We start from the raw sequence: 43355 nt of genomic DNA on the forward strand, positions 1-43355 counted from the left end.
ATGGTTAAAAGGCTGATTGAACATCAGTTTTTTTGTGTTGTAAATTTTTAATTTTCTTTCAACATCTTACAATTTTAAGATATAGAAATTCTATTTCTCAGCTACTTTCTATCTTATTATTCAAATTATAATTTCCTAATATATAAAAAAAGCTCTCCATTTGGAGAGCTTTTAAATTGCTATAATCTATTAATAGTTTTTAGGTTCTATCATAAAGAATCCACCAGGATGTTTACATACTGGGCAAAGTTTTGGAGCTTTTTTACCATAGTGAACGTGTCCACAGTTCATACATTCCCAAGCAACTTCTTCATCTCTTTCGAATACCATATCTTGTTTGATGTTAGCAAGTAATTTTCTGTATCTTTCTTCGTGACGTTTTTCAATTTTTGCTACACCTTCCATAGTTCTAGCTATGTCATCGAATCCTTCTTCTCTAGCTACTTTTGCGAAGTTAGCGTACATATCTGTCCACTCATAGTTTTCTCCTTCAGCAGCATCTAATAGGTTGTCTATAGTTGAATGAATTTCTCCACCTTTTAATAGTTTGAACCATAATTTTGCGTGTTCTTTTTCATTGTTAGCTGTTTCTTCAAATAATTTAGCTATTTGTACATATCCATCTTTTTTTGCTTTAGATGCATAATAAGTATATTTGTTTGTAGCTTGTGATTCCCCAGCAAATGCTGTCATAAGATTTTTTTCAGTTTTACTTCCTTTAAATTCCATAATGACCTCCATTTTAACTCTTATTTTATATAAGTTGATATAAATTTGTAATCCTTACAATTATGTTATCACTTTCTGTGAAAAAAGTCAATAAAAAATAGATAAAAAATGAAAAAAATATGAAATAATATGTAAAAAAATTACATATTTTGTTAATGAATGTTAAAAAAGTGTTAAATAATATTAAAAATAATAATATTTTTTATACAGATTTTAAGCAAAATGTTATATTAATAGAACACTGAATATAAATTATACAGATATGCTTTACTTTATTAACAATAAAGAGTTTCTCTTTTTTAAAGGTCAATAGTTATAAGGTCTTTTATACTGCTCAATGAATCAAAAGTAGGTTTATCAATTTTAACTTTATAGGTAACTCTGTCATTGTATCCTTTTTCTATGTACTCACAATTTTCACCTAAAAGGTTTTCTACTTCTCCAATTCTTTCATAAGGAAAATCCAGTATATAGATATTTTTTTCAACATAATCTTCAATTTCAGCTTCTTGAATGGCAAGTTTGGCAGTTTTTGCATAATTTCTAATAAGTCCACCAGCACCAAGTTTTATCCCACCAAAATATCTGGTAGCTACTACAGCTAGATTTGAAACCTCCATATAGGTTATTATATCTCCCATAGGCTTTCCAGCTGTTCCACTAGGTTCACCATCGTCATCAGTTTTAAAATACTCCTGACCTTCATCTATGACCTGGTAAGCTGAGCAGTTGTGAGTAGCATCAGGATGTTTCATTTTAATCTTTTCAATAAATTCCTCTGCTTCTTTTTTAGAACTTACAGGTTTTGCATAGCCTATAAATTTAGATTTTCTCTCTTCAAATTCAATTACCGCTTCTTTTTTTATTGTATTCATATCAATCACCAAATATAATTTATTATTGTATTAAAAAACTTTACACCAGTCCAAATAGCATCATCTAATATTCCAGACCAACCTAGAAGAATAATTATTAGAATTCCAAAACGATCTAAGTAAAAAATCATCTCTCTTAAAGATTGTGGTGCAATTGCTGCAAGGATTTTAGAACCATCTAGAGGTGGTACTGGCAGAAGATTTAAGACTATAAGCAATATATTAATTTTGTAAATAGCAGCTATTGTATATCCAAAATAAAAAGAATTTATTTTACCGTAAAACAATTTTAACACTATACAGGCAGCTATTAAAATTAAAAAGTTTATAAGTATTCCAGCAATAGCTACTATAAATTCTCCAAATCTTCCATACTTAAGTCTTGAATAATCAATTGGAACAGGTTTAGCCCATCCAATTAAAAAGGGAGAGTGAATAATAGCCATTAAAATTGGAAAAAGAAGTCCAAGTGGGTCAATATGATGTAAAGGATTTAAACTTATTCTTCCATATGATTTTGCAGTATTATCTCCTAAAAGGTAAGCTGCAAATCCATGAGCTATCTCATGAAGAGATATTGAAGTTAAAAGAACAACTATACTTATAAGAAAAGGTATAGAAAATATGTCAGAATGTTTAATGGTTAAGAGCATGTATAGCACAATTACTCCAAGTATTATTTTAGTAATAGTACTCATATTTCTATTGGCGTATTTCAGTTCGTTTAAAAAGTTTCTCATTAGTAGTTTTCTCCTTTTTTCCATGTATATAAATTATTCCAATTAAAATTCCAAAATAGAAAAAATAAAAATAGTTATTGTGGTATCCCTTTGAAATGGTGATACTCATATATGGAATTTTGCTGAATAAATTAACGATTTTTATAAAAATATAGTATGAAAGTTTAATAAGTGGCATCATAATAAAACCAAGATGTAGATTTTCTATAAGAAGTCCAATAAAACTCAGTGTGATAAATAAACTTCCAACTGGGACAACTATGATATTTGAAATAAATCCTAAAACCTGAATTGTTCCAAATTCATTTATTAGAATTGGTGCAAGTAGAATCTGTAAAGTAAATATCAGAATTATTCCATCAATAAATTTTTTGTTTTTATAATTAAAAAATCCTCTGATAATAGGGTATATCCCAGCAATTATAAAGACTGCACTATATGAAAGTTTAAATGATAGTGATGTAATATCCATTGGATTTATAAAAAGGGAAATTACATATGCTGCAGTTAAAGATTTCATAAGATCTGTATCCTCATAAAGAATATTACCCAGAAGATATATTCCTGCCATTATATAGGCCCTGGTAAGAGATGGTGAATGCTCTATTCCCAAGTAATAAAGTGTTAAAAATAGCAAAAGAGATATATTTCTTCCCTTTTTTGAAAATGGAAACTTAGTGATAATAAAGGTTGCAATAGCAATTACAAGTCCAATATGAAATCCAGAAAGAGCCATAAGATGAGAAATACCTATGTAGGAAAACTCCTCTCTCATATCTTTAGGAAGTTTATAACTCTGTCCTAGTATAACAGCACTGTATACTTTTCTTAATTTAAAATCACTATTTTTTAAAAGTGATCTGGTTTTATTATTAAAATATTTTTCAAGATAGCTCTCTTTAATTTTATCTATCTCTAAAGGTGTTATCTCGTAATAATTATTTCTGTATCTGGTGTTAAGCTTTTTAATCTCTCCGCTGATTTTATATTTTCCATCTTCCAATTCACGAGTCTGGATATAAGAGGCTGTTGATGGAATTTTCCCATTAATTTTATCTAATTTACCTCGACCTCTATATATCTGTGTTGCTACTGTTATGATATCACCTTTTTTATATTGTGTAAAATCCAGTGTCATAGCAGCTCTAATTAAAAAAATAATAGGTATTATAAGTAGAAGTTTCTCTTTTTTCTTTCTAAAGATGAAAACTGTTCCAATTATTCCAATTCCTGCTATGATAGCCAGATAAAGTGGCAATATAAAAAGAAGTGTCAATATAAATGTAATCTCAATAGCAATAAGATATATTAAGGTCATTGGATCACTACTCTTTATAACGGTAATAGAAGATAAAAGATATTACAAATGAAATTGTAGAGGCAATAGAGGTCATATATATACCTGTTTTTTCAACCCCTGTAGGTTTTCCTGTAATAGCTGCTAAAATATCCCCATTTCCTGATACAAGAAGTATTGGAAGAATAAGTATAGATATTAAAAATGCCATTTTAAGGAAGAATCCCTGAATTCCAAAACATACACCTTCAATTCTATTTCCACTTTTATCACTGATTTTGCTTCCTATTTCACTTAACATTGCAGGAGGGAATATAAATGCTGCTCCAGCAACTGGAATACCAATAAGAGCAAAAAGAATATATCCAAATGAAGTTGGAATCATTTTTCCAAGTTCAAATAGGCATAGGGTAAAGACAATTAACATTCCAAGGCATGTAAGCATAACCTTTCTGTATCCATATTTTTTAGAAAGTTTGTTTGTTGGGTAAAAACAAAGAGCTGACATACCAAATAGAAGTGCTGAGGCTATTGTAATAGCACTTTTGTCAAGTCCCATTATATCTTCAATGAAATAGTTCATAATAGCTCTTAAGTTGTTAAAACCTATAAAGAAAAACAGTAGACCAAACAGATAGTTAACAAAGGAACTGTTTTTAAATAAAAGTTTCATAGTCTCTTTAAAACTTGCTTTTGAAGTCTCTCCATGTGAGTATTTTTTTTCAGGAACTAAAAATACTGTAATAAGCCCTCCAATAACTACAATGACACAGAGAGCAACAACCATTCCACGAACTCCGTGAAGGGTATCCCCTTGTCCGATATACTTAATAAGTACACCAGGAATTATCATGGCAATAGCTGTGTATAGGAGTCTAAATATAGATTGCCACGTAGACAGGTTAAGTCTTTCCTCTGTAGTGTGACCAATCTCAGGTATTAAAGAGTTGTATGGAGCACCTACTATTGTATAGAAAGTAAAAAACATTGAACCTACTATTGCAAGATAGATAAAGGCACTTTTCTGATTATTCATAGGTGGATAGAAAAATCCAATTGTAAAGAGAGCTAAAGGTATTATTCCTACAGCAATAAAAGGAATTCTTCTTCCCCATCTTGTATTTACCTTGTCAGAGATAAATCCTACTAAAGGGTCAGTTATCATATCTACAAATCTTGAAATCACAAGAGCAAGAGATATAAATAGTGGTGCCATAATAGGTTTTAATCCTGAACTTTCAGGTGGAAGATAGAAGTATAGTATCCATTGGGCAAATATCTGGTCAACAATGGCATAACTTACTCCTAATCCGTAAAAAATCTGTACTTTCAATGGAAGTCTGTTATTCATGAATATCCTCCTTCTTTATAATTGGACTTTTATAATTTTTATATGGATTTATAAGTCTGTAGATTTCTGAACATTTTTCATTATACTCAATAAGAGCACAGGTTTTTTCATCAAAAATCTCAGGCATTTTTTTATATGTTGTAATTATTTTTTTATTTTCAAACTGTTTAAGCCATCCTAAATATTCTCTTCCTTTTTTGTTAAATCCCATGATTTTTACATATGGAACCTCTTTTTTTACACAGGAAGTGATATCTTCAGTGAGACCTAAAAGAGTGTGGATAAGTACTCTTTGAGTACGTCCCATAGTATATCTTTTATTTATTATAGAGTTGTAAAATTTATGATAATCCTGATATTTTAAAGCTTTTTCATGGAGTCTATTTTCAAATCCTGTCTCCATATCCTGAATATTACCTAAATTTTTATGATTTTTAAGAATTTCATATCTTATAAGTGGATAAAAATTTTCAATATATGTGTAATGGATGTAATTCTTTAAAATATTGAAACTCTCCTGTGGAACTACCTTAGATATATCTATTTTATGTTTTATATCTTCTCTTATTTTTGTAGCACTGGCAAAGTCATCAATTACATCTGAATCGTAATAACCTGTTTTTTCCCGTTTTAATACTTTAGGAACAATAGGACTTTTCCAATATTTAATAGCTTTTAAGTATTCAAGTCCCAGTATATCATTAGAATTTAATCTTGTCTCTCCTAAAACATCATTCATCGTTTCACTATGAGCAGTTGGATATGATAATCCCTCATCTAAACGACTTTTAAGTTTTTCTTTAAAAAGCGGACTTTCCTGAAAATTAGCAATTTTAGATAGTTCTTCTATATCTGCGCTCTCAGAACCAAATAGAATTTCATCACACTTTAATTGGTTGAGAATCCCTATTGCTCCCTTTGCAAAAATTTCAGCACTTTGAGAGGAGTAGAATACAGGAAGTTCAACTACCAGGTCCACTCCATTATCTATTGCAATTTTAGTTTTAGTCCATCTGTCTATAATAGATGGTTCTCCACGTTGGACAAAGTCTCCACTCATAACGGCAATTATAACATCATCAGGATTTTTTTTAGCATTTTTAAGATGGTATTTATGTCCATTGTGAAATGGGTTATATTCCACTACTAAACCTATTGCCTTCATCTATAATCCTCCAATAATATCTTAAATATGGTAAATTTTACTCTTTAACAAGACTTTTAATCCATTTACCTGATAGTAGACGAGGTGTAGTTGCAATTACTTTAAATACCTCTTCAAGGCATGTAAGAGCATAGACAATTGTGATTGAAACATTGAAATATTCCACTCCAAGATAAGAGAGAGGAACTCCTATACACCATACACCAATAAGCTCAGTACCTATTGCATACATTACATCTCCACCACCACGTAGGACTCCAATGATTTGAACTATTCCATAAAATCTTAATGGAAGAACAACACTCATCACTCTTAATACCTGGATAACGTGACGTTTTGTCTCCTCAGTTATTTTAAAGATAAGTGTTACATAAGGAGCTGTTATGAAGAAAAAGATTCCAATCACGACACCAAGTACAATTCCAAAAATGCTTATTTTCATTGCACTCTCTTTTACCTTATCTATCTCATCTGCTCCAATCTGATTTCCAATAAGGATACTAGCAGCAACAGCAATACCTATTCCAAAGATGTTAAAAGCATTGTTTACTGTACTGCATATCTGCATTGTAGCAGTGGCATTGGTTCCAAGTCTTGAATATATGACAAAATATGTAGTAAAACCTACTGTCCACATTATATCATTAAAAACTACTGGTGTGGCAGTAATTAAAAATCTTTTTATAAGTGAGAGGTTAAAACTCATAATCTCTCTTATTTTTCCTGCTACCATATTTTTTTGTACTATATATATTGTAACAAGAATAAAGCTCATCTCCATAAATCTTGCAACAGTTGTTCCAAGAGCAGCTCCTGTTACACCAAGAGGTGAGATTCCCAATTTTCCAAATATGAAGATATAGTTTAGAATTCCGTTGAATACAAGTCCAATAAGACTTCCATACATAGGTATTTTAGTAAATCCAACACTTCTAAGAGCCATTCCAAAAGAAAGAGAGATAGTGGTAAATATATAGCTTAGAGTAACTGTAACCAGATAGTCTCTACCTAAAGCAGTTACAACACTGTCCTTTGTAAATAGATGCATTATATTATCTGAAAATACAACTGCTCCAATGGCAAATAGTATTGCCATACCTGTAGAGAATACAAGAGATATACCAATAAATTTGTGAATACTTTTGATATCTCTTTTTCCCCAGTATTGTGACATAAAAATTCCTGCTCCCATGATAAATCCATTGGCAGTATTAAAAAATACCATATAATACTGGTTGGCAATTCCAGTAGCAGCAATTTCATTTTCTCCAAGACTTCCTATCATTATGTTATCAAGTAAGTTAACTGAAGCTCCAATAAGATTTTGTAAAATGATAGGTACTGCTAAAATTAGCAGATTTTTAATAAATACTTTGTTTTTTTCTAAAAATGTAGGCATTAAACCCTCCTGTAAATAAATAAAGCAGTTGGCAAGATACCCAACTGCTTTCTGTTATATATTTAATATGTTGAGATTGATATTAAATTATATTATGTTTTTATTTTTCAATTATTATAATTTCGTCTAGAGGTAACTTTGGCACATAGTGCTCATTACCAATTCTTGAATATGTAGTATTTCCAAGTACTGTTGGAACTACTGTAACATTGTCTTTAGCCTCTCCTAAAGCGATTAAAATATATGATGCGTAATCCTCTCTAAGTCCTACTATCTTTTCAACCTCTTTTTTATTAAAAGCTGCAACTATACAACCATTATATCCAAGCTCATTAGCTACTAAAAGAATATTTTGTGCTGCAAGTCCCATATCAAAATAAAAAAGATTTTCATTTCCCTCAATAGGAGTTTTTGAACACATAAGGATATATCCTCTTGGTGATTCATCTAACTGTGGATTCCAAGGGATTGCTCCAGCAAATTTTGATTGTTGGAATACCTTATTACACATCTCTTTATCAGAAATAAGTGCATATCTTATCTTTTGTGAATTTTTAGCAGATGCAGCGTATCTTGCTCCTTCTACCATTGCTCTAAGTTCATTTGATGAGATCTCTTTTCCAGTAAAACTTCTGTGAGAACGTATTTTTTTTAAAACGTCTAAAATCATTATTTCCCCTCCTTTTAGATATAAAAAAAACAGGATTTACCATCCTGTTCTTTCAAATAACAACTATTTTTTAATGCTATATTTTTTGTTGAATTTGTCAACTCTTCCTGCAGCATCAATAAATTTAGCCTTACCAGTATAGAATGGGTGGCATTTTGAGCAAACAGCTACTTTTATTTCGTCTCCCTTTGCATAAGTTGATCTTGTTTCAAATTTTTCTCCGCAGCTGCATTCAACAGTAACTACTTTAAATTCTGGATGAATTCCTTTTTTCATTTTTTCACCTTCCTACAAAAACTTTTCTTAATATCGGGATTATTTTATCATAATTATCTTATTTATGCAACTATTTTTTGACATGGGTTTATTTTTTCCAAAATAATTTGTAAAATTCATATTTATGAGATAATATATCCTTATAAGATGTTTTTTGAGGAGGAATTGTGGCTAAGAAGTTTTATGCATATTTATTAGTTGAAAGGAATATAAAAGGAATAGTAAATAGCTGGGACGAATGTAAAAATTTAGTTCAGGGAAGAAAAGCCAGATATAAGGGGTTTTCATCAGAGCAGGATGCTCAGGAATGGCTTGATGCAGGAGCTGAGTATGAAAAGAAAGCAGCAGTGAAAAAAGAAGTTCAGAAAAATCTTCCTGAAGGTATATATTTTGATGCTGGTACTGGTCGTGGTATAGGTGTAGAAACAAGAGTTACAGATGTAACTGGTAAATCACTTCTACATTTTAACACAGTAGGTTGCAAGGTTAATGAGTTTGGAAATATACATTTAGGAAAAGATAAAACAAATAATTATGGAGAACTTTTAGGATTATATCTTGCTCTTGATATAGCAAAGCAGTCAAAATGCAGATTTATATTTGGAGACAGCAATCTTGTTATTTTTTTCTGGTCTAAGGGAATTTGCAAGAGAAACAATCTTCCAGATGAAACTGTTGAATTAATAGATAAAGTTGTAAAAGCCAGAAAAGAGTTTGAAAAAACTGGTGGAACAGTAGAACATATTTCTGGAGATTACAATCCAGCAGATTTAGGATTTCATAAATAGGGGAGGCAGTATGAATAAGTTTATACTTTTTGGAACACAGCATTTGATGATGGTTGCAAGTGGATTTATTATAAGTTTCGTACTTATAATAATGGGGTTTTTTCTTGATAGAAAGCACTTTGCAAGATTTACTGCATTATTGGTATTGATAGTGAAAATAGTGGAATTGTGTTATAGACACATAGTTAATGGGGAGAAATTGACGCAACTTTTGCCTTTGCATCTATGTAATATAGCTCTTATATTTGTTATAGTTATGATGCTTACATGCTCTAAGAAATTATTTCAGCCTTGTTATTATTGGAGTTTAGGAGCGGTATTTGCACTTGTAACACCTGATGTAACAGCATCATTTCCAAATTATGTAACAGCATCATTTCCAAATTATGTAACATTGAGCTTTTTTATAACTCATTTTTATATTATATTTGGGGTAGTTTATGCCTATATATTCTTTAATTATAGACCGACACTTTTTGGATATTTTTCATCATTTATCAGTCTCAATGTTATCGCATTAATAATATATTTTATTAATAAAGAACTTGGAACAAACTATTTATTTGTAAATAGAGTACCTGAATTTACATCGCCATTATCATATTTTGGAGAATGGCCATATTATATTGTAGTGGTAGAATTAATCTATATAATACTTACATATATAATCTATTTTCCATTTAGAGCTAAGAATGTAAAGTATGGAAGAGTAAATTTTGATAAATAGATAGAATGGGGAAGGTGAGGAAATGAACATTATAAGAAAAGAGTGGGGAACTACCAAAAAAGGTGAAAAGGTATATCTTTATACTTTAAAAAATGATTCTTTAGAAGTAGAAGTTTTAAATTATGGTGCAGTGATTAGAAGAATTTCAGCACCAGATAAAGATGGTAAATTTGAAGATGTAGTATTAAATCTTGAAACTATAAAAGACTATGAAGAAAGATCACCATATTTTGGAGCAGTAGTAGGAAGAAATGCAGGAAGGATTAAAAATGCACTTCTTAAGATTGATGAACAGGAATATCCTCTTGTAAAAAATTCTGGAGAAAATAGTATTCATGGAGGAATTGATAATTTCAGTCATAGAATATGGGAAGCATATGATGTTGGAACAGAAGAAAAACCTGCTTTAGAGCTTGTAATAAAAAGTCTGCATTTAGATGAAGGTTTTCCTGGAAATGTAGAGGTAAGAGTGAGATATACCCTTGATAAAAATGAGTTGTTATTAAGCTATAGAGGAACAAGTGATAGAAAAACTTATCTGAATCTTACAAATCACTCATACTTTAATTTAAGTGGAGATTTTAAAAGAGATATTAAAGATGAGACTTTATATTTAAACTGTGATGAATTTATTGCTGTTGATAAAGAAACATTACCAGTATCAATTAATTCTGTTGAAGGAACTCCTTTTGATTTCAGAGAAGGAAAGATATTGAAAACTTCATTAGATGCAGATGATGAGCAGATAAAAATAGTGAATAATGGACTTGACCATCCATTTATTTTTAGTGAAGGTGGAAAACGTCCTCTAATAAAACTTGAAGATCAAAAGAGCGGAAGAGTTCTTGAAGTGGAAACTGATCAACCAGCAGTTGTAATCTATACAGGAAACTATCTTCATGAGGTAGGAAATTTGAATAGCAAAGTATGTTGTAAAAAACATATGGGAATATGTTTTGAGACACAGAACTATGCAGATGCTTTAAATTTTATACCAGAAAAAGCGGTGATTACATCACCTGAAAAACCTTATATACAGGAGACAAGGTATAAATTTACAGTAACAAAATAATTTGGGGGGATTTTTGTGACAACAATACTTTTATATATTGTTATAATGGGGATTGGAATTTTTCTTGCAAGAAAAGGATTTATTCCAAATAGAATGAAAAATAAACTTCAGCATTTTCAAAATTTTTCACTTATGTTTTTGCTTGGAGTTTTAGGATATAAATTGGGAAGTGATGATAAATTACTGGCGGATATAGATAAATTAGGAGTTCAATCACTTGTAATTGCTGCATTCAGCATTGGATTCAGTATCCTCTTTGTACATATTTTTTATAAGGGGGATAGATAAAATGATTGGAATAGTATTATCAGTTGTAATAGGAATTGTATTGGGAATTTTCTATAGAGTTGATACTCTTATCTATTATGCAAATCCATTGAGCAGTATTGGACTATGTTTACTTCTGTTTTTTGTTGGAGTTGATATAGGATACAATAAAGATGTAATGACACATCTTAGAATGATGAGTAAAAAAGTTTTTTTCCTTCCAGTTGTAGGAACTATAGGTTCTCTTGTTGGAGGGGCTGTGGCAGCTACTGTGTTATCTCTTAATATAAAAGAGTGTATAACTGTAGCAGCTGGTCTTGGATGGTATTCTTTTTCAGCTATAGAGGTTGGAAAGTTCAGTGCATATTTGGGAGGGGTAACATTTTTATCCAATATGTTTAGAGAACTTTTTTCAATAGTCTTTGTTCCATTAATAGCTAAAAAAATAGGGCCTTATGAATCTGTTATAACAGCTGGAGCTACAGCGATGGATTCAGTGTTACCTATCATAAATAGAAGTAATCCACCAAGAATATCCATTGTTGGTTTTTATTCAGGGCTTGTGATGTCTATTATAGTTCCTGTTTTATTGCCTGCTGTGATAAAAATATTTAATTTTTAAAAAAATATCTCAAAAAATACAAAAGCTGTCAGATTTTTTAATGCACTGACAGCTTTTGTATTTTGTTCGTGTTAAGTAAATTAAAATACTTTAAAAGAAAGGATTAATTGAATTATATATTACCTTAGTGCAAAAGTCAAGAATTATTTTTAAATTTACAAATATTTTCTATATCAAAATACTTCTAAGGCAAAATTAATCAAATTTCAGTTTAATAGAATATCTTCAAAAAATATAAAAGCTGCCAGATTTTCAAATGCACACTGACAGCTTTTATATTACGTTATTGAGTAAATTAAAATACTTTAAAAGAAAGGATAACTGAATTATATATTACCTTATAAAAAAAGTCAAGAATTATTTATTACTTTTTTAGTAAAGATATATCAAAGCTACAATTTTTAGGTATTTGAAGTGCAAAAAAATATATAATTGTACAGTTTTTGGCAATGAAATTAGTTTTTTTATGCTATTATTTGTCTAGTTTTTATGTTAAAATTAAAAAAACAACTTTTACACAAAGAATTTTATCAGGAGGATTTGATGTTTAAATATTTCAAACCTTATCTAGGAAAAGGTTTTATTGCTGCTCTTTTTAAGATGGGAGAGGCTTTTGCAGACCTTACATTGCCACTTATTATGGCTAAGATAATAGATATTGGTGTTTCAAATAGAGATTTTAATTATATATTACATATGGGCGGTAAAATGATTGGCCTTGCTGCTTTAGGGTATTGCTGTGCTATTTTATGTAACTATTTTTCATGTATGGCTTCACAATCATTTGGAGCTAATCTGAGAGATAGTATATTTACTAAAATTCAGCATTTTTCATTTAATCAATTGAATAAATACTCTCAGGCCTCATTAATTACCAGAATAACAAAAGATGTGGACCAGATTACTACTATGTTTCTTATGTGCATAAGAATGGTTTTAAGAGGACTTACAACAGGAATAGGGGCAGTTATAATGGCTGTCATAATAAATCCTGTTCTATCTACTATATTTTTAGTTGTAGCTCCACTGATAATCTTTTCTACAACTTTTTATGTAAAAAAATCTTTTAAACTTTATGCTGTTGTACAGAAAAAACTGGATGCTTTAACATTGATATTGAGAGAGAATCTTTCAGGGCTTAAGGTTATTAAAGCCCTTTCCAAAGAAAAAATAGAGGATACAAGATTTTCTGAAAAAAGTGATGAATTACAAAATCAGACAATTGAAGCAGATAGCTTAATGCTTAGTAAGCTTCCATTTATTACTCTTATAATGAATATTGGAGTAGTAGCAGTGTTATGGTTTGGTGGAATAAGAGTTCACTATGGAAAATTACAGGTTGGAGAGGTAGTAGCCTTTATAAATTACCTGAATATGATTGTATTTTCCATGAATGCTCTTTCATTTTTATTTACTCTTTATAGTAGAACAAGTATATCTTATGGAAGAGTAAAAGAGATTGTAGATGAAAAGATAGAAATAACTCCTCAAAGCGAAGAGGAAGATAAAAACTGTGATGATATTATTGAATTTAAAAATGTAAGTTTTTCATATAACAAGGGAGATAACTATATTTTAGATAATATAAATCTAAACATAAAAAGAGGAGAACATATTGGAATTATAGGTGGAATAGGTTCTGGAAAATCCACTTTAGTTTCTCTAATTCCCAGATTTTATGATGTAAGTAAGGGAGAAATCTTAGTTGATGGAGTGAATATTCAGAACTATTCAGAAAAAAAATTAAGAAATAAAATTGGTATTGTGCTTCAAAAAACTTTCTTATTTTCTCAAAGTATTAAAGATAATATTAAATGGGGAGATCAGAATGCAACACATGAAAGTGTGGAAAAGGTATGTCATATAGCTCAGGGAAGAGAGTTTATAGAAAAACTTCCAGATGGCTATGATACCGATGTTACAAAGGGTGGAAACAACTTTTCTGGAGGGCAGAAGCAAAGAATTTCCATTGCTAGAACTCTTCTTAAAAAAACAGATATCCTTATATTTGATGATAGTTTTAGTGCTCTTGACTTTATAACTGAATACAACCTTAAAAAAGAGCTTTCAGAATATATGAAAGAAGCCACAACTATTACTATCTCACCTAAAATTTCATCACTTATAAAAATGGATAGGATAATTGTAATGGATAATGGAAAAATAGCTGGCTTTGATACTCATGAAAATCTTATAAAAAGCTGTCCTGTTTATCAAGAGATATGCGAGTCACAGGAAATATGCATAACAGGAGAGTGTTACGATGAAGAATAGAACTGTATTTAAAAAACTGATTCCATATTTGTATAGGTACAGATACAAATTTCTTTTTATGGTTTTTCTGGCAATAATTGGAAACGTCTTAACACTGATTGGGCCTTATCTGGTGGGAAAAGCTATAAATCAGATACATATAGATATGGATAGAGAAAATTTTATATTTTTAGGAAAAATTTCTTTATGTTTGCTATTTACATATATTGGTGGAGCATTTTTATCCCTGACCCAGAATATTAAAATGAATAATATCTCTCAGGAGATAGTAAATGCAATGAGACAGAATGCTTTTAAAAAGATGCATAAATTTCCTTTAAAGATGTTTAATACCATGGCTCAGGGAAATATTATGACTATTGTTATAAATGATATAGATAATATCAGCAGTTCTTTATCACAAATTGGAACCAGAATAATAGTAAATCTTCTAACTATATCAATAGCTCTTGCAATTATGATATATATAAGTCCATCTCTTACGCTTATACAGATGATACTTGTAGCAATATCAGGATTTTTCTTAAAGAAGATAACTAAAAAAAGTAAGGAAAAAAGAAGAGTTCAGCAAAAATTTTTAGGACGTCTAAATAGTTATGTAGATGAAATTTTAACTGGACAGGCAGAAGTTAAATCTTTCTCTTATGAAGAGAGGGCAATAAATAAATTTAGGGAGTTAAATGGTGCCTATAAGGAAAATGCCATAAAAGCTATTTTCTTTTCAGGGTTTAACTTTCCAACATTAAACTTTATAAATAATATAGGATACTCACTTATTATCTTTACTGGAGCTGTATTTATGCTTCAGGGAAAAATAAATCTTGGAGAGCTTTCAAGTTTTATAATATATTCAAAACTTTTCAATAGACCTATAGCAAGTATATCTGAAGCATATAATATTATTCAGACTGTTCTTGTAAGTTCTGAGAGATTTTTTGGATTTATGGATCTCCCTGAAGATGATGAAGGTGGAGATAGAGAACTTGATCTTAGTAAAGTGCAGGGAAATATAGAGTTTAAAGATGTAAATTTTGGTTATAATGATAACTCACCTGTTTTAAAGGACCTTTCATTTAAAACAAAAGAGGGGAAAACTGTTGCAATAGTTGGACCAACGGGGGGCGGAAAGACTACAATAGTTAACCTTCTAATGAGATTTTATGATATTTCATCAGGAAAGATACTTCTAGATGGTGTAGATGTAAAAGAATATAAAAAATCAGATATTAGAAAATTATTTGGAATGGTATTGCAGGACAGTTGGCTCTTTACAGGAACTATAAGGGATAACATCAGATATGGAAATGAAAATTTAACTGATGAAGATATAATTAAAAGTGCTAAAATAGCCTGTGCACACGATTTTATTAGCAAATATCCTCAAGGTTATGATACAATGATAAGTGAGGATAATATGATACTTTCACAAGGTCAAAAACAACTGATAACTATAGCTAGAATAATTGCTTCAAATCCTAAATTTTTGATACTTGATGAAGCTACAAGTGGTGTGGATACACGTACTGAATTGAGACTTCAAAAAGCAGTGTCAAAACTTATAAAGGATAGAACAAGTTTTGTAATAGCACATAGATTATCAACTATAAAAAATGCAGATTTAATCCTTGTTTTAAAAGATGGGAAAATAATAGAACAGGGAACACATAAAAAATTAATGGAATTAAAAGGGTTTTATTACACAATGTATAATACACAATATGCAATATAGGGGTGAATTTTTATGAATCTGACTAAAATGAATATCTACAATCCTTTAACAAAAAAGGGGTTTGAACAGCCGGTTTCTCTTATAATGGAGCCAGCTATCGAAAGTATGTACCAGGAGCTTAAGAAGAATAGGGAAAATCTTTTTAAGCATAAGGAACTTCTTTCACTAAGTCCAGTTGGTCTAAAGAATTTTACTTTAGAGATTACTGGGTATAAAGGAACTGCTCTGTATAAGATTTTTCATGACAATACATTGGCAGTTTTAGGAGAGGTATTCTTAGATGATGGAGAGGTTGAAAAATTTTCTGAGGATTTGGGTGAATTTTTAAGGGATGCTTATAGCAATATCCCAAAATCTCCTGTTTCAACAATTGTCTTTGCTAAGGGGTTTTACGCATTGCACCATGTTGTACAGGAAACAGTCTTCTCTTTCTGCAGACTTTTAGGGTTTGCTGTAGTTAAGGTAATGGCTGATCCAGAAGAATAAAAAAGATGCTGATATCAGCATCTTCTAACTAGAAAAACTATCTGTTTAAAATGAGTTTTCTATACTCTTGAGCAGTTAGTTTTTCTTTTTTTAATCCTTTTTTACTAATTGTACCTGCAAGTTCTCTTGGAAATGCTCCAGATCTTGCCGTATTTATATGTGTAATAGCAACAGCAAGTGCGTCAGCAGCATCATCTGGTTTAGGTATCTCTTCAAGATTTAAAATTCTTGTTACCATAAGCTGTATCTGTTTCTTTTCAGCTCTTCCATAACCAGTTATACCGATTTTTACTTGAAGTGGGGTATAGTTATGTACATTGAGGTTGTTAAGCCTTCCACAAAGGACAATTACTCCACGAGCCTGACCAACTGATATAACAGTTTTATTATTTTTAAAATAGAAAAGTTCTTCAACAGCCATATCTGTAGGCTCATATTTTTTAATAATTTCAGTAAGTTCAGTATATATTTTACAGAGCCTATCTTCCATCTGCATATCTTTATCAGTAAAGATACAACCATAATCCATAACCTTAACTTTATTTCTTTCAAAATCTAAAACTGAAAAACCAACAATAGCAGTTCCTGGGTCAATCCCTAGTACTCTCATTTACTTACCACTTGACTGTGGTCAAAATCAAAATTTGTCTGTCTAAGAGCTTCGTACAGTATTATAGCTGCAGAGTTTGACAGATTAAGTGATCTTCCCATTGGTATCATTGGTATAGTGATGCATCTTTCAGGATTTTTGTGAAGTATATCTTCAGGTATACCTCTTGATTCAGGTCCAAACATAATAAAATCTGAATCTTTAAATTTTACATCGCTATATTTTTGTTTTGTTTTAGTTGTAGCATAGTAAAGTGTTATTCCTGGATTTTTTTCTAAAAATTCTTCAAATGATTCCCAGATTTTAAGATCTACAAGATGCCAATAATCAAGCCCTGCTCTTTTAATCTGTTTTTCATCAAGAGAAAATCCAAGTGGTTTTATCAAGTGAAGTGTTGAATTTGTAAGTACACATGTTCTTCCAATATTTCCAGTATTATATGGAATTTCAGGATTATATAAGACAATATTCAAAATAAATTCCTCCTAAACAAATATTATTTACTAAGAAAAATTATACACCAAAGATTATTTTTTGACAAGAAAAGTAGAAATAAAGTATAATGATATGTCAATTATGAATGATAACTTTTTAAGTAGAGTATGAGAAGATACCAATAAATAAACAGTTAACAGAAATCAAAATTGATGATATAATATAATTCGGTAAAATAGTTAATATAAATGTTTTAATTAAAAAATAATAGAGTTATTTATTAAATATTGAGAATAATTAGGAGGTATAATGAATATACAGATTTTTTATTTAGGAAGCCTTATGACTAACTGTTACCTTGTATGGGATGACAGTAAAGAGGCATACCTTTTCGATTGTGGTGGAGAAAACTTCGATAGACTTGAGACTTTTATTAAGGCCAATGGTTTAAAGTTAAAATATATGGTACTTACTCATGGGCATGGAGATCATATTGCAGGTCTTAATAAGATAAAAGAAAAATATCCAGATGCTCAGGTATATATAGGAGAAGAGGATAAAGATTTCTTATACAGAAGTGATTTAAGTCTAATTGCTTATATAACTGGAGAGGATTTCTGTTATGCAGGAGATTATATCACTGTTAAAGAAGGAGATAAAATAGGCAAATTTGAAGTAATTGACACTCCAGGTCACACAATAGGATCAAAATGTTTCTATTGTCCAGAAGCTAAACTTCTTATCTCTGGAGATACAATGTTCAGAAGAAGCTTTGGAAGATATGACCTTCCAACAAGTAGTGGAGATGACATGTATCACAGTTTAAATAAACTTTGTACTCTTCCAGAGGATACAAAGGTATATAGTGGTCACAGTGAGCAGACAACTATTGGAGAAGAAAAAGAATTTCTACATATGCAAGGAATAGTAGATTAATAGGAGGTAAAATATATGGGAAAAGATGTATTATATGACGTAGTAATAGTAGGTGGAGGACCAGCAGGACTTACAGCTGCTATCTATGCAGGAAGATCAAGATTAAAAACTTTAGTAGTAGAGAAAGAAAAAATGGGAAGCCTTTATATGGCGCATAAAATAGATAACTATCCAGGATTTCCAGAAGGAATATCAGGAGCTGAATTAAATGAGCTTATGAAAAAACAGGCTGCAAGATTTGGTGCTGAATTTGTAGATGCGACTTTATTTGGATTTGATCCATATGACGTTGAAAAAGTTGTTAAAACAGATAAGGGAAATTTCAGATGTAAAAATATAATTGTTGCAACTGGAACTGGTAAAAACTTTGGAAAGAAAATAAAAGGAGAAAAGGAATTTTTAGGAAGAGGAGTATCATACTGTGCAACTTGTGATGGTGCTTTCACTAAAAATAGAGTAGTTTCACTAATTGGACAGGGAGATGAACTTGCTGAGGAATCACTTTTCCTTACTAAGTTTGCTAAAACTGTTCAAGTATTTGTTACTGGAGAAACTTTTAACTGCAGTGAAGAACTTTTAACTGCTTTAAAAGGAAATGAGAAAGTAAAGATATATCTAGGTGCAAAACTTTCTGAAATTCAGGGAAGTGAATTTGTAGAAAACCTTGCAATAACATTAGATGGTGAAGATAAAAACTTTGCAAGTGACTTTGTATTCCTATATCTTGGAACTAAAAATAATGCTGAGATGTATGGAGAATTTGCAAAACTTGATGAGTTTGGAAATATCATAACAGATGAAGATTTGAAAATGAACATAGATGGAATGTATGCAGCAGGAGATATAAGATCTCAAAAAGTTAGACAGGTTACTACAGCTGTAGCAGATGGAACACTTGCAGCTATGGAAGTAATCAAAAGAAGCCTTAAGAAATAATAAATAAAGGAAAAGCCCCTTTAGGTTAGTACAATATATTATAGGGAGACTAACTTAAAGGGGCTGATTTTATGAGAAAAGTATTTGTACTGGATACCAATGTGTTGATACACGATCCTAGCTGTATTTATAATTTCAGAGGTAATGATGTAATTTTACCTATATTTGTAGTGGAAGAGATAGATAAGCTAAAGAGAAACCAGAACACTGCTATTCAAGCTAGAATGGTTTCAAGAGTTTTAGATGGAATTAGAGAGAAGGGAAGTCTTGCCAAAGGTGTAGAACTTCCAAATGATATCTTTTTCAAAGTTGAAATCAAAAATGATACATCCTTACTCCCTAAGGCACTTTCAAGGGATGTAATGGACAATAATATAATATCAGTGACACTTGGAATAAAGAAAGAAAATCCTGATAGAAAAGTTATAATTGTAAGTAAAGATATAAATATGAGAATAAAAGCTGACTCACTTGGATTGGAAGTTGAGGACTACAATACAGATAGAGTTGACTACAGTGAGTTATATGATGGATTCTTTGATGTAGAAGTAACAAAAGATGTCTATGAGGACTTTGTAAAAAGTGGAAAGGTAGATTTTAGCCGTCTTGGAAATGTAGGAGTTAGACCTACACCAAACTGTTTCTTTAAGATGAGATATGAAGGACAGATGGTTACAGGAAGATATGTAGAGGGTAAAATTAAGAAATTTATCTTGGGAGATACAGAGGCATGGGGATTAAGAGCAAGAAATGATGAGCAGAGATTTGCAATGGAACTTCTGATGGATGAGAATATAAAAGTTGTAACACTTGTAGGAGGAGCTGGAACTGGTAAGACACTTCTTGCTATAGCAAGTGGACTTGAACTTGTTGTTGAAAGAAAGAGATATAAGAAAATTTTAATTGCAAGACCTATTATACCTATGGGTAAAGATTTAGGATATCTTCCAGGTTCAGAAAAAGAAAAGATGAAACCATGGATGCAACCTATATTTGATAATATAGATTTCTTAAGTGAAAATAAAGAGGATAGAACTGGAGAAAAGGTAGTAGAAGGATTAGAAAGTATGGGAATGATAAAGATAGAACCTCTAACTTATATAAGAGGTAGAAGTATTCCTAAGGGACTTATTATTATTGACGAAGCTCAAAACCTGACTCCTCTTGAAATAAAAACAATAGTAACAAGAGCTGGACAGGATACTAAGATAATATTTACTGGTGACCCGCAGCAGATTGACAATCCATATCTTGATGCTAATACAAATGGCCTTACATACATGGCTGACAGACTTAAAAATGAAAAAATAGTAGGACATATCACTTTGAAAAAAGGTGAACGTTCTGAAATAGCAGAGATTGCAGCTAGACTTCTATAGAGTATAACAATATGGAGATTGATAGGGGAAGAGAACTTATCAATCTCTTTTTATGTTGAAAGAATGGCCAAATCTCATTCACTGTATTGAAAAAAACGTATAAATATGGTAAAATTTTTAGATTGAAACACCTTGTATATAAGATGGAGGAAACATAGTTTATGATAAAAATATATATAGCTCCAATGGCTGGAGTTACTGACTATACATACAGAGGAATACTGAGAGAATTTCACCCTGATATGATATTTACAGAGATGGTGAGTATAAATGCACTTGAGTGTGCAATGGAAAAAACTTTAAATGTAGTATTGAGACTTAGAGAGGGGGACTCTGTACAACTTTTTGGAAAAGATATCCCTAAAATGGTTGAAAGTGCAAAATTTGTTGAAAAATTAGGTGTAAAACATATAGGTATTAACTCTGGATGTCCTATGAAAAAAATTGTCAATAATGGATATGGGGCAGCCCTTATGGAAAACCCTGAACATATAAGAGCTATGCTTTCTGAAGTGAGAAGTGCTCTAAATGATGACACAGGGCTTTCAATAAAGATAAGAGCTGGGTATAAAGAGTTTAAAGACCCTATAAAAATAGCTAAAATAGCTGAAGAAACAAAGTGTACACATATTACTGTACATGGTCGTACACGTGAGCAGATGTATACAGGAAAAGCAGATTGGAGCATTATAAAAGCTGTAAAAGAGAGTGTAAATATTCCTGTAATTGGAAATGGAGATATATTTACAGCTGAAGATGCTAAAGAAAAAGTAGATTATTCAGGTGTTGACGGAATAATGCTTGCCAGAGGAGTATTTGGAAATCCTTGGCTTATAAGAGATATTAGAGAATATTTTCAATATGGTAAGGTGATTACACCTACAACAGAGCTTGATAGAATAAATATGGCTATTGAGCATACTAGAAGGACTCAGATAGAACATCCTGAAAGACCGTTTATATTTGAGCTAAGAAAACATTTGTGCTGGTATTTAAAAGGAATAAGAGGCTCAGCACCAATAAAAGACAAAATAAATCATACTGATAGCTATGAAGAGATTATAGCTCTTTTAAATATTTTAAAGGAAAGTGTGATTGAGCAAAAGGGAGTTGAGTAGTAATGGCAGAGACTCCATTGATGGGGCAGTATAGAAGAATAAAATCAGAATATGAGGACAGTCTTCTTTTTTTCAGACTTGGAGATTTTTATGAGATGTTTTTTGATGATGCAGTTATAGCATCTAAAGAGCTTGGACTTACTCTTACAAGTAGAAATAGAGAAAAAGATTATGATGTGCCTCTAGCAGGTGTTCCTTATCACTCTGTTGCCTCATATATTGCAAAACTTGTAAATAAAGGATATAAAATTGCAATATGTGACCAGGTAGAGGATCCTAAGACAGCAAAAGGGATAGTAAAAAGAGAGGTAACTAGAGTAATAACTCCAGGAACAGTAATTGATACTGAATTTTTAGATGAGAAGAGTAACAACTACCTTATGGGAATAAAGGTAGCTGATAATGCAGGTGGAATCGCCTTTATAGATATTACAACAGGTGAATTTAAGACTACTGAGATAGTTGGAGAGGATATAGTCTTTAAGCTTTTAGGTGAGATAAATAAAGTTGCACCTAAAGAGATACTTATGGATGAAAAGACTTATGACATCTGTATTGAGGAGCTTAAAAATCAGAACTCACTAAGTGATATTAAGTTCACTAAGGTTCCTGAAAAAAGAAAATGTGAGGAATACTTAAAAGATTATTTTAAAGTGGTATCTCTTGAAAGTTATGGACTTAAGGATAAAAAGCTTGCAATTACAATATCTGCAACAGTTCTTGATTATGTAATAGATTTGCAAAAAGGAAAGGATTTACCAGTAGAAAAGATAGGTTATATCAACGAAGATGAGGTTATGGAGCTAAATATAACAACTCAGAGAAATCTTGATATAATTGATAACTATAGAGATAAAAGTGGAATGGGAACTCTTTTGTGGGTTATGGATGAGTGCATGACCTCAATGGGGAGCAGACTTCTAAAAAAATTCATAAAAAATCCTATTTTAAATATACCTGAAATAAAGAAAAGACAGGAAGATGTTGGATATTTTATAGAAAATGTTCTATTAAGAGAAGAGATAAGAGAGAAGTTAAAAGATATCTATGATATTGAGAGAATTATAGGAAAACTTGTCCTGGAAACAGAAAATGGACGTGACCTTATAGCTCTTAAGACCTCAATTAAAAATTCTCTTGAGATATTGAAACTATTAAATGGACATGAGATTTTTAACATTGATGTAAAAGTTTTAATAGATATCTATAACATGATAGAGAAGGCTATTGTAGATGAACCACCATTTTCAATAAGAGAGGGTGGAATAATAAGAAGTGGATACAATAAAGATTTAGATGAACTTCATGGAATCTCAAAAGATGGAAAAAACTATATTTTAGAAATTGAATCAAGAGAGAGAGAAAGAACAGGAATAAAGGGACTTAAAGTAAAATTCAATAAGGTCTTTGGATATTTTATTGAGGTTACTAAAGCAAACTCTCATTTAGTTCCTGAGGAATATATAAGAAAACAGACTCTTACAAATGCAGAGAGATATATAGTTCCAGATCTTAAAGAGTATGAGGAAAAAGTGCTTAACGCAAAGGATAAGATTCAAAATCTGGAATACTATCTATTTAAGGAATTAAGTGGAGAGATCAAAAAGCACAGAGGAGTTTTACAGGATTTAGCATATAAGGTATCATATCTTGATGTAATCACTGACTTTGCTCATATTGCTATCAAAAATTCATATATTCAACCAGAGGTAAATGATGGTGATGAGATTGAGATAATTGCAGGACGTCATCCAATTGTTGAAAAACTGATACCTGCAGGAAAATTTGTTAAAAATAATATTGTATTTGATGATAAAAGAGAGATTATAATTTTAACAGGGCCTAATATGTCAGGTAAATCAACATATATGAAGCAGAGTGCCCTTATTATAATTATGGCTCATATAGGATCATATGTACCAGCAAACTATGCAAGAATAGGATTGGTAGATAAGATTTTTACAAGAGTTGGAGCAAGTGATGACCTTTTAACAGGGCAATCAACTTTTATGCTGGAAATGAGTGAGGTAGCAAATATTGTAAATAATGCCACTTCAAAATCATTTATAATACTTGACGAGATTGGAAGAGGAACTTCGACATTTGACGGAATCTCAATAGCCACAGCAATTACTGAGTATATTCATGAACAGATAGGAGCAAAGACAATATTTGCAACTCACTATCATGAACTTACACAGCTTGAATCAAGACTTGAAAAAGCAGAGAACTTCAGAATAGAAGTTAAAGAGGATAAAAAAGAGATAATCTTTTTAAGAGAGATAGTAAAAGGTGGAGCAGACAAGTCTTATGGAATTGAAGTAGCAAGACTTGCAGGACTTCCTAAAGAGATATTGGACAGATCAAAAGAGGTTCTAAAAAAACTTGAAGAGAGAAAAGAGATAATTGAGAAAAAAGTTGGAGGAGAACAGCTTCTTTTATTCTGTAATGTTGAGGATAAACCTGAAGAGGAAACAAAAACTGAAGATATAAAAGGAAAAGAGCTTACAAAAGAGCAGAAAATAGTTATGAGAGTTTTAGCAGAAACAGATGTAGATAAGATGACACCATTAGAAGCATTGATGAAGTTGAACGAACTTAAAAAAATATTGAGTGGGAGTTAGATATGAAAAAGAAAATAATCTATATTGCTATTTTGATAATAGCGTTAATTTTGGGGTATTTCAATTATTTTGGCGACGATGAAAAACTTGACAATACACAGCAAGTTATCGAAACTACAAATGTAACTTATAAAAATGATGACTATGTTGTTGAAGCTGAAAAACAAAAGGACTATGTAAAAGAGAAAGAAACAGGATTTGAAAAGGCACAGGCAAAAGTAAATGATATGCTTTTAAGTGGAGACAATGTCTTTATAGACAAAGTTAGAAACCTTGCACTTAAACACAATATTCTTGGAGTAAGTCCTAATGGTTGGAGATTTAGTGCTGAAACAGCAAACTATAACAAATTAGAGGACAAAGTTACCTCTGATACTGGTGTTACTGCTGAAAATGAAGCAAGAGGAATAAAAATATCTGGACAAAACTTTACTACTGACTCAAAGATGAGCTATATAAATCTTGAAAAAGATGTTGTTTTAGAAAATAGAAATTTAGCTTTAAAGGGAGATAGAGGAGACTATACAGATGCTACAAAAATAGTAAATCTTGCAGATAATATCACCCTTGAAGGTCGTGGAAAAGATGAAGGTCTTTTAGGTGGACATTTTAAACATCTGAAATATAATATGCAGGATAAGATTTTGGAAGCATGGGAACCTTATGATATCACATATAAAGATGTAAAACTTTCAGCTGAATCACTTTACTTTAAAGAGGATACAGAGGCTTTAAGAATAACTAAAAATGTTCAACTTGAGGCAAATGGCTTTGTAGTAGACCTTCAAAGTATTGATAAAAAACCTAACAGTAATATTTTAAATCTCAATGGAAAACTTGTAGGTAAAAATGATGAATATAGTTTTGTAGCTGATTCTGGAAGATACAATACAGATACTAAAATACTTGAGATATTTGGAAATATACGTGGTAAATCTAAAACTGGAGAGCTTTTAGTGGCAGATAAACTTGTATATGATACAAATACAAAGGTTATGATAGTTACAAAATCTGATGGAGTAAAATATTCAAATGTAGACGGAGAACTTGTAACAAGAGAGTTTACATATAATTTTAATACTAAAGAACTGGCTACAGATGGTCACTATACATTTAAAGGAAAAAAATATGAAAGTGAAGGACAAAATCTTTACTATAACGATATCTCAAAGGATATAAAACTGACAAAGGGATATATCTATGATAAAATAAAAAAAGAGAGAGTTAAAGGTGACACTATTCTTCATAATATGACAACTAAGGACAGTTCTGTAACTGGGAATGGATATATTGAAAATACAACTTATGCTCTTTCAAGTGAGAAAATTCAGTATAAAGGTGCAGAAAAAATTGCAATCATACCTGAAAAATATAAAGTTACTTATCTTAAAGATGGAAGTATCTTTAGAGGTAAAGATGCCAACTACAATGAAAATACAAATGATTTTGTAAGTAAGGGAGAAGTAATTGTAGAGGGAAAAAACTATATAGCCCATGGAAGAGATTTGGAGTATAATAGTAAGACAGGCTTTGGTAAATTCAATAGTAAAATTGAAATTGAAAATCCTAAAGATAATATGCTAATAAAAGGGAACAATTTTACATTCCAAAATGGAAAGTATATTGATATATCAGGAAATCTTAATATGGAAACAGATAAGTTTACTGCAAAATCTCAAGAGGGAAAATATAACTTTGATGATAAAAAAATCTATATTCCTGAAATGATATCTTTTGCAAGTAAAGATGGAAAGACATCTGGAACAACAAAAAATGGTATCTATTCAACTGATAAAAACTATTTTCATGGAAAGATTTTTGATGGAGTAAATGAAAATAGTAAAGTAAAGAGTAAAAATATCTATTATTATACAAAAGAAAATAGAGTTCTATTTACTGGAAATGTTGTTATGGAAAGTCCTGAATCTATTGTAAGAGGAGAAAATATTGAGTATTATCCAGAAAGTGAAACTATAAAACTTATAGGGGAATATACAATTAACTATAAGGATTTTACTTTTGAAGGAGTTAATGGAACATTTAACAATAAGACAGGAATTTTACATGGAGAAAAATCTGTTATAACCTCTAAAACTGGAGATAGATTTGTTTCTGATAGAGTTGATGGAAATCTAAATGATCTTGTTTTAGATTTTAGTGGAAATATAAATGGACACATATCTAATAATGGTGAGGTTACAAACTTCAAAGGAGATTATGCAAGATTATACTTCAAGCATGATAAAAAATACGAGCTTTTAAGAAGTGAAGTGAGAGAAAATGCAGTATTTGTGCAAAATGAAAAAACACTTTACTCTGATTATATTGAGGTGGATCCTGAAAGAAATCTTGTATTCTCAAGAGATAATACAAAACTTGTAATTGATGATCCTAAAAATGGTAAGACAATAATTACTTCTGATGCAGCTGAACTTGACAGTCAAAAAGATATAGCTACTCTTATTGGAAATGTAAAAGTGGACAATATGAATAAAGAGCGTGGACTTACTAAGATTACTGCAGATAGAGGAATTATAAATAAAAAGGATAATACCCTTGAATTTACTGGACACGTTGAAATAGAAAATAACGATTCAACTGTACAGGCAGATAAAGGAATATATAACATGAATACCAAGAAGATAAAAGCCTTGGGAAATGTTTATGTGGACTATAAGAAATAAACTTTTAAAAAGGAGATATATATGATAAATTTATCAGCCCAAAATCTTTGTAAAAGTTATAAAAAGAGAAGAGTAGTTGACAATGTGAGCCTTGAAGTAAATAAAGGTGAAATCGTTGGTCTTTTAGGACCTAACGGCGCGGGAAAGACTACAACTTTTTACATGATAACAGGGATAATCCAACCAAATAGCGGTCAGGTATTCTGTGATAATATAGAGGTAACTGACTACCCAATGTATAAAAGGGCAAATATGGGAATTGGATATTTGGCACAGGAACCATCAATATTTAGAAATCTAACTGTTGAGGAGAATATAGCTGCTGTTTTAGAAATGAAAAAAATAGAAAAAAAAGCTCAACAGGACGTTATAGATAGACTTATGGAAGAGTTTAAACTTACTCATGTGAGAAAGTCATTAGGTTATTCACTTTCAGGAGGAGAGAGAAGAAGAGTTGAGATAGCAAGAACTATAGCTAATAATCCAAGTTTTATTCTTCTGGACGAACCTTTTGCAGGAGTTGACCCTATTGCAGTAGAGGATATTCAACAGATTATAAGATATCTTAAAGAAAAAGGTTTAGGAATATTAATTACTGACCACAGTGTAAGAGAAACTCTTAGAATAACAGAAAAAGCCTATATAATGGCTAACGGAAAGGTATTAATCAGTGGAACACCTCAGGAAATAGCTGAAAATGAAACAGCAAGAAAAATTTACCTGGGAGAAAAATTTAAACTTGATTAAGATAAATATTAAAAATTTAAAATGTATAAATAAACTGGAGGAACTATGTTAACAGGAAATCAAATCAGAAAAGAATTTATAGAATTCTTTAAAAACAAAAGTCACAAACATTTTGAAAGTGCATCTCTTATTCCAGATGACCCTACTTTATTATTAACAGTAGCTGGAATGGTACCATTTAAACCATACTTCTTAGGACAAAAAGAGGCGCCATATCCTAGAGTAACAACTTACCAAAAATGTATAAGAACAAATGACCTTGAGAATGTTGGAAGAACAGCTAGACACCATACATTCTTTGAAATGCTTGGAAACTTCTCATTTGGAGATTACTTTAAAGAGGAAGCTATCCAATGGTCATGGGAATTCGTAACTGAAGTATTAAAACTTGACAAAGATAAGTTATGGGTATCTGTATTTACAACTGACGACGAAGCTGAAAAAATATGGATAGAAAAATGCAATTTTCCTAAAGAAAGAATAGTAAGACTTGGAGAAGATGAAAACTGGTGGGCTGCAGGACCTACAGGATCATGCGGACCATGTTCAGAAATTCACGTAGACTTAGGACCTAGCTATGGTGGAGACGAAAATTCAAAACTTGGTGATGAAGGAACAGATAACCGTTTCATCGAAATCTGGAACCTTGTATTTACAGAATGGAACAGAAAAGAAGATGGATCATTAGAACCACTTCCTAAGAAAAATATAGATACAGGAGCTGGACTTGAAAGAATAGCTGCAATGGTTCAAGGAAAATCAAATAACTTTGAAACAGATCTATTATTCCCACTTGTAGAAGAAGCAGGAAGACTAACTAACTCTACATATGGAAAAAATAAAGAGACTAACTTCTCATTAAAAGTTATAACTGACCACTCAAGAGCAGTAACTTTCCTAATCAATGACGGAGTTATTCCATCAAATGAAGGAAGAGGATATGTTTTAAGAAGAATCTTAAGAAGAGCAGTAAGACATGGAAGATTATTAGGACAATCAGAACTATTCCTATTTAAAATGGTAGATAAGGTTGTTGCAATGATGGGAGATGCTTACCCAGATCTTAAGAAAAATATAGAGCACATCAAAAAAGTTGTAAAAATAGAAGAAGAAAAATTCTCTAAAACTCTAGACCAAGGAATTCAACTTGTAAATCAAGAGATTGAAAAGGCTAAAGGAGAAGGAAAAAATCATCTTTCTGGAGAAGTAACATTCAAATTATATGATACTTATGGATTCCCATATGAATTAACAGAAGAAATCTGTGAAGAAAATGGAGTAAAAGTATCTAAAGAAGAGTTTGAAGCTAAAATGGAAGAGCAAAAAGAAAAAGCAAGATCGGCTAGAGAAGTTGTAATGGAAAAAGGACAAGACAGCTTTATTGAAGATTTCTATGACAAACATGGAACTACTGAATTTGTTGGATATGAGTCATTTAAAGAAAAAGCTACACTTCTAAATGTAAGAGATGGAAAAGATGGTAAGAAACTTCTTATATTTGATAGAACTCCATTCTATGCTGAATCAGGAGGACAAACTTCTGACCATGGAACAATTATTGGAAATGGATTTGAAGGAAGAGTAGTAGATGTTCAAAAACAAAAAGGAATATTTACACATACAGTTGAAGTAGTAAAAGGAGAGGCTGTAGAAGGACAGGAATATACTCTTGAAATAGATGCAGAAGTAAGAGCTGCTATGACTAAAAACCATACTGCTACTCACTTATTACACAAAGCTTTAAGAGAGGTATTAGGAGATCACGTTCAACAAGCAGGATCTTATGTAAATGCTCAAAGATTAAGATTTGACTTCAACCATTATGAAGCAATGACTGAGGAAGAATTAGATAGAGTAGAAGATTTAGTAAATGAAAAAATTGCTGAAGCTTTAGAAGTAGATATTAGAAATATGAGCATGGATGAAGCTAAAAAAGAGGGAGCAATGGCACTATTTGGAGACAAATATGGTTCTGTTGTAAGAGTAGTTAAAGTTGGAGATTTCTCAATTGAACTTTGTGGAGGAACTCATATTGATAATATTGGAAAAATTGGACTATTCAAAATAGAAAGTGAAAGCGGAATTGCTGCTGGAGTAAGAAGAATTGAAGCAGTAACTGGAAAAGAAGCTTACAGATTTGTTAAGAAAATGGAAAACAATCTAAAAGCAATAGCAAAAACAGTTAAAGCAGATACATCTGCAGTAGTTGAAAGAGTAGAAAAATTAAATGAAACTCTAAGAGAAAATAATAAAGAGATAGAAGCATTAAAAGCTAAACTAACTTCATTTGAAGCAAAATCATTAAATGAAGATGCTGAAGAGATAAATGGAGTAAAAGTTGTTGCTAAGACATTTAAAGATAAAACAGCTGAAGAATTAAGACAAATGGTTGACTCTTTAAAGGAAAAACTTGGAAGCTGTGTAGTTATCCTTGGTTCTGGAGAAGACAAAGCTATATTTGCTGTTGGAGTAACAAAAGATCTTACAGGTAAAGTAAAAGCTGGAGTTTTAGTAAAAGAAGCTGCTCAAATAGCTGGTGGAAATGGTGGAGGAAGACCAGATTTCGCTCAAGCTGGAGGAAAAGATGCAAGTAAAGTTGGAGAAGCTGTGGCTAAAGCTAAAGAAACATTGAAAACTTTATTATAATTGTAAGGGGTGGAAATGTATAAAAAATACGTAGCCTTAGATGTTGGTGACGTAAGAATAGGAGTGGCTAAATCTGATATTATGGGGATTATAGCCACACCCCTGGAAGTTATTGACAGAAGAAAAACTAAGGCAGTTGAAAGAATAGAAGAGATATTGAAAGAGCAAAATACCAATGCACTGGTTATTGGTATTCCTAAAAGTCTGGATGGGACAGAAAAAAGACAGGCTGAAAAAGTGAGAGAGTTTATTGAGAAACTGAAAAATAGTATTGATAATCTTGAAATCTATGAGGTGGATGAAAGATTAACTACAGTTTCAGCAGATAGAATCTTAAATGAAACAAACAGAAAGGGAGCTTTAGAAAAGAGAAAAGTTGTTGATAAAGTGGCAGCAGCTTTGATACTTCAGAGTTTTCTTGAAAGAAAAAGATAGGAAAGTTGGAGGGGAAAATGAGTTCAAAACTAATGATGAAATTACTCCTTGTTATAGCAATAGTTTGTGGTGCAGCATGGCTAAGTTTTGCAAAGCCTACTAAACTAGGACTAGACCTTAAAGGTGGAGTGTATGTTGTGTTAGAGGCTGTGCCAGACCAAGGCGTAAAACTTGATGCACAGGCTATGGACAGACTGATTGAAGTACTTGACAGAAGAATTAATGGACTGGGAGTTGCTGAGTCAGTTGTACAAAAAGCTGGAGATAACAGAGTTATCATAGAATTACCAGGAGTAAGCAACACAGAAGATGCAATTAAAATGATTGGTAAAACAGCTTTATTGGAATTCAGAATTGAAAATCCAGATGGTTCTTTAGGACCTACATTATTAACAGGTGGAGCACTTAAAAAAGCTGATGTTTCATATGATAATCTTGGAAGACCTCAAATTCAATTTGAAATGAACCAACAGGGAGCTGTTAAGTTTGCTGAGATTACAAGAAATAACATAGGTAAGAAACTTGCTATCACTCTTGATGGTACAGTACAAACAGCACCTATGATAAATTCAGAAATTCCAAGTGGAAGTGGAGTTATAACTGGTAACTATACTGTTGAAGAGGCAAAGGCTACAGCTACACTTTTAAATGCAGGGGCATTACCTGTAAAGGCAGAAATAGTTGAAACAAGAACAGTTGGAGCATCTCTTGGAGATGAATCAATAGCACAAAGTAGACATGCAGGAGTTCTTGCAATGGGACTTATAGGTATATTTATGTTAATATTCTATAAACTTCCTGGAATTGTTGCAGATATAGCTTTAGTTATCTTTGCTCTTATTACATTTGGAGCACTTAAGTTTATAGATGCTACATTGACACTTCCTGGAATTGCAGGATTGATACTATCAGCTGGTATGGCAGTTGACGCCAATGTAATTATATTTGAAAGAATAAAAGAGGAATTAAGACTTGGAAATACAGTACTTAACAGTATTGGAACAGGTTTCAGCAAAGGTTTCGTAGCAATTTTTGACTCAAACCTTACAACCCTTATTATTACTACTATTTTATTTACATTTGGTACAGGACCTGTAAAAGGATTTGCTGTAACATTAACAATAGGTACACTGGCATCTATGTTTACAGCAATTACAATTACAAAAATATTATTACAGGTATTTGTAATTACATTTAGACTTAAAAATCCAAAGTTTTTCGGGGTAAAGGAGAGAGAAATATGCAAATAGCAGTTATAGAAAATTCTAAGAAATTTTTAGGTTTATCTGCAGTATTGGTAATTCTATCTCTTGCAATTATCTTCACAAAAGGTCTTAACTATGGAATAGACTTTTCAGGTGGAAACCTTATGCAGATAAAATATGAAAAACCTGTTGAACTTTCGGCTATTAACGAAGTGCTTGATGAAGCTGCTAAAAATATTCATCAGTTAAGTGCTAACAGTAGAAAAGTTCAAGTATCAGAAGGAACAACAGTAATCATAAGAACACAGGAACTTACTGAAAATCAAAAAAATGAAGTTCTTGAAGATTTATCAAAATTAGGAACTTATGATATTAATAAAATAGAAAAAGTTGGAGCAAGTATTGGTAAAGAACTTAAAAGTTCTGCAATATACTCACTACTTATAGGGGCAGTTTTAATTGTTGTATATATCACAATAAGATTTGAGTTTGTATTCTCAATAGGAGCTATTACAGCATTAATTCACGACCTTATTATTGCAGTAGGAGTAATCTCACTTTTAAATTATGAAGTTGATACGCCATTTATTGCAGCTATATTAACTATTCTTGGATATTCAATCAACGATACAATTGTTGTATTTGATAGAATAAGAGAGAATATAAGAAGAAAAACTAAGAAGAAAATGACTTTTGTTGAATGTCTAAATAAGAGTATCAACCAGGTTATGATAAGATCAATAAATACATCAGTTACTACACTTTTTGCTATTATAGCTATTCTAATATTTGGAGGAGACAGCTTAAGAACATTTATAGTTACTCTTCTAGTTGGAATACTTGCAGGAACATATAGTTCAGTATTTATTGCAACACCTATTGTTTATCTTTTAGATAAGAACAACAAAAACAATAGTGGTCTTGAAGCGATACTTAAAAAAGAAGAAACAAAAGAAAGAAAAGAGAAAATATTAGTATAAACTTGGAAATTGATATATAATGGAAATATAGCAAGTGTCTATAGCTTTTATAGGCACTTGCATATTACTAGTTTGGAAAGAGGTTAAAATGAGAGCTTGGGTAGAAATAGAAATGGACAACTTAGTTTTTAATATCAATCAAATAAAAAAACAAGTTCAGGGAATGGATGTAATGGCAGTAGTAAAAGCCAATAGTTATGGCTTTGGGAGTATAGAAGTTGTAAGAGAGTTTGAAAAAAATGGAGTAAAACTATTTGCTGTTGCCTGTCTTGATGAGGCTTTAGAACTGAGAGAGGCTGGTTTTAAAGGTGAGATTCTTGTACTTGGGATACTTTTAGATGATGAGATAGAACAGGCTGCTCGTAATAACATTCAGATAACAGTTGGAAACTGGGAACAGATAAAATTTTTAGAAGATAAAAAATTAAATGTAGGAATACATATTAAAGTTGATACAGGTATGGGAAGATTGGGATTTGAACCTTGGGAAGGAGAAAAGGTTGTCAATTACTGTCTGACTAATGGTATCAATATAATGGGTATCTATTCACATCTTTCTGATGCTGATGGTTTTAATGATGCTGCTGATAAGTATACCTTTGATCAGATTTCTAAATTTTCTATTTTTGAAAAATATAAGGACAGAGTAAAATATATCCATATATTAAATAGTGGAGGAATATTTAGATTTAATAAAGGTTATACTGGTAACTTAGTGAGAGCAGGAATATGTATGTATGGAATGATTGGTTCTCATATAGTAGAAGGATTAAAAAGAGTTTTTACTGTAAAAACCAAAATTCTTGCTATAAAAAAACCAACTCATGATACTTATGTATCTTATGGAAGACAGGGTTTTGTTCATTCAGGAGAGACATATGTGGTAATTGGTATGGGATATGCTGATGGAATAAAAAAGGATTTCACAGGAAAAAGTTACGTTATAATAGCTGGAGAAAAATGTCCATTAATTGGAGAGATATGTATGGATATGTGTATGGCAAAAATTCCAGACACAATAAAGGATAAGATAGCTCTTGGTGATGAAGTTATAGTTCTAAGAGATGATATAATAAGAGATATGACAATTGATCACAAATGTTCTTGTGACCTTGTTACAGGAATAGGAAGAAGAGTTTATAGAGTGTATAGAAAAAATGGGAAACCCTATTTGATAGACAGATAAGGAGAGATGATGGCAAGCGTAATTTTAAAAAAGGGAAAAGACAGTAAGATTAGAAATTTTTACCCAAATGTATTTAAAGATGATGTAGCTTCAACAATGGGTAAAATTGAAAATGGAGATATAGTTGATGTATGTACAGCAGATATGGAAGTAGTTGGAACAGGATATGTTACAGATTCAACATCTGCTTATGTAAGAGTACTTACTACAACTGATGAAAAGATAGATAAAAAATTCTTTTTAGAAAAGATTAAAAGAGCATATGAAAAGAGAGAGCACCTATTTAAAGAGACAAATTGTGTAAGAGCATTTTTCTCTGAAGCTGATGGAATTCCAGGGCTGATAATAGATTATTTCGATAAATATGTTGCTGTTCAATTTAGAAATTCAGGTGTAGAAAAATTTAGACAGGAAATAATAAATGCTATAAAAAAAGTAATGAAACCAAAGGGAATCTATGAAAGAAGTGACGTCGAAAATAGAACCTTAGAGGGAGTAGAACAAAAAACAGGAGTTATTTTTGGTGAGATACCTGAAAGAGTAACTATGGAAGATAATGGTCTAAAATATGGTATAGATATTATAGATGGTCAAAAAACAGGATTTTTCTTAGACCAGAGAGATTCAAGAAAGTTTATAAGAAAATATCTTAATACAAATACAAGATTTCTTGATGTATTTTCAAGTAGTGGTGGATTTTCAGTAGCTGCCTTAAAAGAAAATTGTCAAAAAGTTGTAGCAATAGACAAAGAGCCTCATGCTCTGGAACTATGCCATGAAAACTATAGATTAAATGAATTTAGAGGGAATTTTACAACTATGGAAGGAGATGCATTTATGCTTCTTAAGACTCTTATTGGAAGAGGAGAGAAGTATGATGTAATAACACTTGATCCACCTTCATTAATTAAGAGAAAGGCTGATATCCGTAAGGGTAGAGATTTCTTTTATGATTTATGTAATGATAGTTTCCAACTTCTTGAAGATGGAGGAATACTTGGAGTAATAACATGTGCATATCATATATCACTTCAAGATCTTTTAGAGGTTACAAGAATGGCTGCATCAAAAAATGGAAAACTTCTACAGGTAATTGGAATAAATTATCAACCAGAAGATCACCCATGGGTTTTACATATACCAGAAACATTATATTTGAAGGCTTTATGGGTAAAAATAATCAATAACTAATAAAAGGGGTTGTGCTATGTACTTAGATATTGTTGTGTTAGTGGTATTGATATTATCAATATTAGATGGGCTTAGAAATGGACTTTTCGTTGAATTTCTATCAGTTTTTGGATTGATTATCAACTTTCTTATAGCAAAATATTTAACACCATATGTTATTAATTTCTTAAACTTAAAAGGTGGAACTGATAACTACTTTATAATTTATATAATTATTTTCTGGGCAGTTTATATTGTTGTAGGAATATTTTTATATTATTTCAGAAATATCATGTTGCATCAGAGCAAAGGTCTTGTAATTAGAGCTTTAGGGGCAATATTAGGTGCAATGAAAGGGTTAATTATCGCAATGATAATTATATTTATTTTTGACTTCGCAGTGGATAAATTTAATGGACTTGAAAAATACAGCACAGGAAGTCGTTCTACAGACATATTTTTAAAAGTTGTTCCTAAGGTTGAAGAGTATATGCCAAAGGAATTTAAAGATAAGATAAATAGCATAAAAAATGGTAAATTGGTAGACAGATATATAAATAAGCTGTTTTAGGAGAGTATGATGAAAATAATAGACAGATATATTTTAAATGAGATTAAGATGCCAGTAATATTTGGAGTTTCTCTTTTTACATTTATTTTCCTGATAGATATAATTGTAGCTATGATGGAGAATATAATAGTAAAAGGAATTTCAATAATAGATGTTACTAGGATTTTGTCTTTTTATCTACCGCCGATACTTTCTCAGACTATACCTATGGGAATGTTTCTGGGAATAATGCTTACTTTTTCAAAATTTACAAGAACAAGTGAAGCTACTGCAATGAGTGCTGTTGGAATGTCACTTAAAGATATAGTTAGACCAGTTTTAAAGGCAGCTATTCTGACAACAGCTTTTATATTTTTCCTTCAGGAAAGTATAATACCGAGATCTGTATCAAAATTGCAGTATTTAACAGCTAAAATAGCTTATGAAAATCCAGTGTTTCAATTAAAAGAGAGAACTTTTATAGATGAGGTTGAGCAGTACAGTCTCTATATAGATAGGCTTGTTGGAAAAGATAAGGTTGCTCATGGAGTTTTGATATTCCAGAAGAACAGTGATAAAAAATTCCCAACAGTAATTTCTGGAAGTGAAGCATATTGGAAAGATTCATCAATGGTTTTAAAGGATTCAAAATTTTATAACTTTAACGATAAGGGAAAAGTGGTATTGACTGGAGAATTTGATGAGAAGAAGATTCCTTTAGCTGCTTATTTCAGTGAGATGAATTTAAAAGTTAAAGATATAGAAGCAATGAGTATAAAAACTCTATTTAAAGAGATGAGAGAAAAAAATGGACCTGAAAAACTTCCATTTAAAATAGAGATAAATAAAAAGTTAGCAGTGCCTTTAGCCACAATTATGCTTTCTTTACTTGGTGTATTTCTTTCAATAGGACACCATAGAAGTGGAAAGGGAGCAAATTTTGCATTGAGTCTTATTGTTATTTTTTCTTATATAACCTGTCTGAATATTGGTATGGTCATGTCATCTAGAGGTCTTATTCCTGTGTTTATTGGAATATGGACACCAGATATTGTACTTTTGATTCTAACAATTATAATGTATAAAAAGAAAGCAAAGGTGATATAATGAAGATATTAGATAGATATATAAGTAAAAATTTTATAAAATCATTTTTGCTAAGTCTTATTGCATTTATGGGGATATTTATTGTAAGTCAGTTATTCAGAGTAGTAAAGTATCTAAGTGATGGAAGATTTACATCACATGATGCTGTACTTTATATTATAACTATGCTTCCAAGAATATTTATAGATGTGGCACCACTTGCTGTACTTCTTGGTTGTATGATGACAGTAAGCGTTATGGCTTCAAATCTGGAGATTATCTCTTTAAAAACTTCAGGAATAAGTTTTAAAAGAATAGTTATATGTCCTATTATCTTATCAATAGTGATTTCAGGAATTGTATTTTTTGTAAATGACAGCCTATATCCTAAGAGTCAAAAGATGAATAAGGATTTAAGACGTGGTGAGGTAAGTACAAGGGAGGCTCCTATTGAAAAGAGAAATGCCTTTTTAAGAGGAGAAAATGCAAATTATGTTTATCTTATGTCCAAGTTAAATAGAAAAACTGGATTTGCAGAAAATGTTGAAATAATAGATTTAAATGATGATTTTACAAAGATAGAAAGAATAATTGCAGCACCAGATGCAAGATATAATTTCAGTAAAAAAATGTGGATGTTAAAAGATGTAAATATAACTTATGGTGATGAAAATAAAAAGCCTGAAACAATGGAATATTTTGCTGATAGTAAGTACAGTGATAATCCAGATCATTTTATTACATCATCAGTAGAACCTAGAACTCTTACAATAAAAGAGCTTAAACAGACAATTAGAGATCTTACAAGTGTAGGGGGAGATACGAGAGAACTTATGGTAGAACTTGGAAATAGATACTCTTTTCCTTTTGCAAGTTTTATAATATCATTCTTAGGTCTTGCACTTGGTGGAAGATATGTAAGAGGTACATCAGCAGTAAGTTTAGGAGTTTGTGTACTTTTAGGTTATGGTTACTATATAGTAAAAGCAACATTTGAGGCTTTTACTTCAAATGGATTTTTAAATCCATTAATAGGTGGATGGATTCCAAATATACTATTTTTAGTTGTTGGACTCTACCTGCTGCATAAGGCGGAATACTAAAATTTAGGAGTAGATAAATGAGTATAGAGATTAGAAAGTTAAGCAATGGAATACCAGTGCTAATGGATAAAATGGATAGTGTAGATACAATAAGTTTGGGAGTATTTGTAAAAACAGGAGCAAGAGATGAATACCCAGAAGAAAATGGTGTTTCTCACTATATTGAACATATGATGTTTAAAGGAACTGAAAAAAGATCTGCTAAGGATATTTCAGAAGAGATTGATAATGAAGGTGGAATGATCAATGCTTATACAAGCAGAGATACCACTGGTTACTACATTCAAATGCTTGCAAGTAAAGTTGAAAAAGGGATAGATATTCTATCTGATATGTTTTTAAATTCAACATTCACTGAAGAAAACCTTGAACGTGAAAGAAATGTCATAATTGAAGAGATAAGAATGTATGATGATATTCCAGAAGAGGTAGTTCATGAGGACAACTTAAAATTTGCTCTTACAGGACCACAGTCAAATAGTGTATCTGGAACTGTTGAAAGTGTAAAAGCAATTGATAGAGATATGTTTTTAAACTATTATAAAGATCAGTACAGAGCATCAAATATGGTTATATCATTAGCTGGAAAATTTGATTCAGATAAGATATTTGATATGCTTGAAAAAGGTTTTGGAAGTATAAAAGATCACGAAAATAGAAGAAATATAGATAATACATATACAATTAATTCTGGAGAAAATAGAATAAAAAGAGATACTAATCAGGTACATCTTTGCTTTAACAGTAAAGGTGTAGGTCTTATAGATGATTTAAAATATCCTGCAGCTATAATTTCAAGTGTACTAGGTGGAAATATGAGTTCAAGACTTTTCCAAAAAATTAGAGAGGAAAGAGGACTTGCTTACGCTGTGTACACATATTCAAGTGCATTTATAGAGGATGGAATATTCACTGTATATGCAGGAACTACAAAAGATAGCTATAAGGAAGTTTTGGAGATTATAGAGAAAGAGCTTTTAGATATTAAAGAAAATGGAATTACAGCTTATGAACTTCAAAAATCAAAAAATCAATTTTTAAGTCTACTTACATTTAGCCTTGAGGGAACTAAAGGAAGAATGAATAGAATGGCCAACTCTTATATGATTTATGATAGAGTAATTGATATAGAAGAGATAATAAAATCAATAGAAAAAATTACATTAGAAGATATAAAAAAAGTTGCCAAAATGATATTTGATGAAAAATATTATTCTTGGACAATATTAGGAGATGTAGAATAAGGAGAGCAGAAATGGAAAAAGTTAAAGTAAAAGTTGTTACAGCACAAGGAGTTACACTTCCTAAATATGAAACTGAAGGGTCAGCTGGAATGGATATCAGAGCTAATATCACTGAACCAATTACTTTAGGTTCATTGGAAAGAAAACTGGTTCCTACAGGGATAAAAGTATCAATTCCTGAAGGATATGAGATTCAGGTAAGACCCAGAAGTGGTCTTGCATTAAAACATGGAATTTCAATGGCAAATGCCACTGGAACAATTGATTCAGATTATAGAGGAGAGATAAGGGTAATACTTATCAATCTAAGCAAAGATGAATATACTATTGAGCCACAGGAAAGAATCGGACAGATGGTTTTAAATAAAGTGGAACAGATAGAATTTGAAGTAGTGACTTCTCTTGATGAAACAGAAAGAGGAGAAGGTGGATTTGGACACACTGGGAAATAGAGGTAATTATGAGGCATAATAGAGAGTTTAGACTTATTTTAAAACGTATTAAAAAAATGAATAATTGGCTAATTCTCAACGCCCTTTTCATTGTAGGAATCAGTATAACTACAATTTATAGTGCCACTATTTCAAAATCTGGGGCATTTCATTATAAAGAGGCAGTATGGGCTGGAATATCAATATTTGCCTATATGGTAGTTTCAATGATAGACTATAAGAAATACCTCAAATATTATAAAGTTTTATATGTATTTAATATACTATTTTTAGGAGCTCTTCTTGTCATTGGAGACAGTAGATTGGGAGCTCAAAGATGGATAAGTTTGGGACCTATAAGTCTTCAGCCTTCAGAGGTTGGTAAAGTAATTGTAGTACTTACCCTTTCAGCTTTTATCTCTATAAATTTTAGAGATAGAACAATAGGATTTAAAAAGTTTTTTACAGCTGGGCTTTTTATCCTACCAGTATTACTTTTGATACTTAAACAACCAGACTTAGGAACAACTCTAATAATCTGTTTTACATTTTTTGTAATACTTTTTATGGCTAATCTTGAGTGGAAAACGATAATAACAATGGGAATAGTTGGAGCAATATCAGCACCTCTATCCTTTTTCTTTTTACTTAAGGATTATCAGAGAACAAGAATACTTACATTTTTAAATCCTGAATCTGATCCACTAAAAAGTGGTTGGAATGTAACACAATCTATGATTGCAATTGGTTCAGGAGGCCTTTATGGAAAAGGGTTTTTAAATAGTACTCAGAGTAAATTAAGATTTTTACCAGAGGCACATACAGACTTTATAGCATCTGTATTTTTGGAAGAGAGAGGATTTGTAGGAGGAGTTTTACTTTTCGTATTATATTTTCTTCTTATTATGCAGATACTTTATATAGCTGACACAACAGAGGATAAGTATGGAAAGCTTATCTGCTACGGAATAGCAGCTATTTTCTTTTTCCACTTTGTAATAAATGTGGGAATGACAATGGGAATAATGCCTGTTACAGGGAAACCTTTACTTTTGATGAGCTATGGAGGAACATCTTTACTTCTAAGTTTTATAATGCTTGGAATAGTTCAGAGTGTAAGAATATATAGAGAGTAGGAGAAAAATGGAATATACAATAGATAAAGAATATGATAATGTAAGATTGGACAGATACTTGAGAAAGAATTTTCCAGATCTTGCACTGACTGAAATTTTTAAAGGGATAAGAGTTGGAAAGATTAAAGTCAATGGAAAAAAATCAAAAGAAAATTACAGACTGCAGACTGGAGATGTAGTAAAGGTATTTTTCAATGTTGAAAAAAAAGACCAAACAGAAGATATTATGAATATAACTCCAAAACAGCTTGATTATATAAAAAAACACATAGTTTATGAGGATAAGAATATACTTATCTTTAATAAAGAAGAAAATTTGGTTATGCATAAGGGAAGCGGCCATGAATATGGAATGTCTGAACTTATTAAAGCATACCTTAAAAATCCAAATTTCAACTTTGTAAATAGAATAGACAAGGCCACATCAGGTCTTGTGATAGGAGCAAAAAATCTTGTTACTGCTAGAGAACTCTCAGAGGAAATCAGAGATAGAAAAATAGAAAAAAAATACTTCATCCTTGTGAATGGAATAATAAGCAAAGATGAGTTTATAATCAAAAGCTGGCTTAAAAAGCTTGAAGATAGGGTAGTAGAGCTTGACAAATTTGAGCCAGGATCAAAGGAAAGTGTAAGCAGATTTAAAGTTATCCAAAGGGGTAAAAATTGCACTTTGCTGGAAGGAAGTCTGGAAAGTGGAAGAACGCATCAATTAAGAGTGCAGCTTTCATCAAAGGGTCATCCTATAGTAGGGGACTCAAAGTATGGTAATGACAGAGTAAAATCTATGTTTCTTTTTTCACACTATTTAAATATAGAGAAATATGGAATAAAGATTGAATTACCTTTACCACCAGAGTATAAAAAGTTTTTGTAAACCACATAGTCGTTAACTAAATATAAATAATTTTAAAGGAGGAAGGTATGGAAAACACAACCTTTTTAGAGAGATATTATAAAATCTCTGAGAGACACAGCACAGTAAAACAGGAGATAATAGGTGGAGTGACAACCTTTTTGGCAATGTCGTACATAATCTTTGTTAACCCCTCTATTTTAGGACTTACTGGAATGGATAAGGGAGCTCTTATCACAGTTACTTGTCTTACATCTGCATTAGCTACAATTATATCAGGAGTATGGGCAAATGCACCATTTGCATTGGCTCCAGGAATGGGACTTAACGCATTCTTTACATTTACATTGGTTTTAGGTAAAGGTCTACCTTGGCAGACTGCTTTAGGAATTGTATTTATGTCTGGATGTTTCTTCTTTGTTCTTTCACTAGGAGGAATAAGAGAGAAGATAGCAGATGCTATTCCTATGCCACTTAAGATAGCAGTTGGTGGAGGTATTGGACTATTTATCACTTTTATCGGATTGAAAAGTATGGGACTTATAGAAGCAAACCCTGCTACTTTAGTATCACTTGGAAAGATTAATATAACAGCTATGATAGGAATAGTTGGTCTTTTAGTTGCAGTGGTACTTGAGATTAAACAGGTAAAAGGTGGAATCTTAATTGGTATTATAATTTCTACAATTTTAGCTTTTATAACTGGTAATATAGCTGTTCCTGAAAAACTTATATCACTTCCACCTAGCATTATGCCTATAGCTGGAAAACTTGATATAACAGGAGCTTTTAAATTATCATTAATTGGACCTATATTCTCATTTATGTTCGTTGACTTATTTGATACATTGGGAACATTGATTTCTTGTTCAAGACAGATGGGAATTGTAGATAAAGATGGTAAAATCCAAGGATTTGGAAGAATGTTATATACTGACGTATTCTCAACAATAATTGGTTCAGTATTAGGTACAAGTACAGTTACAACATATGTTGAATCAGCAGCAGGAGTTACAGTTGGAGCAAGAACAGGACTTGCATCAGTTGTAACAGGAGTATTATTCCTACTTGCTCTATTCTTCTCTCCAATAGTTGCAGTAGTACCAGCTTATGCAACTGCACCAGCATTAGTACTTGTTGGAGTGTATATGTTTAAAAATGTAAAAGAACTTGACTTTAAAGATCTTAAGACTTTATTCCCATGTTTTATCATAATTATTATGATGCCATTGACATACAGTATCAGTATTGGATTAAGCTTAGGATTCTTAAGCTACATTATTTTACATGCTGTAACTGGAGATTTTGCTAAGTTAAATATTCCATTAATATTTATTGGATTACTTTGTCTAATTAACTTGATTGTATAATTTTTAAGATAGATAAAAAATAGG

At 31.2% G+C, this 43355-nt stretch carries 40 protein-coding genes; 29 read left to right on the forward strand and 11 right to left on the reverse strand.

Translation table 11 applies throughout. The features are described from left to right. Window positions 1-189 precede the first annotated feature (189 nt). The 9 genes from rbr to rpmE form a co-directional block, all read right to left on the reverse strand. On the reverse strand, window positions 190-729 hold the full coding sequence (gene rbr, locus IX290_RS03310; protein ID WP_211491788.1) for a rubrerythrin: 540 nt from the start codon (window positions 727-729) through the stop codon (window positions 190-192). A gap of 299 nt (window positions 730-1028) precedes the next feature. After that, window positions 1029-1613, reverse strand: coding sequence for a YigZ family protein (locus IX290_RS03315; protein ID WP_211491789.1), 585 nt, complete (start codon window positions 1611-1613; stop codon window positions 1029-1031). After that, entirely contained in the window at window positions 1610-2344 is a 735-nt protein-coding gene (locus IX290_RS03320) for a site-2 protease family protein (RefSeq protein WP_211491790.1), read from the reverse strand. Before IX290_RS03320 ends, IX290_RS03315 begins: the two co-directional genes overlap by 4 nt. Continuing rightward, window positions 2307-3662, reverse strand: coding sequence for a ComEC/Rec2 family competence protein (locus IX290_RS03325; protein ID WP_211491791.1), 1356 nt, complete (start codon window positions 3660-3662; stop codon window positions 2307-2309). The genes IX290_RS03320 and IX290_RS03325 overlap by 38 nt, the downstream gene beginning before the upstream one ends. A 7-nt stretch (window positions 3663-3669) precedes the next feature. Beyond that, window positions 3670-4992, reverse strand: a complete 1323-nt coding sequence (locus tag IX290_RS03330) for an MFS transporter (RefSeq protein WP_211491792.1) — start codon at window positions 4990-4992, stop codon at window positions 3670-3672. Beyond that, window positions 4985-6157: a nucleotidyltransferase gene (locus IX290_RS03335; protein WP_211491793.1), complete on the reverse strand. Its 1173-nt coding sequence runs from the start codon at window positions 6155-6157 to the stop codon at window positions 4985-4987. Before IX290_RS03335 ends, IX290_RS03330 begins: the two co-directional genes overlap by 8 nt. A 37-nt stretch (window positions 6158-6194) precedes the next feature. After that, window positions 6195-7556, reverse strand: coding sequence for an MATE family efflux transporter (locus IX290_RS03340; protein ID WP_211491794.1), 1362 nt, complete (start codon window positions 7554-7556; stop codon window positions 6195-6197). 100 nt (window positions 7557-7656) lie between these two features. Continuing rightward, the gene (locus IX290_RS03345; protein ID WP_211491795.1) at window positions 7657-8226 is read right to left on the reverse strand and encodes a nitroreductase family protein; all 570 of its coding nucleotides are present in this window, start codon (window positions 8224-8226) and stop codon (window positions 7657-7659) included. Between the two features lie 63 nt (window positions 8227-8289). Next, the gene (gene rpmE / locus IX290_RS03350) at window positions 8290-8502 is read right to left on the reverse strand and encodes a 50S ribosomal protein L31 (RefSeq protein ID WP_211491796.1); all 213 of its coding nucleotides are present in this window, start codon (window positions 8500-8502) and stop codon (window positions 8290-8292) included. 167 nt (window positions 8503-8669) lie between these two features. On the opposite strand from rpmE, the gene IX290_RS03355 reads away from it, so the two are divergent. The 8 genes from IX290_RS03355 to IX290_RS03390 all read left to right on the forward strand — a co-directional run bounded on the left by IX290_RS03355 (window position 8670) and on the right by IX290_RS03390 (window position 16467). Then, on the forward strand, window positions 8670-9290 hold the full coding sequence (locus tag IX290_RS03355) for a ribonuclease H family protein (RefSeq protein ID WP_211491797.1): 621 nt from the start codon (window positions 8670-8672) through the stop codon (window positions 9288-9290). Window positions 9291-9300: 10 nt separating this feature from the next. Further along, the gene (locus tag IX290_RS03360) at window positions 9301-10017 is read left to right on the forward strand and encodes a TIGR02206 family membrane protein (RefSeq protein ID WP_211491798.1); all 717 of its coding nucleotides are present in this window, start codon (window positions 9301-9303) and stop codon (window positions 10015-10017) included. A 22-nt stretch (window positions 10018-10039) separates the two neighbouring features. Continuing rightward, window positions 10040-11089 carry an aldose epimerase family protein gene (locus tag IX290_RS03365; protein WP_211491799.1) on the forward strand — a complete coding sequence of 350 codons (1050 nt, stop codon included), beginning with the start codon at window positions 10040-10042 and terminating at the stop codon, window positions 11087-11089. 15 nt (window positions 11090-11104) lie between these two features. Further along, a complete protein-coding gene (locus tag IX290_RS03370; RefSeq protein WP_211491800.1) occupies window positions 11105-11377 on the forward strand; it encodes a LysO family transporter in 273 nt (90 codons plus the stop codon). 1 nt (window position 11378) lies between these two features. After that, window positions 11379-11978: a lysine exporter LysO family protein gene (locus tag IX290_RS03375; protein WP_211491801.1), complete on the forward strand. Its 600-nt coding sequence runs from the start codon at window positions 11379-11381 to the stop codon at window positions 11976-11978. 543 nt (window positions 11979-12521) lie between these two features. Next, a complete protein-coding gene (locus tag IX290_RS03380; RefSeq protein ID WP_211491802.1) occupies window positions 12522-14252 on the forward strand; it encodes an ABC transporter ATP-binding protein in 1731 nt (576 codons plus the stop codon). After that, window positions 14242-15981, forward strand: coding sequence for an ABC transporter ATP-binding protein (locus IX290_RS03385; RefSeq protein WP_211491803.1), 1740 nt, complete (start codon window positions 14242-14244; stop codon window positions 15979-15981). Before IX290_RS03380 ends, IX290_RS03385 begins: the two co-directional genes overlap by 11 nt. 12 nt (window positions 15982-15993) lie before the next feature. Continuing rightward, complete coding sequence (locus IX290_RS03390) at window positions 15994-16467, forward strand: hypothetical protein (protein ID WP_211491804.1); 474 nt, start codon at window positions 15994-15996, stop codon at window positions 16465-16467. 37 nt (window positions 16468-16504) lie between these two features. Here IX290_RS03390 and ruvC read toward each other — a convergent pair whose 3' ends face one another. After that, the gene (gene ruvC, locus IX290_RS03395; protein WP_211491805.1) at window positions 16505-17077 is read right to left on the reverse strand and encodes a crossover junction endodeoxyribonuclease RuvC; all 573 of its coding nucleotides are present in this window, start codon (window positions 17075-17077) and stop codon (window positions 16505-16507) included. Further along, window positions 17074-17550, reverse strand: a complete 477-nt coding sequence (locus IX290_RS03400) for a tRNA (cytidine(34)-2'-O)-methyltransferase (protein WP_211491806.1) — start codon at window positions 17548-17550, stop codon at window positions 17074-17076. The genes ruvC and IX290_RS03400 overlap by 4 nt, the downstream gene beginning before the upstream one ends. A gap of 271 nt (window positions 17551-17821) precedes the next feature. On the opposite strand from IX290_RS03400, the gene IX290_RS03405 reads away from it, so the two are divergent. From IX290_RS03405 to IX290_RS03505, 21 genes are all read left to right on the forward strand, one after another. Next, entirely contained in the window at window positions 17822-18448 is a 627-nt protein-coding gene (locus IX290_RS03405) for an MBL fold metallo-hydrolase (RefSeq protein WP_211491807.1), read from the forward strand. A gap of 15 nt (window positions 18449-18463) precedes the next feature. Continuing rightward, window positions 18464-19384 (forward strand): FAD-dependent oxidoreductase, encoded by a 921-nt coding sequence (locus tag IX290_RS03410; RefSeq protein ID WP_211491808.1) that lies wholly within the window; start codon window positions 18464-18466, stop codon window positions 19382-19384. A gap of 71 nt (window positions 19385-19455) precedes the next feature. Further along, entirely contained in the window at window positions 19456-20763 is a 1308-nt protein-coding gene (locus IX290_RS03415; protein ID WP_211491809.1) for a PhoH family protein, read from the forward strand. Between the two features lie 161 nt (window positions 20764-20924). Beyond that, window positions 20925-21881 (forward strand): tRNA-dihydrouridine synthase family protein, encoded by a 957-nt coding sequence (locus tag IX290_RS03420; RefSeq protein ID WP_211491810.1) that lies wholly within the window; start codon window positions 20925-20927, stop codon window positions 21879-21881. 2 nt (window positions 21882-21883) lie between these two features. Next, window positions 21884-24505, forward strand: a complete 2622-nt coding sequence (gene mutS / locus IX290_RS03425) for a DNA mismatch repair protein MutS (protein WP_211491811.1) — start codon at window positions 21884-21886, stop codon at window positions 24503-24505. Window positions 24506-24507: 2 nt separating this feature from the next. Next, complete coding sequence (lptC, locus tag IX290_RS03430) at window positions 24508-27189, forward strand: LPS export ABC transporter periplasmic protein LptC (protein WP_211491812.1); 2682 nt, start codon at window positions 24508-24510, stop codon at window positions 27187-27189. A 21-nt stretch (window positions 27190-27210) separates the two neighbouring features. Next, entirely contained in the window at window positions 27211-27936 is a 726-nt protein-coding gene (gene lptB, locus IX290_RS03435) for an LPS export ABC transporter ATP-binding protein (protein ID WP_211491813.1), read from the forward strand. A 45-nt stretch (window positions 27937-27981) separates the two neighbouring features. Further along, on the forward strand, window positions 27982-30582 hold the full coding sequence (gene alaS / locus IX290_RS03440) for an alanine--tRNA ligase (RefSeq protein ID WP_211491814.1): 2601 nt from the start codon (window positions 27982-27984) through the stop codon (window positions 30580-30582). 15 nt (window positions 30583-30597) lie between these two features. After that, window positions 30598-31017, forward strand: a complete 420-nt coding sequence (gene ruvX, locus IX290_RS03445) for a Holliday junction resolvase RuvX (protein WP_211491815.1) — start codon at window positions 30598-30600, stop codon at window positions 31015-31017. 17 nt (window positions 31018-31034) lie between these two features. Next, window positions 31035-32267, forward strand: coding sequence for a protein translocase subunit SecD (gene secD, locus IX290_RS03450; protein WP_211491816.1), 1233 nt, complete (start codon window positions 31035-31037; stop codon window positions 32265-32267). Beyond that, window positions 32258-33202 carry a protein translocase subunit SecF gene (secF, locus tag IX290_RS03455; protein WP_211491817.1) on the forward strand — a complete coding sequence of 315 codons (945 nt, stop codon included), beginning with the start codon at window positions 32258-32260 and terminating at the stop codon, window positions 33200-33202. The genes secD and secF overlap by 10 nt, the downstream gene beginning before the upstream one ends. 88 nt (window positions 33203-33290) lie before the next feature. Then, entirely contained in the window at window positions 33291-34388 is a 1098-nt protein-coding gene (gene alr / locus IX290_RS03460; RefSeq protein WP_211491818.1) for an alanine racemase, read from the forward strand. A gap of 9 nt (window positions 34389-34397) precedes the next feature. Then, window positions 34398-35579 (forward strand): class I SAM-dependent rRNA methyltransferase, encoded by a 1182-nt coding sequence (locus IX290_RS03465; RefSeq protein WP_211491819.1) that lies wholly within the window; start codon window positions 34398-34400, stop codon window positions 35577-35579. 16 nt (window positions 35580-35595) lie between these two features. Beyond that, window positions 35596-36129 carry a CvpA family protein gene (locus tag IX290_RS03470; protein WP_211491820.1) on the forward strand — a complete coding sequence of 178 codons (534 nt, stop codon included), beginning with the start codon at window positions 35596-35598 and terminating at the stop codon, window positions 36127-36129. A gap of 9 nt (window positions 36130-36138) precedes the next feature. Continuing rightward, window positions 36139-37215 (forward strand): LptF/LptG family permease, encoded by a 1077-nt coding sequence (locus IX290_RS03475; RefSeq protein ID WP_211491821.1) that lies wholly within the window; start codon window positions 36139-36141, stop codon window positions 37213-37215. Further along, window positions 37215-38297, forward strand: coding sequence for an LptF/LptG family permease (locus IX290_RS03480; RefSeq protein ID WP_211491822.1), 1083 nt, complete (start codon window positions 37215-37217; stop codon window positions 38295-38297). Before IX290_RS03475 ends, IX290_RS03480 begins: the two co-directional genes overlap by 1 nt. Before the next feature lie 17 nt (window positions 38298-38314). Next, entirely contained in the window at window positions 38315-39541 is a 1227-nt protein-coding gene (locus IX290_RS03485; RefSeq protein WP_211491823.1) for a pitrilysin family protein, read from the forward strand. Window positions 39542-39552: 11 nt separating this feature from the next. Next, a complete protein-coding gene (dut, locus tag IX290_RS03490) occupies window positions 39553-39993 on the forward strand; it encodes a dUTP diphosphatase (RefSeq protein ID WP_211491824.1) in 441 nt (146 codons plus the stop codon). Between the two features lie 8 nt (window positions 39994-40001). Further along, window positions 40002-41108, forward strand: a complete 1107-nt coding sequence (gene rodA, locus IX290_RS03495; protein ID WP_211491825.1) for a rod shape-determining protein RodA — start codon at window positions 40002-40004, stop codon at window positions 41106-41108. Window positions 41109-41115: 7 nt separating this feature from the next. Further along, window positions 41116-41982, forward strand: coding sequence for an RluA family pseudouridine synthase (locus tag IX290_RS03500; protein WP_211491826.1), 867 nt, complete (start codon window positions 41116-41118; stop codon window positions 41980-41982). A gap of 47 nt (window positions 41983-42029) precedes the next feature. Beyond that, on the forward strand, window positions 42030-43331 hold the full coding sequence (locus tag IX290_RS03505; protein ID WP_211491827.1) for an NCS2 family permease: 1302 nt from the start codon (window positions 42030-42032) through the stop codon (window positions 43329-43331). Window positions 43332-43355 lie beyond the last annotated feature (24 nt).

This window comes from Fusobacterium sp. DD2 (assembly GCF_018205345.1).
Taxonomy (GTDB): Bacteria; Fusobacteriota; Fusobacteriia; order Fusobacteriales; family Fusobacteriaceae; genus Fusobacterium_A.

What these genes read in the sequence shown, in the direction of transcription:
- rbr (WP_211491788.1), bottom strand. Translation starts at nt 729, where the DNA reads ATGGAATTTAAAGGAAGTAAAACTGAAAAAAATCTTATGACAGCATTT.
- IX290_RS03320 (WP_211491790.1), bottom strand. Translation starts at nt 2,344, where the DNA reads ATGAGAAACTTTTTAAACGAACTGAAATACGCCAATAGAAATATGAGT.
- IX290_RS03325 (WP_211491791.1), bottom strand. Translation starts at nt 3,662, where the DNA reads ATGACCTTAATATATCTTATTGCTATTGAGATTACATTTATATTGACA.
- IX290_RS03330 (WP_211491792.1), bottom strand. Translation starts at nt 4,992, where the DNA reads ATGAATAACAGACTTCCATTGAAAGTACAGATTTTTTACGGATTAGGA.
- IX290_RS03335 (WP_211491793.1), bottom strand. Translation starts at nt 6,157, where the DNA reads ATGAAGGCAATAGGTTTAGTAGTGGAATATAACCCATTTCACAATGGA.
- IX290_RS03340 (WP_211491794.1), bottom strand. Translation starts at nt 7,556, where the DNA reads ATGCCTACATTTTTAGAAAAAAACAAAGTATTTATTAAAAATCTGCTA.
- IX290_RS03345 (WP_211491795.1), bottom strand. Translation starts at nt 8,226, where the DNA reads ATGATTTTAGACGTTTTAAAAAAAATACGTTCTCACAGAAGTTTTACT.
- rpmE (WP_211491796.1), bottom strand. Translation starts at nt 8,502, where the DNA reads ATGAAAAAAGGAATTCATCCAGAATTTAAAGTAGTTACTGTTGAATGC.
- IX290_RS03360 (WP_211491798.1), top strand. Translation starts at nt 9,301, where the DNA reads ATGAATAAGTTTATACTTTTTGGAACACAGCATTTGATGATGGTTGCA.
- IX290_RS03365 (WP_211491799.1), top strand. Translation starts at nt 10,040, where the DNA reads ATGAACATTATAAGAAAAGAGTGGGGAACTACCAAAAAAGGTGAAAAG.
- IX290_RS03375 (WP_211491801.1), top strand. Translation starts at nt 11,379, where the DNA reads ATGATTGGAATAGTATTATCAGTTGTAATAGGAATTGTATTGGGAATT.
- IX290_RS03380 (WP_211491802.1), top strand. Translation starts at nt 12,522, where the DNA reads ATGTTTAAATATTTCAAACCTTATCTAGGAAAAGGTTTTATTGCTGCT.
- IX290_RS03385 (WP_211491803.1), top strand. Translation starts at nt 14,242, where the DNA reads ATGAAGAATAGAACTGTATTTAAAAAACTGATTCCATATTTGTATAGG.
- IX290_RS03390 (WP_211491804.1), top strand. Translation starts at nt 15,994, where the DNA reads ATGAATCTGACTAAAATGAATATCTACAATCCTTTAACAAAAAAGGGG.
- ruvC (WP_211491805.1), bottom strand. Translation starts at nt 17,077, where the DNA reads ATGAGAGTACTAGGGATTGACCCAGGAACTGCTATTGTTGGTTTTTCA.
- IX290_RS03405 (WP_211491807.1), top strand. Translation starts at nt 17,822, where the DNA reads ATGAATATACAGATTTTTTATTTAGGAAGCCTTATGACTAACTGTTAC.
- IX290_RS03410 (WP_211491808.1), top strand. Translation starts at nt 18,464, where the DNA reads ATGGGAAAAGATGTATTATATGACGTAGTAATAGTAGGTGGAGGACCA.
- IX290_RS03415 (WP_211491809.1), top strand. Translation starts at nt 19,456, where the DNA reads ATGAGAAAAGTATTTGTACTGGATACCAATGTGTTGATACACGATCCT.
- IX290_RS03420 (WP_211491810.1), top strand. Translation starts at nt 20,925, where the DNA reads ATGATAAAAATATATATAGCTCCAATGGCTGGAGTTACTGACTATACA.
- mutS (WP_211491811.1), top strand. Translation starts at nt 21,884, where the DNA reads ATGGCAGAGACTCCATTGATGGGGCAGTATAGAAGAATAAAATCAGAA.
- lptC (WP_211491812.1), top strand. Translation starts at nt 24,508, where the DNA reads ATGAAAAAGAAAATAATCTATATTGCTATTTTGATAATAGCGTTAATT.
- lptB (WP_211491813.1), top strand. Translation starts at nt 27,211, where the DNA reads ATGATAAATTTATCAGCCCAAAATCTTTGTAAAAGTTATAAAAAGAGA.
- alaS (WP_211491814.1), top strand. Translation starts at nt 27,982, where the DNA reads ATGTTAACAGGAAATCAAATCAGAAAAGAATTTATAGAATTCTTTAAA.
- ruvX (WP_211491815.1), top strand. Translation starts at nt 30,598, where the DNA reads ATGTATAAAAAATACGTAGCCTTAGATGTTGGTGACGTAAGAATAGGA.
- secD (WP_211491816.1), top strand. Translation starts at nt 31,035, where the DNA reads ATGAGTTCAAAACTAATGATGAAATTACTCCTTGTTATAGCAATAGTT.
- secF (WP_211491817.1), top strand. Translation starts at nt 32,258, where the DNA reads ATGCAAATAGCAGTTATAGAAAATTCTAAGAAATTTTTAGGTTTATCT.
- alr (WP_211491818.1), top strand. Translation starts at nt 33,291, where the DNA reads ATGAGAGCTTGGGTAGAAATAGAAATGGACAACTTAGTTTTTAATATC.
- IX290_RS03465 (WP_211491819.1), top strand. Translation starts at nt 34,398, where the DNA reads ATGGCAAGCGTAATTTTAAAAAAGGGAAAAGACAGTAAGATTAGAAAT.
- IX290_RS03470 (WP_211491820.1), top strand. Translation starts at nt 35,596, where the DNA reads ATGTACTTAGATATTGTTGTGTTAGTGGTATTGATATTATCAATATTA.
- IX290_RS03475 (WP_211491821.1), top strand. Translation starts at nt 36,139, where the DNA reads ATGAAAATAATAGACAGATATATTTTAAATGAGATTAAGATGCCAGTA.
- IX290_RS03480 (WP_211491822.1), top strand. Translation starts at nt 37,215, where the DNA reads ATGAAGATATTAGATAGATATATAAGTAAAAATTTTATAAAATCATTT.
- IX290_RS03485 (WP_211491823.1), top strand. Translation starts at nt 38,315, where the DNA reads ATGAGTATAGAGATTAGAAAGTTAAGCAATGGAATACCAGTGCTAATG.
- dut (WP_211491824.1), top strand. Translation starts at nt 39,553, where the DNA reads ATGGAAAAAGTTAAAGTAAAAGTTGTTACAGCACAAGGAGTTACACTT.
- rodA (WP_211491825.1), top strand. Translation starts at nt 40,002, where the DNA reads ATGAGGCATAATAGAGAGTTTAGACTTATTTTAAAACGTATTAAAAAA.
- IX290_RS03500 (WP_211491826.1), top strand. Translation starts at nt 41,116, where the DNA reads ATGGAATATACAATAGATAAAGAATATGATAATGTAAGATTGGACAGA.
- IX290_RS03505 (WP_211491827.1), top strand. Translation starts at nt 42,030, where the DNA reads ATGGAAAACACAACCTTTTTAGAGAGATATTATAAAATCTCTGAGAGA.